This window comes from Actimicrobium sp. GrIS 1.19, assembly GCF_035984655.1.
GTDB lineage: Bacteria > Pseudomonadota > Gammaproteobacteria > Burkholderiales > Burkholderiaceae_D > Actimicrobium.
Genome location: NZ_JAXCHT010000006.1, coordinates 1 through 57,671, shown reverse-complemented (window position 1 = coordinate 57,671; position 57,671 = coordinate 1). Strand labels below are relative to the sequence as shown.

At 60.4% G+C, this 57,671-nt stretch carries 54 protein-coding genes (1 of these 54 running past the window's edge); 17 read left to right on the top strand and 37 right to left on the bottom strand.

Features of this window, described 5'->3' with window-relative positions; all coding sequences use genetic code 11:
- From pnp to RCH09_RS06455, 11 genes are all read right to left on the bottom strand, one after another.
- Nucleotides 1–1,618, bottom strand: the 5' portion of a protein-coding gene (gene pnp / locus RCH09_RS06505; protein ID WP_326940246.1) for a polyribonucleotide nucleotidyltransferase. Its footprint begins 521 nt before the window's first position; only the first 1,618 of its 2,139 coding nucleotides appear in the window; it begins with the start codon at nucleotides 1,616–1,618; its stop codon lies beyond the left edge, outside the window.
- A gap of 182 nt (nucleotides 1,619–1,800) precedes the next feature.
- A complete protein-coding gene (rpsO, locus tag RCH09_RS06500; RefSeq protein WP_326940245.1) occupies nucleotides 1,801–2,070 on the bottom strand; it encodes a 30S ribosomal protein S15 in 270 nt (89 codons plus the stop codon).
- Nucleotides 2,071–2,220: 150 nt separating this feature from the next.
- Nucleotides 2,221–3,765, bottom strand: a complete 1,545-nt coding sequence (locus tag RCH09_RS06495; protein ID WP_326940244.1) for a 2-isopropylmalate synthase — start codon at nucleotides 3,763–3,765, stop codon at nucleotides 2,221–2,223.
- A gap of 238 nt (nucleotides 3,766–4,003) precedes the next feature.
- On the bottom strand, nucleotides 4,004–4,462 hold the full coding sequence (gene lysM / locus RCH09_RS06490) for a peptidoglycan-binding protein LysM (protein ID WP_326940243.1): 459 nt from the start codon (nucleotides 4,460–4,462) through the stop codon (nucleotides 4,004–4,006).
- A gap of 85 nt (nucleotides 4,463–4,547) precedes the next feature.
- Nucleotides 4,548–5,420 (bottom strand): CDP-diacylglycerol--serine O-phosphatidyltransferase, encoded by an 873-nt coding sequence (pssA, locus tag RCH09_RS06485; RefSeq protein ID WP_326940242.1) that lies wholly within the window; start codon nucleotides 5,418–5,420, stop codon nucleotides 4,548–4,550.
- Nucleotides 5,421–5,506: 86 nt separating this feature from the next.
- On the bottom strand, nucleotides 5,507–5,683 hold the full coding sequence (locus tag RCH09_RS06480) for a hypothetical protein (protein WP_326940241.1): 177 nt from the start codon (nucleotides 5,681–5,683) through the stop codon (nucleotides 5,507–5,509).
- Nucleotides 5,684–5,690: 7 nt separating this feature from the next.
- On the bottom strand, nucleotides 5,691–6,440 hold the full coding sequence (locus tag RCH09_RS06475) for an SIMPL domain-containing protein (RefSeq protein ID WP_326940240.1): 750 nt from the start codon (nucleotides 6,438–6,440) through the stop codon (nucleotides 5,691–5,693).
- Nucleotides 6,441–6,492: 52 nt separating this feature from the next.
- Nucleotides 6,493–6,981 carry a Dps family protein gene (locus RCH09_RS06470; RefSeq protein ID WP_326940239.1) on the bottom strand — a complete coding sequence of 163 codons (489 nt, stop codon included), beginning with the start codon at nucleotides 6,979–6,981 and terminating at the stop codon, nucleotides 6,493–6,495.
- A gap of 137 nt (nucleotides 6,982–7,118) precedes the next feature.
- Nucleotides 7,119–8,135, bottom strand: a complete 1,017-nt coding sequence (gene ilvC, locus RCH09_RS06465; protein ID WP_326940238.1) for a ketol-acid reductoisomerase — start codon at nucleotides 8,133–8,135, stop codon at nucleotides 7,119–7,121.
- A 36-nt stretch (nucleotides 8,136–8,171) separates the two neighbouring features.
- On the bottom strand, nucleotides 8,172–8,663 hold the full coding sequence (gene ilvN, locus RCH09_RS06460; RefSeq protein ID WP_326940237.1) for an acetolactate synthase small subunit: 492 nt from the start codon (nucleotides 8,661–8,663) through the stop codon (nucleotides 8,172–8,174).
- A gap of 2 nt (nucleotides 8,664–8,665) precedes the next feature.
- Complete coding sequence (locus RCH09_RS06455; RefSeq protein WP_326940236.1) at nucleotides 8,666–10,390, bottom strand: acetolactate synthase 3 catalytic subunit; 1,725 nt, start codon at nucleotides 10,388–10,390, stop codon at nucleotides 8,666–8,668.
- A gap of 514 nt (nucleotides 10,391–10,904) precedes the next feature.
- Here RCH09_RS06455 and RCH09_RS06450 point away from each other — a divergent pair.
- The 9 genes from RCH09_RS06450 to RCH09_RS06410 all read left to right on the top strand — a co-directional run bounded on the left by RCH09_RS06450 (nucleotide 10,905) and on the right by RCH09_RS06410 (nucleotide 18,897).
- A complete protein-coding gene (locus RCH09_RS06450; RefSeq protein WP_326940235.1) occupies nucleotides 10,905–11,474 on the top strand; it encodes an RNA polymerase sigma factor in 570 nt (189 codons plus the stop codon).
- Nucleotides 11,471–11,875 (top strand): DUF3619 family protein, encoded by a 405-nt coding sequence (locus RCH09_RS06445; protein WP_326940234.1) that lies wholly within the window; start codon nucleotides 11,471–11,473, stop codon nucleotides 11,873–11,875. The genes RCH09_RS06450 and RCH09_RS06445 overlap by 4 nt, the downstream gene beginning before the upstream one ends.
- Nucleotides 11,875–12,501 carry a DUF3106 domain-containing protein gene (locus tag RCH09_RS06440; RefSeq protein ID WP_326940233.1) on the top strand — a complete coding sequence of 209 codons (627 nt, stop codon included), beginning with the start codon at nucleotides 11,875–11,877 and terminating at the stop codon, nucleotides 12,499–12,501. Before RCH09_RS06445 ends, RCH09_RS06440 begins: the two co-directional genes overlap by 1 nt.
- Before the next feature lie 14 nt (nucleotides 12,502–12,515).
- Nucleotides 12,516–13,013 (top strand): RDD family protein, encoded by a 498-nt coding sequence (locus tag RCH09_RS06435; RefSeq protein ID WP_326940232.1) that lies wholly within the window; start codon nucleotides 12,516–12,518, stop codon nucleotides 13,011–13,013.
- A 90-nt stretch (nucleotides 13,014–13,103) separates the two neighbouring features.
- Nucleotides 13,104–13,622, top strand: coding sequence for a hypothetical protein (locus RCH09_RS06430; protein WP_326940231.1), 519 nt, complete (start codon nucleotides 13,104–13,106; stop codon nucleotides 13,620–13,622).
- 2 nt (nucleotides 13,623–13,624) lie between these two features.
- Nucleotides 13,625–15,268 (top strand): GMC family oxidoreductase, encoded by a 1,644-nt coding sequence (locus RCH09_RS06425; protein ID WP_326940230.1) that lies wholly within the window; start codon nucleotides 13,625–13,627, stop codon nucleotides 15,266–15,268.
- A 15-nt stretch (nucleotides 15,269–15,283) separates the two neighbouring features.
- On the top strand, nucleotides 15,284–16,225 hold the full coding sequence (locus RCH09_RS06420) for an esterase/lipase family protein (RefSeq protein WP_326940229.1): 942 nt from the start codon (nucleotides 15,284–15,286) through the stop codon (nucleotides 16,223–16,225).
- 30 nt (nucleotides 16,226–16,255) lie between these two features.
- The gene (locus tag RCH09_RS06415) at nucleotides 16,256–17,422 is read left to right on the top strand and encodes a M1 family metallopeptidase (protein ID WP_326940228.1); all 1,167 of its coding nucleotides are present in this window, start codon (nucleotides 16,256–16,258) and stop codon (nucleotides 17,420–17,422) included.
- Nucleotides 17,377–18,897 (top strand): M1 family metallopeptidase, encoded by a 1,521-nt coding sequence (locus RCH09_RS06410; protein WP_326940227.1) that lies wholly within the window; start codon nucleotides 17,377–17,379, stop codon nucleotides 18,895–18,897. Before RCH09_RS06415 ends, RCH09_RS06410 begins: the two co-directional genes overlap by 46 nt.
- Before the next feature lie 46 nt (nucleotides 18,898–18,943).
- On the opposite strand, the gene RCH09_RS06405 is transcribed toward RCH09_RS06410, so the two are convergent.
- Nucleotides 18,944–19,549, bottom strand: coding sequence for a TetR/AcrR family transcriptional regulator (locus RCH09_RS06405; RefSeq protein ID WP_326940226.1), 606 nt, complete (start codon nucleotides 19,547–19,549; stop codon nucleotides 18,944–18,946).
- 128 nt (nucleotides 19,550–19,677) lie between these two features.
- On the opposite strand from RCH09_RS06405, the gene RCH09_RS06400 reads away from it, so the two are divergent.
- The 3 genes from RCH09_RS06400 to RCH09_RS06390 all read left to right on the top strand — a co-directional run bounded on the left by RCH09_RS06400 (nucleotide 19,678) and on the right by RCH09_RS06390 (nucleotide 21,478).
- On the top strand, nucleotides 19,678–20,148 hold the full coding sequence (locus RCH09_RS06400; protein ID WP_326940225.1) for a fasciclin domain-containing protein: 471 nt from the start codon (nucleotides 19,678–19,680) through the stop codon (nucleotides 20,146–20,148).
- A 62-nt stretch (nucleotides 20,149–20,210) separates the two neighbouring features.
- A complete protein-coding gene (locus tag RCH09_RS06395) occupies nucleotides 20,211–20,882 on the top strand; it encodes a TetR/AcrR family transcriptional regulator (protein WP_326940224.1) in 672 nt (223 codons plus the stop codon).
- On the top strand, nucleotides 20,882–21,478 hold the full coding sequence (locus RCH09_RS06390; protein WP_326940343.1) for a TIGR00730 family Rossman fold protein: 597 nt from the start codon (nucleotides 20,882–20,884) through the stop codon (nucleotides 21,476–21,478). The genes RCH09_RS06395 and RCH09_RS06390 overlap by 1 nt, the downstream gene beginning before the upstream one ends.
- A 94-nt stretch (nucleotides 21,479–21,572) precedes the next feature.
- On the opposite strand, the gene RCH09_RS06385 is transcribed toward RCH09_RS06390, so the two are convergent.
- The 20 genes from RCH09_RS06385 to aroC all read right to left on the bottom strand — a co-directional run bounded on the left by RCH09_RS06385 (nucleotide 21,573) and on the right by aroC (nucleotide 45,082).
- The gene (locus tag RCH09_RS06385; protein WP_326940223.1) at nucleotides 21,573–23,717 is read right to left on the bottom strand and encodes an Ig-like domain-containing protein; all 2,145 of its coding nucleotides are present in this window, start codon (nucleotides 23,715–23,717) and stop codon (nucleotides 21,573–21,575) included.
- 243 nt (nucleotides 23,718–23,960) lie between these two features.
- The gene (locus RCH09_RS06380) at nucleotides 23,961–25,205 is read right to left on the bottom strand and encodes a cystathionine gamma-synthase family protein (RefSeq protein ID WP_326940222.1); all 1,245 of its coding nucleotides are present in this window, start codon (nucleotides 25,203–25,205) and stop codon (nucleotides 23,961–23,963) included.
- Nucleotides 25,206–25,219: 14 nt separating this feature from the next.
- The gene (locus tag RCH09_RS06375; RefSeq protein WP_326940221.1) at nucleotides 25,220–25,867 is read right to left on the bottom strand and encodes an oxidoreductase; all 648 of its coding nucleotides are present in this window, start codon (nucleotides 25,865–25,867) and stop codon (nucleotides 25,220–25,222) included.
- Nucleotides 25,868–25,872: 5 nt separating this feature from the next.
- Nucleotides 25,873–27,390 (bottom strand): amidophosphoribosyltransferase, encoded by a 1,518-nt coding sequence (gene purF, locus RCH09_RS06370; RefSeq protein WP_326940220.1) that lies wholly within the window; start codon nucleotides 27,388–27,390, stop codon nucleotides 25,873–25,875.
- A 23-nt stretch (nucleotides 27,391–27,413) separates the two neighbouring features.
- Nucleotides 27,414–27,902 (bottom strand): CvpA family protein, encoded by a 489-nt coding sequence (locus tag RCH09_RS06365; RefSeq protein ID WP_326940219.1) that lies wholly within the window; start codon nucleotides 27,900–27,902, stop codon nucleotides 27,414–27,416.
- A gap of 14 nt (nucleotides 27,903–27,916) precedes the next feature.
- Complete coding sequence (locus RCH09_RS06360; protein ID WP_326940218.1) at nucleotides 27,917–28,795, bottom strand: SPOR domain-containing protein; 879 nt, start codon at nucleotides 28,793–28,795, stop codon at nucleotides 27,917–27,919.
- A 19-nt stretch (nucleotides 28,796–28,814) separates the two neighbouring features.
- Complete coding sequence (folC, locus tag RCH09_RS06355) at nucleotides 28,815–30,116, bottom strand: bifunctional tetrahydrofolate synthase/dihydrofolate synthase (protein ID WP_326940217.1); 1,302 nt, start codon at nucleotides 30,114–30,116, stop codon at nucleotides 28,815–28,817.
- Nucleotides 30,117–30,192: 76 nt separating this feature from the next.
- Complete coding sequence (gene accD / locus RCH09_RS06350; RefSeq protein ID WP_326940216.1) at nucleotides 30,193–31,065, bottom strand: acetyl-CoA carboxylase, carboxyltransferase subunit beta; 873 nt, start codon at nucleotides 31,063–31,065, stop codon at nucleotides 30,193–30,195.
- A gap of 64 nt (nucleotides 31,066–31,129) precedes the next feature.
- Nucleotides 31,130–31,933, bottom strand: coding sequence for a tryptophan synthase subunit alpha (gene trpA / locus RCH09_RS06345; RefSeq protein ID WP_326940215.1), 804 nt, complete (start codon nucleotides 31,931–31,933; stop codon nucleotides 31,130–31,132).
- Nucleotides 31,934–31,990: 57 nt separating this feature from the next.
- On the bottom strand, nucleotides 31,991–33,289 hold the full coding sequence (gene trpB, locus RCH09_RS06340) for a tryptophan synthase subunit beta (protein ID WP_326940214.1): 1,299 nt from the start codon (nucleotides 33,287–33,289) through the stop codon (nucleotides 31,991–31,993).
- Nucleotides 33,290–33,314: 25 nt separating this feature from the next.
- A complete protein-coding gene (locus RCH09_RS06335; protein ID WP_326940213.1) occupies nucleotides 33,315–33,983 on the bottom strand; it encodes a phosphoribosylanthranilate isomerase in 669 nt (222 codons plus the stop codon).
- 60 nt (nucleotides 33,984–34,043) lie between these two features.
- Nucleotides 34,044–34,841 carry a tRNA pseudouridine(38-40) synthase TruA gene (truA, locus tag RCH09_RS06330; RefSeq protein ID WP_326940212.1) on the bottom strand — a complete coding sequence of 266 codons (798 nt, stop codon included), beginning with the start codon at nucleotides 34,839–34,841 and terminating at the stop codon, nucleotides 34,044–34,046.
- A gap of 96 nt (nucleotides 34,842–34,937) precedes the next feature.
- Nucleotides 34,938–37,694, bottom strand: coding sequence for a FimV/HubP family polar landmark protein (locus RCH09_RS06325; RefSeq protein WP_326940211.1), 2,757 nt, complete (start codon nucleotides 37,692–37,694; stop codon nucleotides 34,938–34,940).
- Between the two features lie 260 nt (nucleotides 37,695–37,954).
- A complete protein-coding gene (gene asd, locus RCH09_RS06320) occupies nucleotides 37,955–39,091 on the bottom strand; it encodes an aspartate-semialdehyde dehydrogenase (RefSeq protein ID WP_326940342.1) in 1,137 nt (378 codons plus the stop codon).
- A 50-nt stretch (nucleotides 39,092–39,141) separates the two neighbouring features.
- A complete protein-coding gene (gene leuB / locus RCH09_RS06315) occupies nucleotides 39,142–40,212 on the bottom strand; it encodes a 3-isopropylmalate dehydrogenase (protein WP_326940210.1) in 1,071 nt (356 codons plus the stop codon).
- Nucleotides 40,213–40,269: 57 nt separating this feature from the next.
- Nucleotides 40,270–40,917, bottom strand: a complete 648-nt coding sequence (leuD, locus tag RCH09_RS06310) for a 3-isopropylmalate dehydratase small subunit (protein WP_326940209.1) — start codon at nucleotides 40,915–40,917, stop codon at nucleotides 40,270–40,272.
- 93 nt (nucleotides 40,918–41,010) lie between these two features.
- Nucleotides 41,011–41,130, bottom strand: a complete 120-nt coding sequence (locus RCH09_RS06305) for an entericidin A/B family lipoprotein (RefSeq protein WP_326940208.1) — start codon at nucleotides 41,128–41,130, stop codon at nucleotides 41,011–41,013.
- A 14-nt stretch (nucleotides 41,131–41,144) separates the two neighbouring features.
- Entirely contained in the window at nucleotides 41,145–42,545 is a 1,401-nt protein-coding gene (gene leuC, locus RCH09_RS06300) for a 3-isopropylmalate dehydratase large subunit (RefSeq protein WP_326940207.1), read from the bottom strand.
- A 185-nt stretch (nucleotides 42,546–42,730) separates the two neighbouring features.
- On the bottom strand, nucleotides 42,731–43,903 hold the full coding sequence (locus tag RCH09_RS06295) for an MFS transporter (RefSeq protein ID WP_326940206.1): 1,173 nt from the start codon (nucleotides 43,901–43,903) through the stop codon (nucleotides 42,731–42,733).
- A gap of 60 nt (nucleotides 43,904–43,963) precedes the next feature.
- Complete coding sequence (aroC, locus tag RCH09_RS06290; protein WP_326940205.1) at nucleotides 43,964–45,082, bottom strand: chorismate synthase; 1,119 nt, start codon at nucleotides 45,080–45,082, stop codon at nucleotides 43,964–43,966.
- A 304-nt stretch (nucleotides 45,083–45,386) separates the two neighbouring features.
- On the opposite strand from aroC, the gene RCH09_RS06285 reads away from it, so the two are divergent.
- Nucleotides 45,387–47,624 carry a putative bifunctional diguanylate cyclase/phosphodiesterase gene (locus RCH09_RS06285; RefSeq protein ID WP_326940204.1) on the top strand — a complete coding sequence of 746 codons (2,238 nt, stop codon included), beginning with the start codon at nucleotides 45,387–45,389 and terminating at the stop codon, nucleotides 47,622–47,624.
- 44 nt (nucleotides 47,625–47,668) lie between these two features.
- A complete protein-coding gene (locus RCH09_RS06280; RefSeq protein ID WP_326940203.1) occupies nucleotides 47,669–50,929 on the top strand; it encodes a PAS domain S-box protein in 3,261 nt (1,086 codons plus the stop codon).
- Here RCH09_RS06280 and rraA read toward each other — a convergent pair.
- A complete protein-coding gene (rraA, locus tag RCH09_RS06275; protein ID WP_326940202.1) occupies nucleotides 50,921–51,415 on the bottom strand; it encodes a ribonuclease E activity regulator RraA in 495 nt (164 codons plus the stop codon). The genes RCH09_RS06280 and rraA overlap by 9 nt on opposite strands.
- A gap of 198 nt (nucleotides 51,416–51,613) precedes the next feature.
- On the opposite strand from rraA, the gene RCH09_RS06270 reads away from it, so the two are divergent.
- Both RCH09_RS06270 and RCH09_RS06265 read left to right on the top strand, forming a co-directional pair.
- Nucleotides 51,614–53,404, top strand: a complete 1,791-nt coding sequence (locus RCH09_RS06270; RefSeq protein ID WP_326940201.1) for a GGDEF domain-containing protein — start codon at nucleotides 51,614–51,616, stop codon at nucleotides 53,402–53,404.
- An 87-nt stretch (nucleotides 53,405–53,491) separates the two neighbouring features.
- On the top strand, nucleotides 53,492–54,907 hold the full coding sequence (locus RCH09_RS06265) for a tetratricopeptide repeat protein (RefSeq protein WP_326940200.1): 1,416 nt from the start codon (nucleotides 53,492–53,494) through the stop codon (nucleotides 54,905–54,907).
- A gap of 11 nt (nucleotides 54,908–54,918) precedes the next feature.
- On the opposite strand, the gene RCH09_RS06260 is transcribed toward RCH09_RS06265, so the two are convergent.
- The 3 genes from RCH09_RS06260 to RCH09_RS06250 form a co-directional block, all read right to left on the bottom strand.
- Nucleotides 54,919–55,311: a nuclear transport factor 2 family protein gene (locus RCH09_RS06260; RefSeq protein ID WP_326940199.1), complete on the bottom strand. Its 393-nt coding sequence runs from the start codon at nucleotides 55,309–55,311 to the stop codon at nucleotides 54,919–54,921.
- Nucleotides 55,312–55,358: 47 nt separating this feature from the next.
- Entirely contained in the window at nucleotides 55,359–56,336 is a 978-nt protein-coding gene (locus RCH09_RS06255) for an SMP-30/gluconolactonase/LRE family protein (protein ID WP_326940198.1), read from the bottom strand.
- A 71-nt stretch (nucleotides 56,337–56,407) separates the two neighbouring features.
- Nucleotides 56,408–56,869: a carboxymuconolactone decarboxylase family protein gene (locus RCH09_RS06250; protein ID WP_326940197.1), complete on the bottom strand. Its 462-nt coding sequence runs from the start codon at nucleotides 56,867–56,869 to the stop codon at nucleotides 56,408–56,410.
- Between the two features lie 138 nt (nucleotides 56,870–57,007).
- Here RCH09_RS06250 and RCH09_RS06245 point away from each other — a divergent pair, with 138 nt between their 5' ends.
- Nucleotides 57,008–57,304, top strand: coding sequence for a LysR family transcriptional regulator (locus RCH09_RS06245; protein WP_326940196.1), 297 nt, complete (start codon nucleotides 57,008–57,010; stop codon nucleotides 57,302–57,304).
- Here RCH09_RS06245 and RCH09_RS06240 read toward each other — a convergent pair.
- Nucleotides 57,301–57,671: transposase (locus RCH09_RS06240; protein ID WP_326940195.1), on the bottom strand; the 371-nt coding region annotated here is incomplete at its 5' end. The genes RCH09_RS06245 and RCH09_RS06240 overlap by 4 nt on opposite strands.

The following is a 57,671-nucleotide window of genomic DNA, read 5'->3' as shown; positions in this document are numbered from 1 at the left end:
CGAGGATATGCAGACGGCCTTCCTTGGCCTGGGCCAATGCGACCTGCATGATTTCCTTGGTGATGCCCTGGATTTTGATGTCCATCTGCAGTGCGGTGATGCCGTTGGCAGTTCCCGCGACCTTGAAGTCCATGTCGCCCAGATGATCTTCGTCACCGAGGATGTCGGTCAGGACAGCAAATTTGCCGCCATCCTTGATCAGGCCCATCGCGATACCGGCGACATGCGCCTGCATCGGCACACCCGCGTCCATCAGCGCCAGGCAGCCGCCGCACACCGATGCCATCGAGGACGAACCGTTCGATTCGGTGATTTCAGACACCAGACGCACCGAGTAGCTGAACTCTTCGGCCGGTGGCAACGCTGCCAGCAGTGCACGCTTGGCCAGACGGCCATGACCGATTTCGCGACGCTTCGGCGTACCAACGCGACCGGTTTCGCCGGTGGCGAACGGAGGCATGTTGTAATGCAGCATGAAGCGATCGCTGTACTCGCCCATCAGGGCATCGATCTTCTGTTCGTCACGCGCGGTACCCAGCGTGGCGATCACCAGCGCCTGGGTTTCGCCACGGGTGAACAGGGCCGAACCATGAGTGCGCGGCAACACGCCGGTACGAATCGAGATTGGACGCACGGTGCGGGTATCGCGACCGTCGATGCGCGGCTCGCCATCGAGAATTTGCGAACGGACGATCTTGGCTTCGATGTCGAACAGCATGTTGTTGACGTCGGCACTGTCGGGCATGACGCCGCCGATGGAGGTCGCTTCGGCCTTGAGCGCATCCATGACTTCCGCTGTTGCGGTCTTCAGTTTCGCGGTACGGGCTTGCTTGTCCTTGGTTTGATACGCTTCGCGCAGCTTGGCTTCGCCGAAATGGGCGACGCGCGAAATCAATGCTTCGTTCTTTGGCGCTGGCGCCCATTCGACTTCCGGCTTGCCGCCGTCGCGCACCAGCTCATCGATTGCGTCGATGACGGCTTTCATCTGTTCGTGACCAAACACGACCGCGCCGAGCATGACCTCTTCCGACAACTGCTTGGCTTCCGACTCGACCATCAACACGGCCAGCTCGGTACCCGCCACAACCAGATCCAGCGCAGACGTTTTCAACTGGGTGGTGGTTGGATTCAACACATACTGGCCGTTGATATAGCCCACGCGGGCGGCGCCAACCGGACCGTTGAACGGCACGCCGGACACCGACAAGGCCGCCGATGCACCGATCATTGCAGCAATGTCAGGATCGATCTCGGGATTGACCGACAGCACATGGATGATGATTTGCACTTCATTCAGATAACCTTCCGGGAACAGCGGACGGATCGGACGATCGATCAGGCGCGAGGTCAAGGTTTCTTTTTCCGAAGGGCGACCTTCGCGTTTGAAGAATCCGCCCGGGATGCGCCCGGCTGCGTAGGTCTTTTCAACGTAATCGACGGTCAGCGGGAAGAAATCCTGGCCTGGCTTGGCGTCTTTACGGGCAACGACGGTCGCCAGCACCACGGTGTCTTCGATCGACACCAGCACGGCGCCTGAAGCCTGACGTGCGATTTCGCCGGTTTCCAGCGTCACTTGATGCTGGCCGTACTGGAAAGTCTTGGTTACTTTATTGAACACGGTGATTCCTTTCTATTTTGCCGACAGATTTTCAGGAGCTGTCGTTCACCTCACCACGATCGACTGTCGCACTGCACAATCGACTTCCTGCAATACCGTTAAAGACAAAATGCCCGCATCAGCAAAGCCAATGCGGGCATTTCAGCGAAATAAGATCAAGGGGTTGATGCAGCGACCGCTGATTATTTACGCAGACCGAGTTTTTCGATCAGTGAACGATAGCGTGTCGCGTCTTTGCCCTTGAGGTAAGACAACAAGCTTTTACGACGATTGACCATCATGATCAATCCGCGGCGGGAATGGTGATCCTTGGCGTGGGCCTTGAAGTGACCATTCAGTTCATTGATACGGGCTGTCAGCAGTGCAACTTGCACTTCCGGCGAACCAGTATCGTTTTGACCGCGTGCATTGTCCGCAATGATTGCGGCTTTGCTGGCTTTTTCCATCGACATGATTATTACCTTTCACATGCGGTGAGCGGAGTAGCTACCCCAGACACCGTGAACTACGATTAACGAACCTGACCAAAACGGCCAGAGGAGCAGTGTACAGCAAAGTTGACAGCTGTTCAAACAACGGCGGATTTCTCCTGCCGCCGAGTCCTATAGCTGCGGATTGACCCGTTCGACTTTCGAATGCAGCTTGTTCAGGGCCGACAAATACGCCTTGGCCGAGGCCACCACGATGTCCAGGTCGGCGCCGACGCCGTTGACGATGCGCCCTGCCTTCGACAGCCGCATCGTCACTTCGCCCTGCGACTGGGTCCCGGTGGTGATGGCATTGACCGAAAACAGCAGCAGTTCGGCGCCGCTGGCCGCTTGCGATTCAATCGCATTGACAATTGCATCGACCGGCCCGTTGCCTTCGGCCTGGCAGCGCACTTCCTTGCCATCAATCGAAAACACCACGTTGGCGCCGGGCTTCACGCCGGTGCCGGACTGCTGCGACAGCGAGACGAACTGGTAATACTCGTTATCGTGCGAATGGGCCTCGTCGGAGACAAGGGCCATGATGTCTTCGTCGAAAATCTCGGATTTGCGATCGGCCAGCTCCTTGAAGCGCACGAAGGCAGCGTTGACGTCGGCTTCCGCGTCGAGCGTGATGCCCAGCTCGTCGAGTCGCTGCTTGAAGGCGTTACGACCGGACAGCTTGCCCAGCACGATTTTATTGGCGGCCCAGCCAACGTCTTCGGCCCGCATGATTTCGTAGGTGTCGCGCGCCTTGAGCACGCCATCCTGATGAATCCCGGAGGCATGGGCGAAGGCATTGGCGCCGACCACCGCCTTGTTCGGCTGAACCGCGAAGCCGGTGATCTGCGACACCAGTTTCGAAGTCGGCACCAATTGGGTGGCATCGATGGCCAGTTCCAGATTGAAATGATCGCGCCGGGTGCGCACCGCCATCACGATTTCTTCCAGGGCGGTGTTACCTGCCCGCTCACCGAGGCCGTTGATGGTGCACTCGATTTGCCGCGCGCCACCAATCATCACGCCAGCCAGCGAATTGGCGACTGCCATGCCGAGGTCGTTATGGCAATGCACCGACCAGACCGCCTTGTCCGAATTCGGAATGCGTTCGCGCAGCGTGCGCAGCATCTGTCCATACAGCTCCGGCACCGCATAGCCGACCGTATCGGCGAAGTTGATCGTGGTGGCGCCTTCGGCAATGACGGCCTCGATGACGCGGCACAGGAAATCGACATCCGAGCGGCTGCCGTCTTCCGGGCTGAACTCGACGTCATCGGTGAAGTTGCGGGCGTAGCGCACAGCCAGCTTGGCTTGCTCGAACACCTGATCCGGCGTCATCCGCAATTTCTTTTCCATGTGCAACGGCGAGGTCGCGATGAAGGTGTGGATGCGTTTGCGTTCCGCCGGCGCCAGTGCCTCGGCGGCGCGGGCAATATCGCGGTCATTGGCGCGCGACAGCGAGCACACCGTGGCGTCCTTGATGATGCCGGCAATCGCGTGGATCGATTCGAAATCGCCCTGCGACGCGGCGGCGAAACCGGCTTCGATGATGTCAACCTTCAGACGTTCCAGTTGACGCGCGATGCGGATTTTTTCATCCTTGGTCATGGAGGCGCCGGGCGATTGCTCGCCATCGCGCAAGGTGGTGTCAAAAATGATGAGCTTGCCGGATGTGGACATGAAATGCTTTCGCTGAATAGTCGATCAAACTGCCGTCGCAACGATGACTCGCCGCGACAACAAAAATGGGAGATGAATGGGTTGTGCCGGGTCTGCCGCCACGCCGGGGATGGAGGCGCAGCATAACTCACTGGAAGTCGGGTCTGGATACGCAGTGACTGTCCCGGCATCGTCTGCGAAAACTATAAGGCCGATCCAGCCAAAGCGCAACAACGCAGCGTGTCTCGGGCGCGCGCGCTCAGGCAGGAATGCGCAGCACCTGGCCGGGATAGATCCGCTCCGGATCGGCCAGCATCGGGCGATTCGCATCAAGTACGCGGCGATACAGGCGCGCGTCGCCATACCATTGCGTCGCGATCTGCGCCAGGCTGTCGCCGCGCTGGACCGTGACCATGCGCGACGCGGGCGCAGGGGCTGCCACGGTGATGCGCTCCGTGACATGGGCGACGCCCCGGACATTGCCGCAGCTAAGCATGATCTTTTCGCGGCTGGCCTGATCCGGTGCGCTGCCGGTCACGGTGACCGTTGCGCTGGCGGCGTCGAAGGCCACCACAATCGTCTCGGCAGGCAGCTGTTGCGCCTTGATGTAGTCGACGATGGCCTGTTCCAGCGCGCGTTCGTTGCCGGCCAGATCGCGGTTGGCGTCGAGGTCCAGCAACTTCTCGCCGGCGCCCTTGACGAACGACAGCATGCCCATGGATGACTCCGTGTGACTGCAGGAGTCTTCCAGACTAGTCAGGCCGGTTCATGCCATTCTGATCCATCACAAGAGCGATGCGTGTTTACTGGTCCGCTTCGGCCTGGGCCGGCTTGTCGATCAGCTTGACCGGCTTGCCCTTGATCAGGCGCCAGACATAAATCACATAACCCGACAGGCCGTACGAGACGAACAGTCCGAACAGCCATTTGGGCGGATCGGTCGGCACCGCGACAAAGATCAGCACGATCAGCAGGGCCGCCGTGAACGGCACCGGTTTCTTGAAATTCAGGTCCTTGAAGCTGTAAAACGGCACATTGCTGACCATCGTCAGGCCGCCATACAACGTGATTGCCCAGGCATACCAGCTCAGGTCGCGCCCGGCGAAGCCCAGATCGTCCATCAGCCAGACAAAGCCGGCCACCATCGCCGCCGCCGCCGGGCTGGGCAATCCCTGGAAGTAGCGTTTGTCGACCACCGCAATGTTGGTGTTGAAGCGCGCCAGCCGCAGCGCCCCGCCGGCGCAGTATACAAACGCCGCCAGCCAGCCCAGTTTCCCCATGCCGCGCAGCGACCACTCGTACACGACCAGCGCCGGCGCAGCGCCGAACGACACCATGTCGGACAGGCTGTCGTACTGCGCGCCAAATTCGCTCTGGGTATTGGTCATGCGCGCGACCCGGCCATCGATGCTGTCGAGGATCATCGCCGCAAAGATGGCAATCGAGGCATTCTCGAAGTTCAGGTTCATCGCCATGACGATCGCGTAGAACCCGCAGAACAGGGCTGCCGTGGTGAACGCATTGGGCAACAGGTAGACGCCGCGACGACGCAGCATGGCACGCTTGCGCGCCTGCTCACCCTCTTGCTGGGCATTGTCCGAGTGGCGCTTGAAGCGCAGCATCGTTGCCAGCGCTGAGCCACCACGCTTCGGTTTGCGACGATTGAAAGATGCCATGCAGAGTCCGTTTCAGAGTAAGGCGACAAAAGGTGATTGCGTCCCAGCGTCGACATTCTAGTCGAGCCGCGCGCCTGCGCCGACGGTTATTGGCCCTCGTCGACCGATTTCATGCGTTGTTGCGTCTGTTGTTGCAATTGGCCTTCGACCCCGCGGGCCTTTTCCAGTGCGGCGCGCTGGGTCGCCAGCGGATCAGCCGGCGGCGTCGCCGGTCGGCAGCCGAGCAGACTGCCTGCCAATCCGAGCGCTATCAGGTGCCTCATCATCACGTTACCGGAAACGGATTTTTCCGACGATCTGCATGTGCAGCGTCGTTTCGCCCGGCTCGAAGCTGGGCTCTTCGACCGCCGCATTCTCGGCCGCCATGCCGCGCATCGACTTCATGGCCATCGGCGCGCCCGCTGGCATGACACCGACACTGGCGCCATCGAATTCCATCACTTCGATCACGGCATCGGCCGGCTTGCGGCCCATGGCGCGCGCTACCGACGCGATACGTGCCGTCAGATTGCGGTAGCTGGCTTGAATGCGCTCGTCATCGAGCTGGTGCGCGGCGTTGTCGCTGAGTGAAAAAGACAGGCCGTTGAGCGCCAGGACACGCTGCGCCGCGGCGACCGTTTTTGGCAACCCGGCCAGATTGGTCGTGACGACATCGAGGTACTGCCCGACCCGCCACGCCACCGGCACCCGCGCCTTGCCCGGTGTCTTTGACGGCTCGTCGGGATACACCGCAAAGGTGTAGTAGCCGCGCGTGGTCAAGGTCGCCTGCGGATCTTCGCGCTTGATGATCTCGGTGCCCTGCTTCATCTTTTGGTTCACGCGCGAGGCTGCTGCGGCCTTGTCTTTGTCCTGCTCCTCGACCAGCAGCGTGGCGTGAGCCTCGTCGTTGGCGTGCTTGACCTCGCCGTCGGCAGAAATGGCGACCAGCGTGCCGGTCGCCGGCGTAACGGCTTGCGCCTGTGCGCCAACAGCCGCGGCGAATGCGGCGATACAGAAAAATCCTCGTAGCAGTTGCGTCATCCTTGACCTCCAAAAAAACAATGCCAAAGTGTACGCCAGACTGGCACGAAAATTAGTCTTCCAGCAGGCTGCGCAACATCCATGCATTTTTTTCGTGCACCTGCATGCGCTGCGTCAGCAGGTCGCAGGTCGGCTGATCATTGGCCTTTTCAGCGATCGGGAATAGTGCGCGCGCAGTGCGGGCCACCGTTTCCTGGCCGTCGACCAGTTCGCGAATCATGTCCAGCGCTTTCGGCAACCCTTTGCTCGGCTTGATCGCCGTGAGTGCCGCAAACTGCTCGTAGGTGCCCGGCGCCGGCTGGCCCAGCGAGCGAATCCGTTCGGCCAGCAAATCGACAGCCAGCCACTGTTCGTTGTACAAGCCCATGAACATCAAATGCAGGGTCTGGAACATCGGTCCCGTGACGTTCCAGTGAAAGTTATGGGTTTTCAGATACAGAGTGTAGGTATCGGCCAGCAAGTGGGACAGGCCATCGACGATTTTCAGGCGGTCCTTTTCGTTGATGCCGAAATCGATGGCGGTGGTTTTCTTTGTGCTCATGGGAATGCCTTTATAAGAAAGTGGATGGAATGTTGTTCATCTTACTCCGGCCTGAATTCGCCCGTTGTGCGCTCGACGCAGCGTCTGCACGAAAAAAAACCGCGCACGTGGCGCGGTTTCCTGTTTGACCAGCTGGCTCAGTTTTTCGACTGGTCCACCAGTTTGTTCTTGGCGATCCACGGCATCATCGCGCGCAGCTTGGCGCCGACTTCTTCGATCTGATGTTCTGACGTCAGGCGACGACGCGAGATCAGGGTCGGCGCACCGGCCTTGTTTTCGAGGATGAAGCTTTTCGCGTATTCACCAGTCTGGATGTCCTTGAGGCACTGGCGCATGGCGTTCTTGGTGTCTTCGGTAACGATCTTCGGACCGGTCACGTATTCGCCATATTCGGCATTGTTCGAGATCGAATAATTCATGTTGGCGATACCGCCTTCATAGATCAGGTCAACGATCAGCTTGAGCTCATGCAGACATTCGAAGTAAGCCATTTCGGGTGCATAGCCGGCTTCGGTCAAGGTCTCGAAACCTGCCTTGATCAGTTCGACTGCACCACCGCACAACACGGCCTGCTCGCCAAACAGATCGGTCTCGGTCTCTTCGCGGAAGTTGGTTTCGATGATCCCGGCCCGACCGCCGCCATTGGCCATCGCGTACGACAGCGCGATATCGCGCGCCACGCCGGATTTGTCCTGATAGATGGCGATCAGATGCGGCACGCCGCCACCCTGCGCATAGGTCGAACGCACGGTGTGACCCGGAGCTTTCGGCGCGATCATGATCACGTCCAGATCGGCGCGTGGCACCACCTGGCCGTAATGCACGTTGAAACCATGGGCGAATGCCAGTACGGCGCCCTGCTTGGCATGCGGCGCCACGTTTTCGTTGTAGACCTGGGCGATGTTTTCATCCGGCAGCAGGATCATGATGACGTCGGCGGCTTTCACCGCATCGTTGACTTCAGCCACGTTCAGGCCGGCATTCTTGACCTTGTCCCACGATGCGCCACCCTTGCGCAGGCCGACGGTGACCTTGCAGCCGGAGTCGTTCAGATTTTGTGCATGGGCATGTCCCTGCGAGCCGTAGCCGATGATGGCGACATTCTTGCCTTTGATGAGGGAGAGGTCGCAATCTTTGTCGTAAAAAACGTTCATGGTAGTTCCTTGATGGTTTTGTTGGTTTTGAAAAAATCAGACTTTGAGGATGCGCTCGCCACGGCCAATGCCGGAGCCGCCGGTGCGCACCGTTTCGAGAATCGAGGCGCGATCAATCGAATCGATGAAGGCGTCCAGCTTGGTCTTGTTGCCGGTCAGCTCGATCGTGTAGGTCTTCTCGGTGACGTCGATGATGCGACCGCGGAAGATATCCGCGGTGCGCTTCATTTCTTCGCGCTCCTTGCCGACAGCCCGGACCTTGATGAGCATCAGTTCGCGTTCGATGTGCGCGCCTTCGGTCAGGTCGACCACCTTGACGACTTCGATCAGGCGGTTCAGATGCTTGGTGATCTGTTCGATCACGTCATCCGAGCCGCTGGTGACGATGGTCATGCGTGACAGCGTGGCATCCTCGGTCGGCGCGACCGTCAGCGTTTCGATGTTGTAGCCGCGTGCCGAAAACAACCCGACCACGCGCGACAGCGCCCCGGCTTCATTCTCCAGAAGTACAGAAACAATATGGCGCATGATTACAAATCCTCCGAGCCGAGCAGCATTTCCGTCAGACCCTTGCCGGCTTTCACCATCGGCCAGACGTTCTCGGTTTGATCCGTAATGAAATTCATGAAGACCAGGCGGTCTTTCATGGCGAAGGCTTCCTTGAGTGCGCCGTCGATATCCTTGGGGTCCTCGATCTTCATGCCGACGTGGCCGAATGATTCGGCCAGCATCGTGAAATCCGGCAGCGAATCCATGTAGGACTCGGAATAGCGCGAGCCGTAATCGATCTGCTGCCACTGGCGCACCATGCCGAGGAAGCGATTGTTGAGCAGAATGATTTTCGGCGTGAGGTGATATTGCTTGCAGGTGGCCAGCTCCTGGATGCACATCTGGATCGACGCCTCGCCGGTGATGCACGCCACGGTCGCGCCCGGGTTGGCCATTTGCACCCCCATCGCGTACGGCAGTCCGACACCCATCGTCCCCAGTCCACCGGAATTGATCCAGCGGCGCGGCTTGTCGAAGCCGTAATATTGCGCGGCCCACATTTGATGCTGGCCGACGTCGGAGGTGATGAAGGCATCGCCCTGCGTGATATCCCACACCTTTTGCACCACCGCCTGCGGCTTGATGACGATGTCGGAGGTTGGATACTTCAGGCATTCCTTGCCGCGCCATTCATTGATCTGCTTCCACCAGCTTGCCAGCGCAACCGGATTCGGCTTTTGCGACGCCGCCTCGGCCGTGTCAAGCTGCGCCAGCATTTCGATGAGCACGTCGCGCACATTGCCGACAATCGGGATATCGACCTTGACCCGCTTGGAAATGGAGGACGGATCGATGTCGATGTGGATGATCTTGCGCGGCGTCGATGAGAAATGCTTCGGGTTGCCGATCACGCGATCATCGAAGCGGGCGCCGATGGCAATGAGCACGTCCGAATTTTGCATCGCCATGTTGGCTTCGTAGGTGCCATGCATGCCGGGCATGCCGACGAAGTTCTCGCTCGACGAGCGGTAGGCGCCAAGTCCCATCAAGGTGTTGGTGCACGGGAAGCCCAGCTTGTCGACCAGCTTGTTCAGCTCGGCCGACGCATTGGCCAGAATGACGCCGCCGCCGGTATAGATCATCGGCCGCTCCGCAGCAAGCAGCAGTTGCACCGCCTTGCGGATTTGCCCGGCATGGCCCTTGTCGACCGGCCGGTAGGAGCGCATTTCGATTTCCTTCGGATAGTCATACACATGTTTGTGCATGCTGATGTCCTTCGGGATGTCGACCAGCACCGGACCGGGACGGCCGGTGGTGGCGATGAAGAACGCTTTCTTGATCGTCAGGGCCAGGTCCTTGACATCCTTGACCAGAAAGTTGTGCTTGACGCATGGTCGGGTAATGCCGACCGTATCGCACTCCTGAAACGCATCCTGGCCAATCGCGTGGGACGGCACCTGTCCGGAAATGATCACCATCGGGATCGAATCCATGTATGCGGTCGCCAGGCCAGTGACGGCATTGGTCACACCAGGGCCGGACGTAACCAGCGCCACGCCGACTTTCAGGGAACTGCGGGAATAGGCATCGGCAGCATGAATCGCAGCCTGCTCGTGTCGTACCAGGATGTGCTGAAACTTGTCCTGGTTATAGATTGCATCGTAAATATAGAGAACTGCACCGCCCGGATAGCCGAACACGTGTTCGACCCCTTCTTCGGCAAGACAGCGCACCAGTATCTCGGCGCCAGTGATTTCTGAACTCATGCAACATTCCTTTCAAGGTCCATTGGAAATTGATCGGATGCTTCTTCCTTGCGAACGAAAACGTTGTGGCGGGTCTCGGGCATTCCTTTTTTGTGCGGTTCCGGAGATTGTCGACAGGATCATTCGAACCTGCCTCAATATCGGTGCGCGCGACTCGTGCAGCCTGAGGGTCGACACATCTGTTTCGCGTTCTCGCGCTTGTGGCGCGGGTCAAAGCAAACAGCCTTAGATGTAAAGCGCGTCCTGGCGCTACGCGGCGTTGTGTGCCGAACGCGTCAGGACCATAATTCTCTGCGATGCGAGAGGGACACCTACGGTAATGCGTCGCACCATTTTGGTCAAGTCAAAAAGGATGAAATCCTTTTGAAATCAAGCGTTTTCCGCAAATATCGCGCACAGATGCAGGCTTTTTTGCTAGCATGCGCACAGTTTCTGACGCAGTTACAATTGCCGCTTCATTGAATCATCCCCACCGAAATTTTCTGGCAGCGCCGACAACGGCGTGCCGCTTTGCATGGCAACTGATAAAGAACTCTCCGATTTTCTCGAAAACGTCGAACGACGCGCGTTCAAGCAGGCCGTGTACGCGGTCCGCAAGGACGAAGCCGCCTTCGATATCGTGCAGGATGCGATGATCAAGTTGTCGCAAAGCTACGGCGACAAGCCACCGGCAGAATTGCCGCTGCTGTTTCAACGCATCCTGCAGAACACCATCCACGACTATTTTCGCAGGGAGAAGGTACGTAACACCTGGGTGACACTTTTTTCCAGCCTGTCCGGCAACAGCGAAGGCGGCGACGATTTTGACCTGCTGGAGCACTACACTGCGGAGGACGCATCGCAAGCCTCGGAGTCCAGCGCCGACAAGATTCAGCGCGAACAAACGCTCAATGCCATCGACCGCGAAGTACAAAAGCTCCCGAACCGTCAACGCGAAGCATTTCTGATGCGTTACTGGCAGGATCTTGACGTAGCCGAAACGGCTGCAGCAATGGGATGCTCGGAGGGTAGCGTGAAAACACATTGCTCTCGCGCGACGCACACTCTGGCTCAAGCGCTGAAAGCCAAAGGAATTACATTATGAATACCAAAGAACTGAACTTCGCCTACAAGGTGCGGCACGCTCTCAACGAGAATCTGGATAACTTGCCGGCATCGACGACGCAACGTCTGGCGGCGGCTCGCCGCAAGGCACTGGCAGTCAAGCGCGATCATGCGCCATTGCATGCACTGGTCAGCGAAACCGTCTTCGCCGGAGGCATCGGCGGCTACTTTCAACAGCCCAATCGTTGGTTTGCCCGCCTTGGAACCATCCTTCCACTGATCGCACTGATCATTGGCCTGACCGGCATGTTCCAGTTCGAAAAGCAGAAACGGATCAATGAGACTGCAGATATCGACGCCGCAGTGCTGGCCGATGAATTGCCTCTGTCTGCGTACCTCGATCATGGCTTTAGTGTCTACCTGGCCAGACAAACGGACTGATGATGCATGGTCGTTTCATCCTGCCAGGCGCCGTGACGGCAATGTTGTTGTGCGCAGCGCTGATCACGTTCGCCGCGCCACAAGCAACGACGCCGGCGGTCGATCCGAAATCTGCACCGGCTCAATTGGTTTCGCGCCCCTGGTGGTCCGAACTGACTGACGCACAGCGCGTCGCCCTGTCGCCGCTCGCCGCAGAGTGGAACAATATGGAGCTGTTCCGCAAGAAAAAATGGCTTGAGATCGGAAATCGTTTCACGACAATGAAACCGGAAGAGCAGCAGCGCATGCAGGAGCGCATGCGCGAATGGGCCAAACTGACCCCTGATCAACGTCGCGTGGCGCGTGAAATTTATTCCCGGACAAATAAGCTCGATCCCGACCAGAAATCCGCGCAGTGGCTGGATTATCAGCAACTTCCCGAGGAAGAAAAGAAAAAGCTTGCTGCCGATACCGCAGCAAAAAAGCGCGTCGCCAATCTCCCGTCCATCAATACCAAGCCGGTCGACAAGACCGCTGCCGATAAACATCCGGCAGGTACGCTGGCCGCGCCAGTTTCCGCGGCAACCCCTGCGCCGCTGGCGGTTCCTGCGGCGCCGGCGTCCGCCCCACCTGTCCCCGTCAAATAAAAGCGATGCCCACCATGCCCGGTCCATCTGGCGCCCCATCGGTGCAGCGCCGCCTTGCCGTGATCGTCTATGAAGCAATGCTTCTGTTCGGCGTTTTGTTCATTGCGGGCTGGATCTTCGGCACCTTGCTGCAACAGCGCCATGCGCTTTACCTGCGCGAAGCCCTGCAATACTGGCTGTTCTTTGTCATCGGTATTTATTTCGTCTGGTTCTGGAGTCACGGCGGCCAGACGCTGGCAATGAAAACCTGGCATGTGCGACTGGTCACGGCGGACGGTGGTCCGGTGCCTGTCCTGCGCGCCGCGGCACGCTATGCGCTTAGCTGGATGTGGATCTTGCCAGGTTTGTTGATCGCTGCGCTGATGCATGCCAAAGGGTGGATGCTGGTCCTGATTCCGGCAGCGAACATCGCCATCTGGGGCGGACTGTCACTGCTTGATCCGGCGCGACAATTTTTGCATGACCGGCTGGCGGGGACACGGATTGTCGGCGTTCCGGTTCTGAAGAAATAATCACCGTGTAGAGTCGCACCTCTGTTCCTGTTCACCATGCGAAGCTGTTTCGTGCAGTACACTGCAAAAAAAACATGAGACAGCGCACCCATGACTCTGCACAAATCCCGCCGTACCTTTCTCAAAGCCGGTCTCGTTGGCGCCATCGTACTTTCGGCGGCTGGCGCGCTTTATCGCCTGAACATACCGAAACCGCCTCCCGGTAAATTCGCGCTCGACAGCGCCACGGCAGCAGCGCTGTCAGCAATTGTTCTGGTGATCCTCGACGGCGCCATTCCCCCAACACCAGCAGCCGCGACGCAAGCCAGTGCGCGAGTGTGCGACGCAATTGCCGGGCTGCCGCTTTCGACCCAAAAGGAAATCCAGGATTTGTTCGGCCTGCTGACGCTCGGCGTTACACGGCGCTTGCTCGCCGGCGTTCCCGACCAATGGCAAGACGCCAAGCCAGCCGACGTGGCCGCCTTTCTGCAAAGCTGGCGCACCCATCGCATCGGCATGCTGCAAAGCGCCTATGCCGCGCTGCATGATCTGATCCTCGGCTCCTGGTACACCAACGAAGCAAGCTGGAGCGCAATTGGCTATCCCGGACCACGCAAGGAATTGAGCTGACAATGGCGCTTCCGACCACGCACGCCAACCCGATCCACGATCCCATCGCCGCAGGGCTGGCCGCCGGCTGGCACGTCACCGACGCGTCGACGCTCACCAGCGACCGCATTCTCGAAGCCGATGTAGTGATCGTCGGCAGCGGGGCCGGTGGTGGAGTCACCGCCGAGATCCTGACACTGGCAGGATTGAAGGTGCTATTGATTGAAGAAGGCGCCCTGAAATCGTCGCGGGACTTCAAGATGCGCGAAGCCGATGCGTATCCCGCGCTGTATCAGGAATCGGCCGCGCGAAAGACCCGGGACAAGGCCATCAATATTCTTCAGGGCCGTACCGTTGGCGGTTCAACGACGGTCAACTGGACATCAAGTTTTCGCACGCCGGACGGCACGCTAACGCACTGGCAGCAGCAGTACGGCCTCAAGGGATTTACCACGTCCGCATTGGCGCCATGGTTTTCAATGATGGAACAGCGCCTCACTATTGGCGACTGGCAGACCCCTCCCAACGAAAACAACGATCTGTTGCGGCGCGGCGCCAGCCGGCTCGGCATTCCGACGGAGGCAATCCGGCGCAACGTCAAGGGTTGCTGGAACCTGGGGTATTGCGGCATGGGCTGTCCGACCAACGCCAAACAATCGATGCTGGTGACCACCATTCCGTCGGCGCTGTCGAAAGGTGCCAGCCTGCTGACGCGGGCGCGGGCCACCAAACTCGTCTTCAAGGGCGACCGGGTCGACAGTTTGCTATGCGATGCGCTGGACGGCTCGGGCTTGTCGGCCAGCGGCATTCGCATCGTGATTCGCGCCAGACATTATGTGATCGCCGGTGGCGCCATCAATTCACCAGCACTGCTGATGCGATCGCAGGCACCAGACCCGCACAATTTGCTCGGCAAGCGCACCTTCCTGCACCCTACCGTGATTTCGTCCGGCCTGTTTGAGCAGGAAGTGAACGGCTTTGACGGCGCACCGCAAACCGTCTACTCGGACCATTTCATGCACGCCGATCCGATCACCGGCCCGATCGGCTACAAACTCGAGGCGCCCCCGCTGCATCCCCTATTGTTTGCGACGACGATGCAGGGTTTTGGCGCGCAGCATGCGGCGATGATGAAGCAATTTGCGCACACCCATGCCATGCTGGCCCTGCTGCGCGACGGGTTCCATGCCGAATCGATTGGCGGCAGCGTGCAATTGGCTGGCGACGGCGCGCCGGTACTTGACTACCCGACCACCGATTTCTTGTGGAATGGCGTGCGCCGCGCGTTACTGTCAATGGCCGAGATCCAGTTTGCCAGCGGCGCCAAATCGGTCTACCCGGTACACGAGATGGCGCAAGGCTACAGCACCTGGGCGGCGGCCAAAAAGGCCATTGCCGAGCTGCCGCTCAAGCCGCTCCTGACCCGGGTCGTGTCGGCGCATGTGATGGGCGGTTGCGCAATGTCCGACGACCCGTCGCTGGGCGTCGTGTCATCTGCCGGCCGATATCATGGAATGACCAATCTGTCGGTGCACGACGGGTCACTGTTCCCAACATCCATCGGCGCCAATCCGCAGCTATCGATCTATGGCATCACCGCCATGCTCGCCAGCGGCCTGGCACAAACGCTGACCGGAAAACCAGCGCCCCGGCTGGTAGCGACTTGAAGGATCCTGATTGACATGGTTGCCCGCATTACCCGGCTCTTGATCGTTGTGCAGTGCTTGATCGGTATTGCCCTGTTCTTCCTCTGCCTCAAGGTGCTGCACCTGCACAGCGTGTGGATGGCACTGGCCATCAGCGTGCTGTTCGTCGCGGTGGCGCGGCTGTCGATTACCGCCAACAGCTTCCTGCTTGCATGGATCTATCGCAGCGAGACCCCGAGCGAATTTCGCATCACCTGGCAACAGGCGACGCGACTGTTCCGCAGCGAGTTCAACGCCAGCATGATTTCATCGAGCTGGAGCATGGCATTCCGCACCTTCGACAAGCGCCCGGCCGCGCATCCGGTCGGCCTGCCGGTGTTGTTGATTCATGGCTATGGCTGCAACAGCGGCTATTGGAACGGGATGAGCAAACAACTCAGCGATGCCAACATCACCCATCACGCGGTCAATCTGGAGCCGGTACTGGCCGATATCGACAGCTACGTGCCGGCAATCCACCAGGCCATCCGTACGTTGCTCACCGACAGCGGCAGTGCGCAAGTGATCCTGGTGGCGCACAGCATGGGTGGCCTGGCCTGCCGCGCGTATCTGCGCGAACATGGCAGCGCGCACATCGCCAAAGTGATCACGCTTGGCACGCCGCACCGTGGCACCGGACTGGCCAATTTCGGGGTCGGTGAAAATTCGAAACAGATGCGCTGGAATGGCGATGTCGCCGGCGGCGGCGCCAGCGATTGGCTCCGCCGACTGGAAGCGGCTGAAAGTCCGGCGACGTACGCCTTGTTCGTCTCCATTTACTCGCATCACGACAACATCGTGTCGCCGCAATTGTCATCCCACCTTGAAGGCGCGACGAATATGGCGTTTCACGGCATTGGGCACGTTGCGCTCGGCATGGACACGTCGATTCAGGCTTGCGTCATTGCGCAGGTGCTGGCCATCTCAACAACGCGATAACACGCACCCGTCAACCTGTCAGGACACACAATGCCCCGTATTTTGCTTTCTGCCGCATTCTTCGCGCTCACCGGACTTGCCGATGCCGCGTCGGCAAAGCCAGCCCCCCTCCTCACACCGACGGCAACCACGTCACAATTGCCGCGCAACGTGCGCCCCTCGCACTATGCGGTCTCCACCACACCCGACAAGGCCGCATCCAGCTTCACGGCGCAGGTCGTTATCAGCATCGACGTGCTCGCACCGACCTCGACCATCACCCTGAATGCCGCCGAACTGACTTTCAACAGCGCCAGCCTGCTCGCAGCGAATGCCAACACGTCACCCGACCCGGCCCGGATTTCACTCGATGCCGACAACGAAACCGCGACCTTCACGTTCGCGCATCCGATCAGTCGCGGGAAATATCGTCTCGCGCTCAACTACACCGGCTTGATCGGCACGCAGGCGGCCGGCCTGTTTTCACTCGACTATGAGGTTGCCGGCGTCAGGCAGCGGGCGCTGTATACGCAGTTCGAAAATTCCGACGCCCGCCGCGTGATCGCCTCATGGGACGAGCCTGCCTACAAGGCCACGTTTGCACTTGAGGTCAACCTGCCCGGCGATGAGGTCGCGGTCAGCAATATGCCGATCGAACAGTCGACGCCCCAACCCGGTGGCCGCAAGCTTGTCAGGTTCGCGCAGTCGCCGACGATGTCGACCTATCTGCTGTTCTATGGCCAGGGCAACTTCGAACGCGCATCCGTCCGGGTCGGCGCCACGGAGCTTGGTCTCATCACCAAACCGGGCGTACTGCCCCAAGGCCAGTTCTCGCTGGAGGCCTCGGCGGCGGTGCTGCGTGAATACAATGACTATTTCGGACTGCCCTTTCCACTCCCGAAGCTCGACAACATTGCCGCTCCCGGTCGCAGCCAGTTTTTTGGCGCGATGGAAAACTGGGGCGCCATCTTTACGTTCGAGTACGGGTTATTGCTCGACCCGGCCATCTCGACGCAGCTCGACAAGCAGCGCGTGTTCACCTTCGCCGCGCACGAAATCGCACATCAGTGGTTCGGCGATCTGGTGACCATGCAATGGTGGGACGATCTCTGGCTCAATGAAGGCTTCGCGTCATGGATGGAAGGCCGTACGACGGCGCTGCTGCATCCGGAATGGCATACCGCGTTGGCATCATCGATACGCGCGAGCGCGCCATGAGTCTGGATGCGCTCGACAGCACGCATGCCGTGGTTCAGCACGTGGCGACTGCCGCGCAGGCCAGCCAGGCGTTCGATGCGATCACCTACAGCAAGGGCGAGGCCGTTATTCGCATGCTTGAAAATCATGTTGGCGCCGAGGCCTGGCGTGCTGGCGTGCGCGCCTACATGAAACGCCATGCGTATGGCAATACCGTCTCCGACGACTTGTGGCGGGCGCTGGAGCAGACCACTGGAAAACCGATCATGGCGATCGCGCATGACTTCACGCTACAGCCGGGGGTTCCGATGATTCGCGTCGCCGATGTCAGCTGCAAGGCCGGCAATTCAATCATCACCCTGACCCAGGCCGAATTCAGCCGCAGCCAGCCAGACAAGAAGGCGTTGGGATGGCGCGTGCCGGTGACGCTGCAGGTCGGTGCATCCGGACCGCCGGTACAGGCGTTGGTCCGGAATCAGAAGGCCGTGGTGCGTGCGCCGGGTTGCGGCGCCGTGCTGGTCAATGCGGGTCAGACCGGGTATTACCGCACCCTGTACGAACCGACCAACTTCGCTGCGCTGGTGGCAAATTTCGGTGCCTTGGCGCCGGTCGACCAATTGGGCCTGCTGGCCGACACCGCCCAGCTCGGGCTGGCGGGGCTGCAACCGTTGTCGGATTTCCTCGCGCTGGTTGACGCCACGCCGCTGTCGGCGGAGCCCAAGGTCTGGAGTGAAATTGCCGAAGTCTTCGCCGCCATGGATCGCTACTACGCCGGCGACACGACCCGTCAAGGCCGCTTCCGACACTTCGCCCTGGCACGTCTGACACCGATCATGGCGCAACTTGGCTGGATCGCCAAGGCAGGCGAACCTGATGCGATTGCACCGATCCGGGAACAGCTGGTGCTGGCCATGAGTGCGCTTGATGATCAACCCACCATTGCCGAAGCACGCCGGCGTTATGCCAGTAACGACATCGGCAGCGCCGCGTTGCGCAAGATGACCCTGTCCGTGCTGGCCGAACATGCCGACAGCGCGACCTGGGAGAAATTGCGGCGCGCGGCGCAGACCGAGACCTCCACCGTCGTCAAGGTGCAACTGTACGATTTGCTGGCAGCCAGCAAGGACGACACGCTTGCGCGGCAGGCATTGGAGCTGGCCTTGACCGATGAACCGGGCCTGACCACCAGCGCAGGCATGATTCGTCGCGTCGCCGATTACCACCCGGATCTGGCATTTGATTTTGCCATCGCACACCGTGCCAGCGTCGATCTGCTGGTCGATATCACGTCGCGCAGCCGGTACTTCCCCGCACTGGCTGTGAATTCAGCCGATCCGGCCATGCGCAAAAAACTGGTCGCCTATGCGGATGCCTATCTCACGCAGGATGCGCGTCGGGAACTTGATATTTCGGTTGCGAAAATTACTGACAGGATTCGGGTACAGGACGCCCCGCTGCGCTCAATCGATCGCTGGCTCGAGCGCAATCCGGGTTGAAGTCGCCACCCCGGGCTACCGACAGCCCGGGTCAGATTGGTCGGTCTCAGCAGACCCCATCGAAACAGGTGGCCAGCATGAAATCGACAATCGCTGCGTCGGAGTGCACGCCCATCATCTTCAGATAATCGACGCTCGGATCGCACGAGCGCGCGTAGATCGTCAGCAGGATCACTTCGATCGGCAGATCCTTGCGCATCGCGCCCGCGTTGCGTGCGGCGTCAATCAGCGCGCCCAGCAATTCATTGAGATCGACCACCTTGCTGACGTACTGCGCATTGTTGAGCAGCGAATCGCGCAGAAATCTGTTGTCAGATGGCAACGTTGGCAGCCCGCCCTGCAGGCGTACTTCCATCGCCCACCGCAGGATGCCGCGCAATTTGTCGATCGCCGGCATGTCTTCCGGCAAGTCGCGCACGTGCGCAATGGTGTTTTCGATCAAGCCGATCATCGCCACTGCAGCCAGCGCCTCCTTCGACGGAAAGTGCTTGTAGAGACTGGCCTTGGCAATGCCGACTTCTGCTGCGACCTCGTCCATGGTCATCAGCTCATAGCCTTTTCGTGCCAGGAGCCCATGTACCGCCTCGATAATGGCAGCCTCACGAACGATGAGTTGTTGCTGTTTGAACGAACGTTTCGGAGCTTGGGTCATTGAGAAGATTTCTGCCGTACGGAATCAGGTTGAACTTTTTTGATTATATGACAACTGACCTACGGTGATTCCGACTACCCCGCTCGGATCAATTGTTCCCACATTGTGCATCATTCAGGAGAATCCGCATGCCATTCCGTTCATTGCCCCCCGCGCTGGTGGCGCTGCTGTTTGCCGTGTCGGCATCCACTGCCGGCGCCGCCAACCTCGTTGACACTGCCAATTCGGCAGGTACTTTTCGTACCTTTCTGGCCTCGGCCAAGGCGGCAGGCCTGACCGATTCACTGCAGAACCAGGGCCCCTTCACGATCTTTGCACCGAGCGATGCCGCTTTCGCAAAATTGCCGCCCGGAACAGTTAATGCGCTATTGAAGGACAAGGTCCGCCTCGCGCAGCTCATCACCCATCACATCATTCCGGGCAAAATCCTTGTGTCCGAAGTCAAGCCGGGTCCGGTCAAAACCATTCAGGGCGACCTCGTCACGCTCACCTCGGACAATGGCAAAATTACTGTCGATGGCGCCAATGTGACGCAGAGCGATCTGACGGCTGACAATGGTGTCATTCAGGTCATCGACACGGTGATCATGCCGAAATAATCGGCATCGCGCCGGGCGATTCTTCGGTGTTATCCTAATGCAAAATTCAGGACCACGCCTTCATGACCACGCCTCTCAAAGTACCGCGTCGCACGCGCGAACGCATTCTGGAATTATCGTTGCGGCTGTTCAACGAATTTGGCGAGCCCAATATCAGCACCACGGTCATCGCAGACGAACTGCATATTTCTCCCGGCAACCTGTACTACCATTTCCGCAACAAGGACGACATTGTCAACTCGATCTTCGCCCAGTTTGAAGGCGAGCTTTCGCACATGCTTGCCGTGCCGGTCGGACGCCGTCCCAACATCGAGGACGTTTGGCAGTATCTGCACTGGATGTTCGAACTGGTCTGGCGCTACCGCTTCTTTTACCGCGACCTGAGCGATCTGCTGTCGCGCAATCGCACGCTGGAACTGCAATTCAAACGCATCATGGCGCACAAGATCAAGATCGCCGGTGCGCTGTGTCAGGGCATGCGCAGTGACTCGGCGCTGGCGGCTGACGACCTCGAAATTGATGCACTCGCGACCAATATGGTGGTGGTGGCGACATACTGGTTATCGTACGAATACGTCTGCAATCCACGCAATTATTCGGAGCCACAGGCGATGGCCGATGCACTGGCGCGGGGTTGCTATCAGGTGCTGTCGCTGATCAAGCCGTACCTGCGCGGCGAAGCCCAATTGTTGTTCGAAAGACTGGCCGAGGCCCATCGGGAAAAGCTCAAATGATCCAGTCCGTTTGTGTGTATTGCGGGGCCTCGGCAGGCAACCTGCCAGCCTATGCCGAAGCGGCCCGTGCGCTGGGACGCAACCTTGCCGAGCAGCACATTGCGCTCGTCTATGGGGGTGGCAATGTCGGTTTGATGGGCACCATCGCCGATGAAGTCATGCAGCACGGCGGCGAAGTGACCGGCGTCATTCCCACCGCCCTGCTCAACAAGGAGATCGGCCACGCCGGATTGACGCGCCTGCATATCGTCAAGGACATGCACGAACGCAAGGCCCTGATGGCAGAGCTGTCGGATGGATTCATCGCGATGCCGGGCGGAATGGGCACCATGGAGGAGCTGTTTGAAGTGATGACCTGGTCGCAACTGGGATTTCACGACAAGCCGATTGGCTTGCTGAATGTCGAAGGCTTCTACGACGGCTTGATCAGCTTCGTCGATCACACGGTGCGACAAGGATTCCTGCGTGCGAACCACCGCGAATTGATGATGGACGACACCGATGGCGCGCGCCTGATTGCCCGCTTCAAGGAGTGGGTGCCTGGCCGGATCGAAAAACTGTTACCGGCCAGGGCAGCCAGCACACTGCTGCCCTGAGCGGCTCTGGCGTGACCGCCGGTGACACGCCAAACTGGCGCTACCGCGTCACCGGCAATTTCCTGCGTTGCGTATTCCCGTCACAAGACGTCCGTCAGGGAAGGAAGTTCAGACCTTCCGGCAGCGGCAGACTGGACGGCACTTCAAAGAACGGCCCGGCGCCGTCAGGATCAATCACCACCGTACCGCCCGACTGGAAGAACACGCCGATCTGCGTTTGCGCGCCGACTGCGTATGCCGCCGTGGCAGCACTGCCGATATTGGTCAGAAACGTATGCGGATTTTTTGGCACGGCAGGATTGGCGGAAAATGCCAGGTCGTTGCGATACTGCACCGCCACATCAGCCAGATCGCCAGCACGGATGATCGCCGTGGTGGTCGGGTTCGGCACCGTTTCGTCGCCGCGCGCAAACTGGAACAGCACCGGCTTGGCAGCATTGCCTGGCAGGGGTTGCTTGCGGATAAACGACGCGTACGAGACCGGATTGCCGGCTTGCTGGGCCCACTCGAAACGGTCCAGCGTCAGCTGGATCGGCAGCGCACCCGCGACAGTGTTGACCAGCGGCGGCAGGTTGCGCAGCGGGATGTTTTCGTTGAACGCGATGCCACTGGGATCAGCGACATTGATCAGCGACGGAACACGCGTTGCCAGCGAAATCCCGGTCAGGGGACGGAAGGCGCCAAGCCGGGCGACTTCGGTGATCGACCCACCCGCGACGTTGGGCACGCCAGCGCGAATATTCGGTTCGACGCCGAGGAAGATCGTGCCGTAAATGCCACCGAAGGACTGGCCGCTGTAATAGATCCGCGCCGCATTCAGGTCAACGGTGCCGTCGCCATCAATGTCCATGCCGACCTCCACTTCGCGCACCAGTTGCATCAGGTCGACCACCGTTTGACGCAAGCCATCGCGATTGCCGACCAGCGTGTATGGTGCGGCCGCATTGACGCCTTCGGTCGAGTCGATGGCGCCATTGCCATCCTGATCGAAGCCGCGCCCTCCGGCTGGTACCACGACGGTGGCCTGTCCGGCGCGTTGCACGTCAAGCGTGCCAAGCGCACCGCCACCGTGGCCGACCACATTCACCGACAAGGTGGCGATTCCGCGCGACGCCAGCACCGACGCGACTGTCCATGGCGCGCCATACATGCTGTCAGTAAAACCGTGACCGAAGATGGCGACCGGCCATCCACCGGCCGGTTTTGGTCCTGCCGGTACGAACACCTGGAAGATCAAGCCGTTGGTACCGTATTGACGCGGCAGCTCATGCATGGTGCCCACTGCCGGAATGATTTGCGCGGGACTTTCAAAATTCGGTGAGCTGAATTTTCCGTAGGCGATTTGTGCAATCGCGCCGGGAATCACACCCAGTGCGGCCATCGGCAAATCTGACGGGGCGTACGACGGAGCGGTTCCGACCTGCCGATTGAAACGGATGCTGGTGCCGCTAACCGGAAACACTGCCCTGGTGGTGCCGCCGTTGCCAACCATGAAACTGGCCGGCGCCGGTGACGAGTGCTTGATTTTTTTCATGATCTTGAACAGGTCGGCGGAAATGCTCTGCGTGGTGAACAGGCTCGCCGCGACCACTTTGCCTCCGCCCGGAATCCGAATGCGCATGGCGTCGCGCAGTTCGTTGCGGTAGTCGCGCCCATCACGCTCATCGCGGTCATCGCGATCGTGTCGGCCATTGCCGCGATGATCGTCGTCGTCCAGATCCAGGGCCTTGAGCTTTTTACCCTGCGCGTCGCGTACACCATCGGTGACGACCAGTGCGTAGCGCGAATGCTCCTGCAGCAGTTGATCGGATTCGAAGGCCAGCGTTTTGGTGCTCGGGTCCCATACGATTTGATTGATGCCGACACGCTGGCCCGCGCCTGCCCAGCTCAGCGTGTCGCCCAGGTTGACCAGAAAAATCGTGTTGCTGTTGACGGTACCGGGATCAATATTGCCAGTGAAGGGAATGGTTATCCGTGGCTGGGTTGAAAAACCGTCGAGTGTGTTGAGGACGCGGATATCGGCGCAATCGCTCGGTCTGGTGGTGCAGTTGGGCAGTGGCAGTGCGACCCGGCGAAAGGTATTTTGCGACCAGTCCGGGACGGTATATCGATTACTTGGGAATGGATTACCTGCAGGATCGGAAAAGTCGTATCTGACGCTGACGCCGTCGGCGAGTGCCGTTAGCGGGACCGCGAGGAAAGCCAACACCGCCAGCCGGCGGATAGGTAGTCTGAACATGAAAGTCTCCAGTTAAGATTTTTTTATACCCCGGCTCCTGCCGCCATGCAGGCTTGTCAGGCAAGGCCGTGGCCGGATCAGCCTACCTGAACCGTAGCAATTTTGTCAACTATTGGAGGATTTATTGCGAAAGCGCAGCGACCGTGGCGACACGATGCACAGCGACAGCGTTGGACGTCAGTCGGCCGAACCGGCAACGCGGGGGGCGCCCGGGCGGTTCTGGCTGAAACAATTGAACTGACGTTATCGGGGCGCGAGCGCCTGTCGGAAATCCTCGACCAGATCGGCCGTATCCTCGATACCGATCGAGACGCGAATCAGGGATTCGGCGATGCCCATGGAGGCCCGCCGCTGTGCGCCCATTTCGTAAAAGATGGTGTGGGCGACCGGAATGACAAGCGTGCGGGTATCGCCCAGATTGCTGGCAGGGATCGCCAGTTTGAGCCGATTCAGATAATCGAAGCAGTCGACATCGGCGCGCAATTCGAAGCTGAACAGACTGCCGTAGGCGCGGAACAGATCGGTCGCCAGCGCATGCTGCGGATGCGATGGCAAGCCGGGATAATGCACCGCTGCCACGCGCTCATCGGCTTCCAGCATGCGCGCGACCGCCAGTGCGTTGCTGCACTCCCGCTCCAGTCGCAGCGCCATCGTCTCGGCGCCGACTGCCAGATGATGTGCCGCTTCCGGACCAAGCGACCCGCCAAAATCGCGCAGGGCCTTGGCGCGCAATTGCGCCAGTCCCCACTGATTGATCGCGGCGCGCTTGTAATTATCGAAAATATTCGGGTACGCGCCCCAGTCGAACAGACCGGTGTCGGTCAGGCTGCCGCCGAGCGCATTGCCGTGGCCACCGATAGACTTGGTCAGGGCATTGACCACCAACCCGGCGCCAACCGATTTCGGCCGAAACAGATACGGCGAGGTCATCGTGTTATCGACGATATACAGCAAGCCGTGTCGGGCGCAGAGTTCGCCAATCCGCTTCAGGTCGGCGATCTGGGTGCGCGGGTTGGCGATGGTTTCGACGAAGACGACGCGCGTGGCCGGCGTCAGCGCGGCTTCAACCGCATTGACATCGGTGGCGTCAACGAAACTGACGTCAACGCCCTGTCCAGCCACGGTTTGCCAAAGGCTGTTGGTATTGCCAAACAAAAAAGCGGACGACACCACATGGTCGCCCGCGCGCAGCAATCCCTGCATCACGGCGGCAATCGCCGCCATGCCGGTGCTGAAACACAGTGTGCCCAGACCGTCTTCCATTTTCGTGAGCTTGTCTTCGAGCGCGCTGACGGTGGGATTGCCCTGCCGGCCATAGCGATAGCCGGGTTGCTTGCCCTGGAACACCGCGGCCAGCTCGCGCGCGTCGCGGTAACCGAACGCCACCGAGGTATGAATCGGCTTGTGCAGGGCGCCATGCTCGATCGGCTTCTGGCGGTCGCTGTGCAGGATGGTGGTAGTGAAACCGTATTTTTTTGGGTCAGTCATGGTCAGTCCGATACTCAGGCCAATTGCAGTTGGTCAGATTCGATCACGTGGACGCTTTGCCGCTGGAGGCCGACGGCAGTACGCATGGCGCGCGCCACTTTGTCGACCTGCACCGAGCGATATTTTTTTGGCAAAAGGAAGTTCACGACCGTCATCAGCAGCAGCGCAATACGCTCGGCCGGCCGCGATTCGTGGCGCGCGCCGTCCAGCATCGAGGGCCGCACGATCGTCACGCCATGAAAGCCGAGCGATGCCACCGCGCCTTCCATTTCGCCCTTGATCCGGTTATAGAACACGCGCGATGCGGGATTGGCCGCCATCGCCGACACCACGGCCAGCTGGGTCGCCCCTGCCACGCGCGCGCGCCGTGCACTGTCCACGACATAGTCGAAATCAACCCGTCGGAAGGCTTGCTGGGAGCCGGCGGTGCGGATGGTGGTGCCGAGACAGCAGAACAGTGCATCGCAGTCTGGCCAGGCGGCATCGGCCAGATGCTCGAAATCGATGACGTGCTGCCGCACTTTGGCCGAGCGCAGTACGGCAAATTGCGCGTCATTGCGGCGCACCATCAGATGTACTGCCGACCAGGCCGGGTCCGCCGTCAGCTGGGCCACCAGTTCGCGCCCGACCAGACCGGTTGCACCCACCACGCAGGCAATCATGGCGCTCAGTCGACCTGCGCCAGATTCAGGTTCAATTGCGAGCGCTCCGGATCGTCGTTGCCGGTGGAGGCATTGTTGCGGGTCGCTTCAATATGATCAAGGTACTCGCGCGTGATATCGCCGGTGATGTAGTCACCGTTAAAGCAGGACGCTTCGAGACTGCGCAAGGCTGGATTGACGTCCGAAATGGCGCGCTTGAGTGCATCGATATCCTGATACACCAAGGCGTCGGCAGTAATCTCGCGACAGATTTCCTCGTTGCTGCGGCCGTATGCGATCAGCTCGGCGCGGGTCGGCATGTCGATGCCGTAGACGTTCGGAAACTTCACCGGAGGCGCGGCCGAGGCAAAGATCACGCGCTTGGCGCCGGCATCCCGTGCCATCTGAACGATCTCGCGACTGGTGGTGCCACGCACGATCGAATCGTCCACCAGCAGCACGCTCTTGCCCTTGAATTCGGAACCGATGGCGTTGAGCTTCTGGCGTACCGATTTGCTGCGTATGGCTTGTCCCGGCATCAGGAAGGTGCGGCCGATGTAACGGTTCTTGATGAAGCCTTCGCGATAGTCGAGATTGAGTTTCATCGCCAGTTCCATCGCCGCCGGGCGCGATGTATCGGGAATCGGCATGACGACATCGATGTCGCCGGCGGCAAATTCGCGCTTGATCTTTTCGGCCAGGTATTCGCCCATTTTCAGGCGGGTGGCATACACCGAGGCGCCATCGAGCACCGAATCAGGCCGTGCCAGGTAGACGAATTCAAAGGCACAGGGATTGAGCGTCGGATTTTCGGCGCACTGCTTGTTGTATAACTGGCCATCGTTGTCGATGAAGATGGCTTCGCCGGGAATCACGTCGCGCAGGAAGCGAAAGCCAAGGCCCTCGAGCGCCACCGATTCGCTGGCAACGACGTATTCGGTGCCCTGTTCGGTTTCATTGAAACCGATGCACAGCGGCCGGATACCAAACGGATCGCGAAACGCCAGCAGGCCATAGCCGGCAATCTGCGCGACCACCGCATACGAACCGCGCACGCGCTTGTGCAAGACGCTGACAGCCTTGAACAGCGTCGACGGATCGAGCGAATAGCCGGTGGTCGCCTGCTGGATTTCATGGGCCAGCACATTGAGCAGGACTTCGGAATCGGACGAGGTGTTGATATGCCTGCGATCGTTCTTGAACATCTCGATCTTGAGCTGTTCCCAGTTGGTCAGGTTGCCGTTGTGGATCAGCGTGATCCCGAACGGCGCATTGACATAGAACGGTTGCGCTTCTTCTGCGCTGGCGGTACCGGCAGTCGGGTAGCGGCATTGGCCGATGCCGACATTGCCCTGCAGCGAGCGCATGTTACGGGTGCGGAACACATCGCGCACCAGGCCATTGGCCTTGTGCATGAAGAACTTGTTCGCGTGACTGGTTGCGATGCCCGCCGCATCCTGACCACGATGCTGCAGCAACAGCAGCGCATCGTAAATCAGTTGGTTGACAGGTTGATGGGAGACTACGCCGACGATGCCACACATGTTGGACTCCTGACTGAATCAATTCAAAACTGCACGTGCCGCGCAAAGTCGCCCGGCAGGAAAGGCTTGGCCGACCGCGCGGCGGTTTCTGCCAACGGACTGAGCACCGCGTTGGTCCAGAATGGTTGTTGGGGAATCGAGGTCATGCCACAGACCAGTACCACGGCAAGAATGATCACCAGCCCACGCGCCAATCCGAACAATCCACCCAGACCGCGATCGGCGACGGTCAACCCGCCGGCCTTGATCACGCTATCGACTGCTTTCATGACCAATGCCATGAGCAACCGGACGCCAATGAACAGCGCGATGAAGGCCACGATCAGGCGCGTCACGCTGCCTGGAATCAAGTCGGGCAACCACTGCGACAGGGGTTCGCCGTACAGGTTGGCAACCACCAGCGCAACGATCCAGCCCAACAGCGACAGTATCTCGTTGACCAGACCACGCATCATGCTGATGATGATCGAGCAAATCAATATCAACAACACCAGATAATCGAACAACGTCACAAAAAGTGTCCGGATCAGGTTGGCACCAGGGTGCCGTTCAAGCCCAGCGCCGTCAGCTTGGCGCGGGTCTTTTCTGCATCTTCCCTGCTGCCAAACGGCCCGATGCGCACCCGAATCCTTGCACCGCCGTCAGTGGCAACGGTCTGCGTGTACGAGGCAATCCCGGCCGCCTTCAATTTATCCTGCAACTCGGCGACCTTCTCTTTCGACGCCAACGCCGCCACCTGCACGATGACTTTGCCGGGCTTGGCGTCCGGCTTCTTGCTGGCCGGGGCCGGTGTCGCGCCACCATCCAGAATCGCCTGGGCACGCGCGTTATCGGATAACTTGTCTACCGCCGGCTTGGGTTCCGGTTTTGGTTCGGGCTTTGGTTCAGGTTTGGCAACAGGCTTTGCCACAGGTTTTACCGGTTCAACGGCAGTCGCCTTCGGTTTGTTCTCGGCAACGGCCGGTCCCGGCAAGACGGGTGTTGTCTTTTTAGGCACAACAGCATTCGGGTCGACCACTTCCTCGGCCTGATCCAGCGTGGCGCTCTGTGGCACATTCGAAGGCGCGATGCGTGGCGGCGGCGCCGGGCGCACTGGCTGCGGCGGCTGTTCCTTGGAGGGAATCTGCACCACCAGATCGTCCGCCAGCGGCTTCGGCTCCGAATCGAAAATCATCGGCAAACCGATCACGGCAGCCAGCACCAGAGCGACAGCCCCGACCAGGCGTCGGCGCGCGCGCTTTTTTTCCGGCAAGACCGGATCGACCGGTTCGGCCGCCTGTTTCTCCGGCTTGCGTTTGCCCCGGCCACGCACGGCGTTGGATTCTTCTTCGGCCCGGGAATAGAACTCACCCTCAGTGGCGGCGGTTTCTTGCGGTTTCTTGCGGAAAAGCGATGACAAGCCCATGCGGTTAACTATGTATTCTTCAGTGGTTTGCAGCAGTGCGGAACGCCATGACGCCGGCGACGGTGAGGAACGATCCGAAAACCGCAATTCTATCATTCTCCCCCGCCCGGGAGATTGCGTTTGCGAAAGCATCGGCCGGCGCAGCGAAGGTTTCGATTGATGATTCGGTGTCCTTCGACGTGCTGGCAACCACCCCGGCCGCAAGCAATTTCTCGCGGATCGCCGCCGCGGTGGCGGCGCGCGGCAACGGCAAGTCGGTCAGACACCAGTGATCGATCTGGCCTTTGAGCTGCGCGATCACGCCATCGATATCCTTGTCCTGCATCGCACCAAACACGGCATAAGTGTAGGGATGAAAGCCCATGTTGCCGAGATTTTGCGACAGTGTGGCGGCGGCGTGCGGATTGTGCGCGACATCCAGAATCACCGCAGGACGCCCTGGCAGCACCTGGAAACGCCCGGGCAGATCGACCAGCACGAGTCCGGTCCGGACCTCTTGCGCGCCAACCGGCAGACGATGGCGCAGCACTTCCAGCGCGGCCAGCGCCGCCGAAGCGTTAAGTAACTGGTTAGCACCACGCAGGCTCGGATAGCCGAGTGAATTGCGGCGCTGTTCGCGGCCACCGTAATTCCATTGCAGCTTGTCGCCCATGTAATTGAAATCGCGCCCGATCAGCCACAGATCGGCGCCAATGGCGGCGGCGTGGTCCAGCAGCGACTGCGGTGGCACCGGGTCGCTGCAAATGGCCGCTTTACCGGCCCGAAAAATTCCGGCCTTTTCGAATCCGATGGCTTCACGTGTATGACCAAGATACGCCGTGTGATCGATATCGACGCTGGTGACGATGGCGACATCCGCATCGATGATATTCATCGCATCGAGCCGTCCGCCCAGTCCGACTTCCAGAATCACGGCATCGAGGTGCGCATCCATGAACAACTGCAGGATCGCCAGCGTGGTGAATTCGAAATAGCTCAGCGACGTGGCTCCACGGGCGACCTCGACCTTGTTGAAATAGTCGACCAGCGCGGCGTCGCTGGCCGACACACCGTCGATACGGGCGCGCTCATTGAAATCGATCAGATGCGGCGAGGTCGACAGCCCGACCCGATAGCCGGCCTGCAGCAGTATTGCTTCGAGCATCGCGCAGGTCGAGCCCTTGCCATTCGTGCCACCCACGATAATGACCGGGCAATCAAACCGGATGCCCATGCTGGCGGCCACGGCGGCGACGCGTTCGAGTCCCATGTCGATGGTGATCGGATGACTGGTTTCGAGTCGGGACAGCCAATCGGTCAGGGTAGTCGGTAAGGTGTGCATGGAACCAATATGGTGCTCAACTGGAAAATAAAAAGCCCGAACCGGAAGGCTCGGGCTTCTTGGTGGCGCGCGGTGATCAGGCCAGCACGTCAGCCGCCTGGTTTTGCAGCAGGGCCAGCAGGCGGGCAATTTCTTCGCGCATCTTGCGGCGGTCGACAATCATGTCGACGGCGCCCTTTTGCACCAGGAATTCGGCACGCTGGAAGCCTTCCGGCAGTTTCTCGCGCACCGTGTTCTCAATCACGCGCGGGCCGGCGAAGCCGATCAGGGCCTTCGGCTCGGCAATCACGACATCGCCCATGAACGCGAACGAGGCCGACACACCGCCCATGGTCGGATCGGTCAGCACCGAAATGAACGGCAGCTTTTTTTCGGACAGCTTGGTCAGCATCGCCGTGGTCTTTGCCATTTGCATCAATGACAACAAGCCTTCCTGCATTCGTGCACCGCCGGTTGCGGTAATGCAGATGAACGGCACTTTTTGTTCCAGCGCGTTCTGCGCGCCGCGCACAAAGCGCTCGCCGACCACCGAGCCCATCGAGCCACCCATGAATTCGAATTCAAAACAGGCCACCACCACCGGCAGCGACATGATCGCGCCACCCATGACGATCAGCGCATCGGTCTCGCCGGTGGCTTCCATCGCGGCTTTCAGACGATCCGGGTACTTTTTGCTGTCCTTGAACTTGAGCGTATCGACCGGCAGGGTTTCCTGGCCGATTTCATAGCGGCCGCCGGCGTCGAGCAGGTTGTCGAGTCGTTCACGGGCGCGAATGCGCATGTGATGGTTGCATTTCGGACAAACGTGAATGTTCGATTCCAGGTCAGTGCGATACAGCACGGCTTCGCACGACGGGCATTTGACCCACAAGCCTTCCGGCACCGACTTGCGCTGGGCGGTTTCGGAGCGCTGAATGCGCGGGGGTAGCAGTTTCTCAAGCCAGCTCATGGGTGCCTCGTAATTGTTGACCTGCCGAATTGTACCGTCTGCACGGCAATCCACCAATACACCGTCAGTCCGGTGCGTCGAGTGCCGCCCGAATGCCGGCGACAAAGCTGCGTACAGCCTCGACCGCGTGCTCCGGCGGGGTATTTTCCAGCTCCTGAATGATGCGACTGCCGATCACGACGGCATCGGCGACACCGGCGATGGCGCGCGCGGTCGCCCCGTCGCGGATACCGAAGCCGACCCCGATTGGCAGTTTGACATGCTGGCGAATGGCACCAATGCGCTCGGTGACGTCGGCCAGATCAATGTTGGCCGCGCCAGTGACACCCTTGAGCGAGACGTAGTAGCAGAATCCCCGGCCGGCAGCGGCAACCTGGGTAATGCGCTCCTCGGTCGAGGTCGGCGCCAGCAGGAAGATCGGATCGAGCCCGGCGGCCTGCATGCCGGCGGCGAACTCCTCGCATTCTTCGGGCGGATAGTCGACCACGATGGTGCCATCCACGCCGGCTGCGAGCGCAGCCGCAATGAATGCCTGCTGTCCCATGCACTCGATCGGATTGGCATAGCCCATCAGGACCACTGGCGTGTGGGAATTGGTGAGCCGGAACACGCGCACGAAATCGAGCACATCGCGCAGCCCGACACCGAATTTCAGTGCGCGCTCGCAGGCGCGCTGGATCACCGGCCCTTCGGCCATCGGGTCGGAAAACGGCACGCCCAGCTCAAGGATATCGGCGCCGCCCTCGACCAGTGCATGCATCAGCGGCACCGTCAGTTGCGGCGACGGATCGCCGGCGGTAATGAATGGGATCAATCCGGTTTTGCGATTGACAGCGAGTGCAGCAAAGGTTGCCTGGATTCTGGACATGGTGGTTTCTGCAAACTGGAGGAAAAGACGCTGCCGCGCAATGCGGCAGCAGGGACTTTATTTCGGCATCGCGACGGTTTTAACTGCACCGACAGCGCACGATTCGCGGCAATAAAAATTCATGCCCATTTTTTCGGCGACCGTGTGCATGTCCTTATCGCCGCGACCGGACAGATTGACCAGAATGATCTTGTCCTTTGGCAGCGTAGCAGCCAGTTTGGCAGCGTAGGCCAGCGCATGACTCGATTCCAGTGCCGGGATGATGCCTTCGATCAGGCAGCAATCATGGAACGCCTGCAGCGCCTCGGCGTCGGTAATCGGCACGTATTGGGCGCGGCCGATATCCTTGAGCCAGGCATGTTCCGGCCCCACGCCCGGATAGTCGAGGCCGGCGGAGACCGAATGGGTTTCCATGATCTGGCCGTTCGCATCCTGCAGCAAATAGGTGCGATTGCCGTGCAATACGCCTGGGGTGCCCAGTTGCAGCGAGGCCGAGTGCTTGCCGCTGTCCATGCCCTCGCCCGCCGCTTCGACGCCGATCAACTGGACGTCGGCATGGTCGATGTACGGATAAAAGATCCCCATCGCGTTCGAGCCGCCGCCCACGCACGCCACCACATAGTCGGGCTGACGTCCGGTCATCACCGGCATCTGCTCCAGGCACTCGGTGCCGATGACCGACTGGAAATCGCGCACCATCATTGGATAGGGGTGCGGTCCGGCCACGGTGCCGATGATGTAGAACGTGTTCTCGATATTGGTGACCCAGTCGCGCATGGCTTCGTTGAGCGCATCCTTCAAGGTCTTTGATCCCGATTCGACCGGCACCACGGTGGCACCCAGCAGCTTCATCCGGTAGACGTTCTGGGCCTGGCGCTTGATGTCCTCGCTACCCATGTAGATCACACATTCGAAGCCAAAGCGCGCGCAGATGGTGGCCGTGGCCACGCCGTGCTGGCCGGCGCCGGTTTCGGCGATGATGCGACGCTTGCCCATGCGCTTGGCCAGCAGCGCCTGTCCGATCACGTTGTTGATCTTGTGTGCGCCGGTGTGATTGAGGTCTTCGCGCTTGAAGTAGATTTGTGCGCCACCCATTTTTTCGGACCAGCGCCGGGCATGGTAGACCGGGCTGGGACGCCCGACAAAATGCGTCAGGTCATCGTTGAATTCGGCCAGGAACTCGGGGTCGGTGCTGTAATGCGCATACGCCGCCTTGAGTTCGTTCAACGCATGCGTCAGGGTTTCGGAGACGAAGCTGCCGCCGTACGGACCAAAATGACCGCGCGCATCGGGCAGATCATAGGTGGTCGCGGCGCTGCCCTCGACGGGGTTTTCGAGCGGATTCAATGCATGCATGGTTGTTCTCTTGAAAAGTGGTTATTTAGCGCGGCAGCGCGTCGCCTTGGCGCACGGCTGCCATGAAACGGCCAATTGCGGCGGCGTCCTTGATGCCTTTGGCGGATTCGACACCACTGCTGATGTCAACGCCGAACGGACGCACGAGCACCACTGCGTCAGTCGCGTTGTGTTCGCTCAAGCCACCACTCAAAACGACCTGAGGCGCGAGTTCTTCTGGAATGAGAGACCAATCGAAAACCTTTCCACTGCCACCATATTCCTCGACAAGGGTGTCGAGCAATACTCCCGCAAACAACGGGCTGGCGGCACGATAAACCTTGACGCATTCTAACAAATCTTCGCCGGTTGTTTGCCGACCGATCCGCAGTGCCCGGATAAAGGGCCGGTTCACGGCGGCGGCGGTCTGCGCGCAGTGCTGTGGTGTTTCATCACCGTGAAACTGCAACAGGGCGATCGGCGCCTGGCGGACGACCTGCTCCACCTCTTCGACGCTGGCGTTGACGAACAACCCGACAGCCGTCACGAAAGGACGCACCTGTGCGAGCAAGGTTGCGGCCAGCGCAGGCGTGACGTAACGCGGACTGGGGCGATAAAACACAAAACCGACCGCGTCGGCGCCGGCAGCAATGGCGGCATCGACATCTTCAGGGCGGGTCAAGCCACAAATTTTGATGCGCGTACGTTGGGTCATCGGAAAGCGAACTCAGGTTGCGTTGAACAGCGTTGTCGGTCGGGGCGTTGCCGGTGGCAATCACCAATGCGCAAACGCGTCGACTGGCGCCTGCGGCAATTCCCATTTCGGATCGTAATCAATGTTTGCCAGATACAGGCCGTGCGGGCTGAACGTCGGTGCCGCCAGATGACGATTCTTTTGCGCCATCAACTCCCCCAACCACCCCACTTCCTGCCTGCCGGTGCCGACATAAATCAGCGAACCGACGATATTGCGCACCATGTGCTGCAGGAAGGCGCTGGCATGCAGTTTAATCACAATCAAATCGCCGCGCCGGACCAGGTCGATTCCATGCATGATCTTGATGGGTGATTTGGCCTGGCAGTCTGCCGAGCGAAATGCTGAAAAATCATGGGTGCCGATCAGGCACTGCGCCGCCGCGCGCATGCGCTCTGCATCCAGCGGACGAAAGACCCAGCCGGCCTTACCTTCCCGGAGCGGTGAGCGGATCGGATGGTTATAGAGCAGGTAGTGATACGTGCGGGAACGGGCACTGAACCGGGCGTGGAATTCCTGTTCGGGACAATCCTTGGCGATGGCGGCCCAGCGCACGGAAATCGATGGCGGCAAATGGGTATTGAGACCACGTACCCAGGACGACGCCGTACGCTCAACCGGCGCGTCAAAATGCACCACCTGTTCGATCGCATGGACCCCGGTATCGGTGCGCCCTGCGCAGGTCGTCTTGATGTCGGCCTGGGTGAACTTTCTTAGCGCGAATTCGAGTCGGTCCTGCACCGTATGACCGCTCAATTGGGTCTGCCACCCATGCCAAGGGGTCCCATCGTACTGAATTCCCAGAACCAATCGTTTCAATGCATTTCCCAATATTCACCGTATGGCGAATAGTACAACCTCAAAACAAAATGGGCGCAACTGGATGGTTGCGCCCGTTCGCGGAGCGGTTTGACGTCAGCCGAGTTTCGCCAGCATCGACCGGGCCTGCTCGATTTGCTGACTTGAGCCACCGGCGATGACTTCATCCAGCAATTCGCGCGCACCTTCCTTGTCGCCGATTTCTTCGTAGGCGATGGCCAGGTCAAGCTTGGTGGCCATTTCCGGTGCAGTCGCAATCTCGTCGTCCTCCAGCACGAGCGTGTCGGCAGGCTCTGCGGCCAGGAACGGGGCCTGCGGCGGTGTCACAGCAGCGGCATCATTCGGCATCAGGTCGAGGCTGATACCCGACAAATCGAAATCCAGCGGATCCGGTTTGCTCGCCGCGTTCGGCGTCGTGTCGTGGGCAATCTCCTCACCGAGCGCGTCGTCGCCGGGCAGCTCGAACGTCATGTCTTCGGCCAATGGCTCCGGACTGGCTGACATCACCGGCGCAACAGGCGTGGTTTCATTGAATTCAACCACCTCTGGCGCTACCGGGATTTTAGGACCGGTGACAGCATCGGGAGCATCGAAGTCGAGCGAAAATTTGTTGTGCTCATCGGAGGTCAGCCTGGCAGGATCGACCAGCACCTCACTGGATTCGACATCCATGATGCCAAGGCCTTCAAGGTCGAAATCGAGACCGTCGTTTTCCTTTTCCTCGACCACGGGCTTGACCTCAGCGGCGGGCGCTTTCGGCTCAGGCTCAAGGTACGATGCCGTGTTGATATCCATCTCGCCCGGTATCGTGTTCAGTGAGGCGCCAGCGATATTGCTTTGGGTCGAGGCCAGCAAGGCTTCGAGATCGAGTTCATCGGCCAAATCATTGGCAGCAGCCGGATCAGCCAGCTGTGTCACTGCCGATTCCAGCGAACGTCCACCGGCATACAGCGGGTTATCCGGGTCCAGCGCAATGCCGAGCGAAGCGGCCTGTTCCCAGTCGTCGCCCTCGCCTTTGGTGATCCCGTACAATTCCGTCGCCATCACTTCGAACGAGCGCACGTCGCGGCGATTCGAGTAGATTTCCAGCAGCTTGACGCGCACTGCATTGCGTTCAGGCTGGGTGCGCAATGCTTCCTTCAGGATCTCTTCGGCCTGGGCATCGCGTCCATACGCAATGTAGACGTCGGCTTCCGCCACCGGATCGACCTCATTGGCATCAAGCTGGCTGGCCGATGGTGCAAAATTGGAATTGAAGACGCTGTTGTTGGTATCGACGCTTTGCCCGCCGGTCGAACCGAACAGCGAATTGGCCTTCAGGTTCGAATCGGTCAGGATGCTGTCTTCAAATTGCTGGTTCTTTTTCTTGCGACGGGAATTGAAAATTCCGAATGCGCCCAGACCCAGCAACAACAAACCAACACCGGGAAGCAGGAACGGGCTGCCAAGCAGCTCGTCCATGGCATTGCCTTCTGGCGCGACGGGCGCTGGCGGCTTGACTGCCGGCGCTTTGACTACCGGGGCAACCTCTGCCGGCTTGGGCGCGACCGCAGCCGCAACCACCGGTGGTGTCACGACAACGGCCGGTTCCGGCTTTTTCTCTTCAACTTTGGCAACAACTGGCGCAGGCTCTGGCGCCTTGACTGGCGCAACCGGTGCAGTGCTGGCGACCGCGGCCGACTTGGCAGCAAGATCGGCGCGCTTTTGCTGCTCAGCGAATTCGCGGTTCTTAATTTCAAGCAGCTTCTGCAAATCGCCGACGTTTTTCTCGAGGTCCTTGACACGCGAATTTGCCTCGCTGAGTGCCTTGTCCTTTGCAATGCGTTCTTCCGCCGACATCGCGCTGGCAGAAGCTGCACCGGCAGCCGCCTTCGACAACTTCAACTTGTCCTGGGATTCACTGGCAGCATTTTTCTGTTCTTCGACTTTCGCACTGATCTTGCCACCAGCGGCCTGCTTCGCCTCGCCGGTGTTTTGCGGCGCTGCGGCAGCAACCTGGCCAGCCAGCTTGTTGCGATACCTGCTGAAGTCCTGCGCTTGCGCGACCACGACCCCATTGGCTTCGCGATTGTCGATCGAGCCCGCGACATCCTTCTCGGGGACGGTCAGGATCTGGCCGGTGCGCATGCGATTCATGTTCTCGCCGACGAACGCAGCCGGATTGGCGCGGTATAGCGCAACCAGCATCTGGTCCAGCGACACACCGGCTGGACGGACCTGATTGGCAATACGGGCCAGCGAATCACCCCGCTTGACCAGATAGGATTTTTCACCGGCACCGCCCGCGGTGACTTCCTCAGGCTTGGCCTTGGGAGCGCGGGCCGGCGCTGCCGGGGCAGGCGCCTCAACCGGACTTGCCGGACGGCTGGCCAATGCGGCCGGAGCCTGCACCGGGGCGGGCCGCTGTGGTTCGACATTGCGAACCGGCGCACCCACCGGTGCTGCGACTTGCGCCGTGCGCAGGTCGACCGGGTCCAGCAGGAATGTGTACTCACGCACCAGGCGACCGTTGGCGCCGCCCAGTTCAAGCAGCATGTCGATATACGGCTCGTTGATCGGTTGCGCCGACGTCACCCGGATGACTTGTCGGCCACCACGTTGTTCAATGCCGAAACGTATCGAAAACAGGGCCGGGTTAAAGTCGATATTGGCCTGCCGGAATGCTTCGGTCGAAGCGAGCTTGGCGACCAGCGAGCCGGCCTCGTCCTTGCCAACGGCAGTCAGTTCGATTTCGGCGTTCAGCGGCTGACCGAGCGACGACAGCACGGTAAGGCGTCCGAGCCCTGCCGCCGACGCCGGCGATGAAATCATCATCGTCGCGAGCACAGCGGCGCTCAAAGTCTTCAGCGTCAAGTGAGCCAACTGGGAAGGTTTGCGTGGAAGCATTTTAAGTGACATAGGTTAACATTCCGTTGGCGTAATCTGTGCTGGGACCGAAGAACATGAATCGACATGGTTGTCCCAAAGAACTTTTAACATAGCATCAGGGACTTAGCCACGCAAGCGTAACCATCCCCTGAGCAATTGTAAAACTCTTTGTAACGATGATTACATCATTACAATCGCTGCAATGTTGCGGAAGGACAACACACTGTTGTCGCTGCAATCACCCTTCAGGCTTCGAGCACAATCCTTAACATACGCCGCAACGGCTCGGCGGCGCCCCACAATAATTGATCGCCGACAGTGAATGCCGACAGATATTCCGGTCCCATGGCCAGCTTGCGCAAACGGCCGACCGGAATCGTCAGGCTGCCGGTCACGGCCGCCGGGGTCAACCCCTGCATCGATGCCTCGCGGGTATTCGGGATCACGCTCACCCATTGATTATTGGCGGCGATGATGTCGACGATTTCGTCGAGCGGCACATCCTTCTTGAGCTTGATAGTCAATGCCTGTGAATGGCAGCGCATCGCGCCAATCCGCACACACAGGCCATCCATCGGAATAACCGGCTTGGCGGCGCTGCCAAATGCGGTACCGCGGCCCAGGATCTTGTTGGTCTCGGCGCCCGACTTCCACTCTTCTTTCGAGACACCGTTGCCAAGATCCTTGTCGATCCAGGGAATCAGGTTTCCTGCCAGCGGCACACCGAATTGCCGGGTTTGTTCAGCAGTCATGCGATGCTGGCTGGCCAGCACCTTGCGATCGATTTCCAGAATTGCAGCGGCCGGATTGTCGAGCAGCGCCTTGACATCAGCGTGAATGGCGCCGAACTGTGTGAGCAGTTCGCGCATGTGCTGTGCACCGCCGCCAGAGGCGGCCTGGTACGTCATCGAACTGACCCAGTCAATCAGGTCGTGTTCGAACAATCCACCCAGCCCCATCAACATGCAGGACACCGTGCAATTGCCGCCGATAAAGTTCTTGATGCCGCGCTGCAGCCCGGACTGGATCACCGCCAGATTGACCGGATCGAGCACGATGATGGCGTCATCTTCCATGCGCAGGGTCGAGGCAGCGTCAATCCAGATGCCATTCCAGCCGGCGGCCCGCAATTGCGGAAAGATCTCGGCGGTGTAATCGCCGCCCTGGCAGGTAATGATGATGTCGCACTTCTTCAGCGCGCCGATGTCGCCGGCGTCCTTCAGTGTGGTTTCGTTTTTTGCGAGCGAAGGCGCCGGGCCGCCGGCGTTCGAGGTTGAGAAGAAAACTGGTTCGATATGATCAAAATCATTTTCTTCCTGCATGCGCTGCAACAGGACCGAACCCACCATGCCACGCCATCCCACCAATCCAACAAGTTTCATCATCATTTCCTAAACGTATGACGGAACGCGTCCGTCGTTTTTGATCATGCTCAAGCAAGCGCTTTCACCACCGCGTCGCCCATGGCGCGCGTGCCAACCAATGTCGTGCCAGCTTCATGAATATCGGCGGTGCGCAGGCCTTGTTCAAGGACTGCCTTGACCGCGGCCTCGATGCGATCGGCCTGCAGCGGACGGTCCAGCGAGAAGCGCAGCATCATTGCGGTCGACAGGATCGTTGCCAGTGGATTGGCGATCCCCTTGCCGGCAATGTCGGGGGCGGAGCCGTGCGACGGCTCGTACAATCCCTTGTTGCTGGCGTCCAGCGATGCCGACGGCAACATGCCGATCGAGCCGGTCAGCATTGCTGCTGCGTCGGACAGGATGTCGCCGAACATGTTCCCGGTCACCAGCACGTCGAACTTTTTCGGCGCGCGCACCAACTGCATGGCGGCATTGTCGACATACATGTGATCGAGCGCGACATCGGGGTACTCGCCATGCACATCGGTGACGATCTCTTTCCAGAACTGGAAGGTTTCCAGCACATTGGCCTTGTCGACGCTGGTCAGGCGCTTGCTGCGTTTGCGCGCGGCCTGGAAGGCGACATGGGCAATCCGGCGAATCTCGGTCTCGGCGTAGCGCATCGTATCGAAGCCTTCGCGTTCGCCCTTGAACGGACCGTCGGGCGCCACGCGCATGCCGCGCGGCTGGCCAAAATAGATATCACCGGTCAACTCGCGAATGATCAGGATGTCCAGCCCGGATACCACCTCGGGCTTGAGCGTCGATGCGCCGGCCAGCTCCGGATACAGGATCGCCGGGCGCAGATTGGCGAACAGATTGAGATGCTTGCGCAGTCCCAGAATCGCCTGCTCCGGCCGCAACGGGCGATCGAGCGTGTCGTATTTCCAGTCGCCCACCGCGCCAAACAGGATGGCGTCGGCGTCCTTCGCCAACTGCAGGGTCGCATCGGGCAACGGATGACCGTGCGCCTCGTAACCGGCGCCGCCGACCGGCGCGGTTTCCATCTCGAACGATTCGCCCAGGGCGCGCAGCACCTTGACCGCCTCATCGACGATTTCCGGACCAATGCCGTCGCCCGGCAGGATTGCAATTTTCATGATGTGCCAGTAAAAAAGACGGGCGACCGGTCAGTTCCCGGTCGCCGCGGGGTCGGGTTAAATGCCGTTCGTCAGCCAGGGTTGGCTGGCCAGATGACGTTCTTCGAAGGCACGGATCTTGTCGGCCTGCTGCAGTGTCAGGCCAATGTCGTCGAGACCATTGAGCAGGCAGAATTTGCGAAACGTATCGACTTCGAACGGGAACGTGAGGTTGCCGCTGGTGGTGCTGACCAGTTGCCGCTCCAGGTCGATGACCAGCCGGAAGCCGGGAAAGGCGCGCACTTCATTGAACAGGTGATCGATCTGCGCCTCGGGAAGGACGATCGGCAGCAAGCCATTCTTGAAGCAGTTATTGAAAAAGATATCGGCAAAGCTGGGCGCCAGGATGGCCCGGAATCCGTATTGCTCCAACGCCCACGGCGCATGCTCGCGCGACGAGCCGCAGCCGAAATTCTTGCGCGCCAGCAAAATCGAACTGCCCGCGTAGCGCGGCAGGTTCAAGACGAAATCCGGATTCAATGGCCGGGCACTGTTGTCGCGGCCCGGCTCGCCGGCATCCAGATAACGCCATTCGTCGAACAGGTTCGGACCAAAGCCGGTGCGCTGAATCGATTTCAGGAATTGTTTCGGGATAATCGCGTCGGTGTCGACATTGGCGCGGTCCAGCGGAACGACCAGGCCGTCAAGCAGCGTAAATTTATTCATGTGCAACCAAGGTAAGTGCCTTGCAAAAAACCGTTCGAATAGCGATGCAATCGCGCGGATCACCCGGAAACCGGACGACCTGGCGCCATCAAATTACTTGCCCTGAACCTTCTCGCCGACCTTTTCGACATCCTTGCCAAAGCCATGGACGGTGTTGCAGCCCGACAGCAAAAAGCCGGACAGAACCAGCAGTACAGTGATCGTACGTTTCATTTTTTTCCCTTGTTTTATAAAGTCCGGACGTCGACGAAATGTCCTGCAATACCCGCCGCGGCGGCCATGGCAGGACTGACAAGATGGGTGCGTCCGCCCGCCCCCTGCCTTCCTTCAAAATTGCGATTCGAGGTCGAGGCGCAACGCTCGCCCGGCTCCAGCCGGTCGGCGTTCATCGCCAGGCACATTGAGCAGCCAGGCTCGCGCCATTCGAAACCGGCCGCACGGAAGATCACATCCAGCCCCTCGCGCTCGGCCTGCTCCTTGACCAGCCCCGATCCCGGCACCACCATCGCCAACCGGACATTGGAGGCGCGGAACCGGCCGCGCACAACCGCGGCGGCAGCGCGCAAATCCTCGATCCGGGAATTGGTGCAGGAGCCGATAAAGACCTTGTCGATGCGGATGTCGACGATGGCGGTGTTGGGCTTGAGCGCCATGTAGGCCAGCGCCTTTTCGATTGCATCGCGCCTGGCCGGATCTTTTTCGCGATCCGGGTCCGGCACGCGTCCATCGATGGCCAGCACCATCTCGGGCGAGGTGCCCCAGGTGACCTGTGGCTTGATTTGCGCCGCGTCGAGCGTGACCACCAGATCGAACCGTGCGCCCGGATCCGAATGCAGCGTGCGCCAGTAGGCAATGGCAGTGTCCCAATGCGGGCCCACTGGCGAGAACGGGCGACCCTTGACGTAATCGATGGTGGTGTCGTCGACCGCGATCATTCCTGCACGCGCGCCGGCTTCGATGGCCATATTGCAGACCGTCATGCGGCCTTCCATCGACAGGGACCGGATTGCGGCGCCACCGAATTCGATCGCATAGCCGGTACCGCCGGCCGTACCGATCCGGCCGATCACCGCCAGCACGATGTCCTTGGCCGTGACAGCCTTGGGAATAATGCCATCGACCTGGACCAGCATCGCTTTGGATTTCTTGGTCAGCAACGTCTGCGTGGCCAGCACATGCTCGACTTCAGACGTGCCGATGCCGTGCGCCAGGCAGCCGAACGCGCCGTGGGTGGAGGTGTGCGAGTCGCCGCATACGACCGTCATGCCGGGCAGCGTCGCGCCCTGCTCCGGGCCAATCACGTGGACGATGCCCTGGCGCTTGTCGCTCATGCTGAAGTAGGTCAGCCCGTAGGATTTGGCGTTGGCATCGAGCGTTTCGACCTGCAGCCGTGACGTTGGATCGGCAATGCCGTGGGCCCGGTCGGTGGTCGGCACATTGTGATCGGCGACGGCCAGATTGGCCGACAGCCGCCACGGCTTGCGCCCGGCCAGCTTCAGTCCTTCGAAGGCCTGCGGGCTGGTCACTTCATGCACCAGATGCCGGTCGATGTACAAGATGGTGGTGCCATCGGCGCCCGTGTCGACCACGTGCGCGTCCCAAAGTTTGTCGTACAGGGTTTGTGTCATGGAGCAGCGAGCGTACCGTTGGCCGGTGCGGCGTCGGGAGGGAAAATCGGATTTTGATTATGCCATAGTTGTGCCTGGAAAATTCGCCCAAACACCCCGACCATGGCGGAATCAGTTGCTCTTGGGGGCATCGTGAGGCTGTGGCGCGACATCCTCGCTGCCGCTCGCAACACCTGAAAATCCGTTCAGCGGATTGCCGTTGCCAGTGCCTGCCAGCGAAACGACTGGCGTGCCGCCAACAAGGCCAGCAAGGCCAGTGCGGCGGCGGCGCAAAATACCGCAGGCGCACCCAGGCGATCCCAGATCAGCGTCAGGCCGAGTCCACCGAACGATCCGCCGAGGCCGTAGCCGATGCTGGTGTACAACGCCTGACCACGCGCCTGCAGCCGCCCGGAAAACCAGTGCTGCATGGTCGCCACCGAGGCCGAATGATGCGCGCCGAAGGTGGCCGCGTGCAGGATCTGCGCCAGCACCAGCGCGATCACCGAGGAGGCGCCAAGGCCAATCAGCAGGAATCGCAAGACCGCGATCGCGATGCTGGCCGTGAGCAACGCCGGCGCGCCAAAGCGGCGAAAAAACGGCGCCTGATAATAAAAAAATCCAATCTCGGCGAGCACGCCCAGCGACCACATCATGCCGATCACGGTTTTGCTGTAGCCGAGCTGGGCCAGATACAGCGAATAGAACACGTACAGCGATGCGTGCGCCGCAATCATCAGGAAGGCCGACACAAAAAATGCAACGACCTCGCGTCGCTTGAGCAGCTCCCGCATTGATGTGGCGGCGTGGGCGGTGGTGACATGGTCGCTGTCGCGCAGGCGCAGGCTGGCGAACAACACCAGCGCCAGTAGCGCGGCGGCGATCAATGGCATGTGATCGATGCCGAAGTGGTCGAGCAATTCGCCGGCGGCGGTGACGGCGGCAATGAAGCCGACCGAACCCCACAGGCGCAGCTTGCCGTAGTGGGTGAGATCCCCGCGCATCTCGGTGAGCATCAGTGCTTCGGACAACGGCGCCTGCGCGCCGGTAAACAGGTTGACGCTCGCCATCACGGCAAAGAAGTACCAGAAGCTGTGGCCAAAAAACATGCCGCAAAACGCCGCCAGCGCGGCCGCGGCGGTGAAGCGCAGCACCTGGACCCGGGCCTGCGAAAGATCCGCCACCCAGCCCCACAGATTGGGTCCGAAAATGCGCATGACCTGCATCAGCGACAGCAGGATGCCGATCTCGGTCGCGCTCATGCCGCGCCCGGAAAAGAACAGGCTGGCGTAGGGCGAAAAGACGCCGATGTAGCCGTAGTAAGCGAAGAAGAACAGCCCAAACGTGAATGATTGTTTGGGCCAGGGTCGATGCGGCACGGGCACCGTTCTCGCGTCTTGGCGCGGGTTAGTCAGTCGGAACAGCGATGGAGGTGTGGCTCAGGCGCGCGTGCTGCCAGCGTCCACGGCACCTGCAATCGCTGCCATGTCGACGCGCACATCGCCACATTGGGCGCGATGACGCAACGCGTGATCCATCAGCACCAGTGCCAGCATGGCTTCGGCAATCGGCGTGGCGCGGATGCCGACACAGGGATCGTGGCGACCGAAGGTTTCGACCTTGATCGGCTGCCCGTGCTTGTCGATCGAATCGCGTGCGGTGCGGATCGACGACGTCGGCTTGATCGCGATCGAGGCGGTGATGGCCTGCCCGGTCGAGATCCCGCCAAGCACGCCGCCGGCATGGTTGGTGCGAAAGCCCTGCGGCGTCAGTTCGTCGCCATGTTCGGTGCCTTTTTGCGCGATCGACCTGAAGCCAGCGCCGATTTCGACGCCCTTGACGGCGTTGATCCCCATCAGTGCATAAGCGATGTCGGCATCGAGCTTGTCGTAAATTGGTTCACCCCAGCCGACCGGCACGTTATCGGCCATCACATCAATGCGCGCGCCGCAGGAATCGCCGGCCTGGCGCAGCCCGTCCATGTAGGCCTCCAGCTCCGGCAGCAGCGACACGTTGGCGGAAAAAAATGGATTGTGACCGACGTGGTCCCACGACTCGAATGGAATGACGATATCGCCAAGCTGGCTCATGCAGCCGCGAAAGGTCGTGCCATATTGTTGTTTCAGCCATTTCTTTGCTATCGCCGCAGCGCCCACCGCCGGAGCGGTCAGGCGCGCCGAGGAACGACCGCCACCACGCGGATCACGGATGCCGTACTTGTGCCAGTACGTATAGTCAGCATGGCCGGGCCGAAATGTCTCGGTGATGTTTCCATAATCCTTGCTGCGCTGGTCTTCATTGCGAATCAACAACGAAATCGGGGTGCCGGTGGTTCGCCCCTGGTACACGCCGGAGAGGATTTCGACCGTGTCCGACTCCTGGCGCTGTGTCACGTGGCGCGAGGTTCCGGGCCGACGACGGTCGAGCTCGGGTTGAATGTCTGCCTCGGACAGTTCCAGCCCCGGCGGGCAGCCGTCAATCACACAACCGATGGCCGGGCCGTGCGATTCGCCGAACGTCGTTACAGTAAATAAGGTACCAAAGGTATTACCGGACATGGTCTGATTTGCGCAAGGGGTAAAAGCCGAATTCTAGCAGCCCGCCCGGATGGCGCCCCGCTTAATCTGAGGCAACGCCAGATATCCAATTTTGTAAAATGGAATATTTTTTGTTGCAGAGGCTGCCAAAATGGCAGAACCAAACAAAATCAGTTAAATTCAACGCGTTAAACTCACCCGAACGTTGTCTGGCGTGCAAAACCCGACCCGTGCTGGAAGTTGGGCCATGCGCCAACCATCCCGTCAGCGCAGCGCCGCCGACGGCTTTGTCCGAGAGAACGTCTGGAATTATGGAAGCGCTTGAATGAGCATACCGATTACGCCTGTCGCGGATGACCTCGTCTATCTGGACGAAACCGAAATTCTGGCGGACACCGATGCACCCAACAAACGGCCGGTATGGCGCATCCTGATCATCGACGATGACAGCGACGTCCATGCGGCAACCACATTCGCGCTCGGCAAGATTGAAATGCAAGGGCGCCCGCTGGAATTTCTGCACGCCTACTCCGCCACCGAAGCACGCCGTCTGCTGGTCACCGAGCGCAACATTGCCGTCATTCTGCTCGACGTCGTCATGGAGCAGGAAGATGCCGGCCTGCGCCTGGTCCGCTTCATCCGGCAGGATTGCCATCTGGTCGAAGTGCGCATCATCCTGCGCACTGGCCAACCAGGCTATGCACCCGAGATGGATGCGATTCGGGACTACGACATCAATGACTACAAGACCAAGTCCGAACTGACCCGCATCAAGCTGTTTACGGCTGTCACGGCGGCGATCCGTTCCTACGAACAGATTTGCGTGCTCAGCGATGCACGACGCGGCCTCAACCGGATCGTTCAGGCCAGCGCCGAGTTGATGGCGCTGCAGGGTCTGCGCAATTTTTCCGATGGTGTCATCAATCGCGTCGGTGAACTGCTCGACCAATCGGGCGCCGGCGTCCTGGTGAGCCAGGAAAGGCCATCGCGCGATCCGCTGGAGTTCATGATCGCCGCAGGCAACCAGCATTTTCACAAGGCCATTGGCCAATCCGCGCAGTCGCTGGCCAACCCGGCCTTGAGCCGGACCCTGCTGGCTGCCGTCGATAGCCGCGAAAACGTGCACGGCAACGACAATTGCGCACTGTTTTTTGGCACCACCGGCTGCGATTTTGTCCTGTACCAAACCTTGAAAGCGCCGCTGACCGATTTGCAGAAGCAGCTGATCAAGGTTTTTTCAAGCAACATGGCAATTGGCTTCGAGAACATGCGCCTGATGGCGCGGCTGCACGCGGTCGCCTTTTTCGACCCGCTGTGCAAGCTGCCCAACCGCGCCCGGCTGGTGGAATTGATCAATCAGTCCCTGCTTGCCAACGGCAACGAGGATGTCACGCTGGCCCTGATCGATATCGATCACTTTGCCGAAACCAATGACGCCTTTGGCCATCAATTCGGCGATGCCTTGTTGCTCGCGGTCGCAGCACGGCTGCAGGCAGCGCTCGGCGAGGCGCTGGTCATCGCCCGCGTTGGCGGCGACACGTTTTGCGTGCTGGGCGAGAGTGCCCAGGTCAATCCGGTGACCATCCTGGCCTTGTTCACCGCGCCATTCAGCGTCGACGACGAGGCCGTGCCGATGTCGGCAACCATGGGGCTGGTGCGCCTGTCCGGCTATGAAGGCGGCGGCGCCGATGCGCTCAAGGACGCCGATATCGCCTTGAAGCGCGCCAAGATGCAGCAACGCTCCGGCCACTTTTATTTTTCACGCAACATGGGTGTCGACATTCGCGAGCGTGTGCGTCTGATGCATGCGTTGCGCAGCGACTTTGCACAACGCAAGCTGACGCTGGTGTACCAGCCGCAAATTGACCTGGCAAGCCGCAAAGCGGTCGGCGCCGAGGCCTTGCTGCGCTGGCGCACCGAGGATGGCGCATTCATCGCGCCGGACGTGTTCATTCCGATTGCCGAGCATTCCGGCCTGATCATCGATCTCGGCGAGTGGGTATTGCGCACCGCGTGCGAAGAGCTGGTGCGCCTGCGCGCACTGGGCTTCACCGAATTCATGATGTCGGTCAACGTCTCGCAAGTGCAGTTCCGCCATCCGCTGTTTCTTGACGTGCTGCTGCAAGCACTGACCGACACCGGCGCACCGCCCGCCTTTGTCGAACTCGAAATCACCGAATCGGTCGCGATGGAAGACCCGGCATTCCTGATCAAGACGCTGGAGGAAATCAAGCGGACGGGCGTCTCGATCGCCATCGACGACTTCGGCACCGGCTTCTCATCGCTCAGTTACCTGCAGCAGCTGAAGGTGGACCGGCTCAAGATCGATCGCGCGTTTGTCAATGAAATCACGGCCTCGACCCGGGGCAGCAGCATCGCCGAAATGGTGATCCAGCTGGGACACAACCTGGGCCTGGCGGTGATTGCCGAGGGTGTGGAAGACGAACGCCAGGCCGATATCCTGTGCCAGCTCGGATGTCCGCTGGCGCAAGGTTATCTGTTTGCCCGGCCGATGGCGCCCGAATTGCTGCCTGACTGGCTGCAACTGCACAACGGGCGCTGATTGGCCTCGCACCCGGCAATGACGCCACGCATGGATACCCCGTCATGAACCCGCTGCGCATCCTGACCTTGCGGCGCGCCATCGTGCTGGCGGTCGTGATCGGCCTGATCGTGCCGGCAGCGCTGGTCGCTGGTGTGTTCTGGCTGCAGCGCTTCGACACCGACATCAAGGTCGGCACACGCACCCTGCTCAGTCAAAATGCCGAACTGCTGGCCCATGCCATGCAGGAGCCGCTGTGGAACGTCGATCAGGACAGCGCCACCGCCCTGCTTGACGTGATGCTGCGCAATGAAGACATGATTCACATTGAAGTGCGCGACAACGTCATTGGCGTGGTTGCCAGTGGCGAACGTGCGGAACGGCGGGTGGGCTTCACCGCCAGCACCACGCAGCCGGTGTACTCGCATGGCAAGGTGATTGGCTCGGTACTGATGGAAGTCGGCAGCGCGCGCCTCCAGCGCGTCATTTACGCCGACCTGCAACGCACCATGACGGGACTGGCCGCGCAGATCCTGCTGTCGGTCTTGCTGGTGCTGGTGCTGCTGGAACGCCGCCTGGTGCGACCGATGGAACAGCTCGGGACCGGCGCCGAGCGGTTGGCGCGCGGCCAGCTCGACGTGCCGTTCCAGTGGGATCGCCCGGATGAAATCGGCCTGTTGAGCCAACGGCTGGAACGCACCCGGATCAGCCTGCGCAGCCTGTTCGACGAACTCGGCGGCAAGAACCGCGAGCTGGAGCGCGACATCGAGATGCGCAAGCAGGTCGAGTCCGAACTGCAGGAACGCGAAACCCGCTTCCGGCTGCTGGTCGAGCAAAGTCCGATTGCGATCATCGAGTGGGATCTGCATTTCCGGGTGCTCGAATGGAATGCCGCGGCCGAGCAGATCTTCGGCTACAGCCGGCGCGATGCAGTGGGCCAGTACGCCGGCTTCATCACCCCCGACCGCAACGCCGACCAGGTCGATCAGGATTTCCAGGCACTCATCGACAAGGGCGGAACCGAGCGCAACATTCGCGACAACCTGCGTGCCGACGGCAGCCGCATTGTTTGCCAATGGCGCAATACCTATATCGCCGGACAGGGCGGGCAAGTCGGTCGCCTGCTGTCGATGGCCGAAGACATCACCGAAAAGCGCGACATCGAGGAAGCCCGGCGGCTTTCGGAAGCCAAATTCGCCGGCGCATTCGAAGGCAATCCGGATTCCGTCTCCATCGTGCGCCTCAATGATGGCCTGATCCTGGACGTGAACCAGGCCTTCGAAACCCTGACCGGCTTCAGCCGCGCCCATGCCGTGGGCAAAACCACCATCGGCATCGGCATGTGGGACAAGCCGGAGCAACGCATGGCGTTCGTCGCCAAGCTGATCGGCAGCGGCCGCGCGCGCGACTTCGCGCTGGCCATGCGCACCAGCGACGGCCGGCTGCGCAGTTGCGTGATGAATTCCTCGCTACTGTCGGTCGGCGCCGATGTCTGCATCATGAGCGTCATCCGCGACATCACCGAGCGGCAGTTGCAGGAAGCGCAAAAAGCCGAGGTCGATCGCGCCCTCCTGCGGCTCGCCCAAGGCACCCGCGACATCGCCGGCGAATCGTACTTCCACCTGCTGATCGCCGATCTGGCGGCGGCCTTGCACGTCGATCAGGCCTTCATCGCACTGTGTGTGCCAGGCCAACCCGACATGACCGAGACCATCGCCAACTTCGGGCACGGCGAACGCATTCCGAACTGCCAGTTCCGCATCAGCGGCTCGCCCTGCGAGGTGGTGCTGGGCGGCGATCTGGTGGTGTTTCCCTCGAAGTTGCAGAGCCGCTTTCCAGACGACGCCCTGCTGATCGACCTCAACTGCAACAGTTATGCGGGCGCGCCGATCCGCAACGCCCAGGGTGAGGCCATCGGTGTGCTGGCGGTGCTCAATTCGGAAGCGATGCACAACATCGACCTGATTCGCACCCTGCTGCAAATCTTCAGCGAACGTGCCTCGGCCGAACTCGAACGGCAGCAGGCCCAGATCGCCCTGCGCAACAGTGAACAACGCTTTGCCGCCATGTTTCATGCCTCGCCGGTATCCATGGCCTTGTCGCGTTTCGGCGGCAGCCATGTGCTGCTCGATGTGAACCAGGCCTTCGAACGGCTGCACCGGCGCAGCCGCGCCTCGGTGGTGGGCAACACCTCGGTTGCGCTGGGAATGTTTGTCGACATCGACGACCGCAACAGCATCATCAAGACACTGACCGACACCGACCAGCTTGACCGCTTCCAGACCTGGATGCGCATGGGCGACGGCACCACCGCACTGATCCAGGTGTCCGGTACGCTGTTTAATCTGGGCGAAGAGCGGTTGCTGATCCTTACCGGCGAAGACGTCACCGAGCTGCACGAAATCGAAGAGCAGATCCTCGAACTCAACAGCACGCTGGAAGAGCGCGTCACCGAGCGCACCAATGCGCTACGGCAGGCCAACCTGGAACTGGCATCGACGCTGGAAACGCTGAACATGGCACAGGGTGAACTGGTACGTAGCGAAAAACTGGCGGCACTGGGCGCACTGGTGGCCGGCATTGCGCATGAACTCAACACGCCGATCGGCAACAGCCTGATGGTGGCCAGCACACTGGCCGACCGCACCCGCGAGTTCGCCAACGATGTCAACACCGGCCTGAAACGCTCGGCACTGGAGAGTTACCTGCAGGATGCCGACAAGGCCAGTGAAATTCTGGTGCGCAACCTGTACCGTGCAGCCGATCTGGTCACCAGTTTCAAGCAGGTGGCGATGGATCAGACCAGCTCGCAGCGCCGCCGCTTTTCGCTGGCCGAGGTGATTGCCGAAATCATGCTCACGCTCTCACCCACGATTCGCAAAACGTCCTTCCAGGTGCGCCAGGACATTCCGGCCGGACTGGTGATGGACAGCTATCCCGGCCCGCTGGGACAGGTGCTGACCAATCTGGTCAACAATGCCTTGCTGCACGGCTTCGAGGGCCGTCGCAGCGGCGTCGTCAATATCACCGCCAGCGCCGCCGACGCGGGCTGGATCGCGCTGGCCGTCAGCGACGACGGCATTGGCATCCCGGCGAACAATCTGAACCGGATCTATGACCCGTTCTTCACCACCAAGCTCGGCGCCGGCGGTTCCGGACTTGGCTTGAACATTGTCCACAACATCGTCACCAGCATCCTCGGCGGACGGGTCCGGGTCGACAGCGAGGTCGGCATAGGCGCCACCTTCACGCTGATGCTGCCATTGACGGCACCGGCGATCCAGGTCGACGAGGCCACCCTCGCGCTCGGCGCAGGCTCAGTGTAGTGGATCGTGACTGACCAGCACGCCATCGGCATCGACATAGATCCAGTCGCCTGGACGCACCGTCACGCCCGCCATCGCGATGACCAGGTCGGCCGCGCCGGCGCCGTTGCGCTGACTGCGGCGTGGATGCACGCCCAGCGCGCGGATACCGATGGCGCAGGCGTCGAGTTCGGTCACATCACGAATGCAACCGGTGATGACGATGCCGGCCCAGCCATTGGTTTGCGCCAGCTTGCCAAGATTACCGCCGACCATGCCGTAGCGCAGGCTGTCACCGGCATCGATCATCAGCACCCGGCCGGCGCCGGCGCTCTCCAGTGCTGTTCGTACCAGCACGTTGTCCTCGAACACCTTGAGGGTCGCGGCGGGTCCGCTGAAGCTGTCGTGCCGGCCATAAGCGCGAAATACCGGCGGCATCACCAGCAGGGTATTGGCCGAAAGGCGGTCTTCATTGGCGTCACACAGGTCACAAGTCGCAAAATTCATGTCGTCTCCAGAGTTCAGGCGGTGTCACCATGTCAAAACACGCCCCATCGTGCCATAGCGTCAGGCACACAGGGAACTTCACCATAAATCACAATGTGGTTGGGGCGCAAAGTCAAAAGTTCGATAATATGAGGCAACATTGTGGTGCATTCAAAAAATGCGGCCAAATATTACGCAAGCGATCCAGGGAGTAGTCCGGTGGTGGATAAACAAGCGCACGAGCAGTTGGATAAATCCGAAATCGATCGGCTCAACCGACAGGCCCTGTCGTGCCTTGCTTCCAATCGCGCGGAAACCTATCGGCTGGCGCAACTGGCGCTGACGGCGTCGCAGGCGATCGGCTATCAACGCGGCGTGGGGTATGCCCATCTGAACTTGCTGTCGGTGCTGTTTCACGCCGGCGACATCGACAAATCCGCAGCAATGTGCAAACCATTGCCAGCGCTGTTTCATGGCTTGCACGACCTCGAGGGCGAAATGTCCGCCAACGTTTGCCTGGGCTCGATCGCAACCCGCCGCGGCGATTTCACCCGCTCCGCCAAGTATCTCGCCAATGCGCGCAAGTTGGCCGGCCAGATTCCCGATTCGCTGTACAAGTTCTCGCTGTATAACCGGCTCGGCATCGACGCGCTCAGCCGCGGCGACATCAGCGCCGGCCCGCGCAATTTCCTGCTCGCGCTGGACATGGCAGAACGCTTCGGCACCGCCTCGCACCGGGTCAACATGCTGTCGAACCTTGCCTCCTGCCAGCACGACCTGTCCAACGACGAAGACGCCATTCCGCTACTGATGGAAGCACTCGACATCATCCGCAACGAAAGCCTGGTGTCGCAGCGTCCGCTGGTGTCGGGTAACCTGGCGATGTGCCTGCTGTCGACCGGCAAGCCGCAGGAAGCACTGGCCCTGCTGGCGCCGTTCCTGCGCCAGTCGGACCTCGACGCCGCCGACGGGGCCTTCATCTCCAGCCTGGGTGCGCACGCCTCGATCCTGCTGATGAAACTGGACCAGGCGCGTGAACTGGTCGACACGGCGCAGCAACTGGCGTTGATGGACCAGGATTACGAAGAACAGATGCATGCCTGGCTGGTGCGCGGCATGCTCGACATGGCCTCCGGCAAGGCCGGCGCTGCGCTGATCGCGCTGGACCAGGCGCGCGCCCTGCTGTCGCATACCCGCAATCCGTTTTACCAGCAGCAGATCTTCAAGGGGCTCGCCAATATTCATGCCCGCCTCGGCAAGTGGAAGAACGCCTATACCTATCTTGAGCAGTACCAGGCGCACTTTGAAGCCAGCAGCAAATCGGCGCGCGACTCGCGCCTGCTGATGCGCCATCTCGAAAAGGAAATGAAGAGCCTGCAGGAAGAACGCGACAATGCGCTCGAAAAACAGGCTGCGCGCGAAGCCGAGAACCAAAAGCTCGAAAGCCTCAACAAGGAACTCACGCACCAGATCCATCACGTCAATTCGTTGCAGAATTCGCTGCAGGAACAGGCCATCCGCGATCACCTGACCGGACTGTACAACCGGCGGCATTTCGAAACCTGCCTGAATGCCGTGCTGCATGAATCCAGCGGCCAGTTTCCGATTGCCGTGGTCATCCTCGACCTGGATTTCTTCAAGCGCGTCAACGATACCTACGGCCACCCGTTCGGCGACGAAGTGCTGGTGCAATTTGCCCGGCTGGTCGAAAACAACCTGCGCGGCAGCGACATGATGTGCCGCTACGGTGGCGAGGAATTTTGCCTGCTGCTGCGCGACGTCGACGGCGCCATGGCGGCCAGCAAGATGGCCACCATCGCCGCCCGATATGCACGACTGGTGATCACGCGCGGCGACCAGCGGCTCACTGGCTGCACCTTCTCGGCCGGCATTGCCGAGTACCCGCTGCACGGCGAAACCCGCAATGAGTTGCTGATGCGCGCCGACACGGCGCTGTACGCAGCCAAGGTGGCAGGACGCAATCAGGCGATGGTGGCCCTGAACGATTAAGTCAGCGCCGGCCAGCCGATGGGCTCCGAATCGCTGTTAAGATTTTGACGCTGCCCCGCAAGACTCCCATCATCCGACTCCAGCCACATGCCCACTGCGCGCAGCGATGCCGAACATCTTTTTTTCGAAGGCAACCGCTTGCTCGCGGCGGGAGAAACCGCTGCTGCCGCGACGGCGTTCAGTCAGGCCGTTGCGCTGGTCCCTGACCTGGCCGAAGCCTGGTCCAATCTGGCGCTAATGCACGAACGCGCCGGCGACGATGCCAGCGCAGAGCCCTGCCACCGGCGCGCCATCCTGGCGTTGCCCGATAACCTGTCGATCGTCCTGAACCTGGGTGCGTTCCTGCTGCGCCGCAAGTGCCTGGACGAGGCACAAACGCTGCTGCGTGGCGCAGTCGCGGCGGCGCCGGATGCCGCGCCGGCGTGGTCCATGCTGGGCGCGGTCCTGACCTGCCTGAAACAGCCTGACCGGGCCGAACCGTGTTTTCGCCATGCGCTGGCACTCGACCCCGACTACCGCAAGGCCCGCTTCAATCTGGCCTATGGGCTATTGCGCCAGGGCCGGCTGACCGAAGGCTTCGCGGCGCTCGAGGCGCGCGACGGATATCAGCGCCTGGCCACACACTTCACCTGCGCGCGCTGGTCGGGCGAGCCATTGGCTGGCAAGTCCATCATCATCGGTTTCGAGGGCGGGCACGGCGACATGATCCAGTTCTGCCGCTACGGCGCCGTGCTCAAGGCAATGGGTGCGGCCCACCTCAGTCTGGTCTGCCACCCGGCGCTGACATCGCTGCTGCGCAGTCTGGCCGGGGTCGACCGGGTATTTTCATTCGAGCAGGACGTGCCGCGCTCGGGCTGGGATTTCTGGATCCCGCCCCTGAGCCTGCCGCATTTTTGCGGCACCGGACTTGACACCATTCCGGCAGTCATCCCCTATTTGCAGCCGGACCCGACCCGCGTCGCACACTGGCAGGCGCGACTGCCCGTCACGGGCATGAAGGTCGGACTGGCATGGAAAGGCAACCCACGCTTTGAAAATGACGCCGATCGATCCTTGCCCGCGCTGGACATACTGGCGCCGCTGGGACGCGTCGCCGGCGTGCAGTTCGTCAGCCTGCAAAAAGGTCCGGGCGAGGAACAGGCGTCGTCCCCGCCTGCCGGCCTGACGCTGCTGGCGCTCGGCCAGGACTTCGATGATTTTGAAGATTGCGCGGCGGTGATAGCGGGCCTCGATCTGGTCATCAGTGTCGACAGCGCCGTTGCCCACCTGGCCGGCAGCATGGGGGTGCCCTGCTGGCTGCTGCTGCCGGACTACCAGACCGACTGGCGCTGGATGACCGAACGCACCGATTCGCCGTGGTATCCGCAGCACATGCGGCTGTTCCGGCAGCGTCCCGGCGCCGAGGGATGGGCGGCGGTGATTGATGAAGTGGTGCTGGCACTGGCGCTGCACGCGACCGAGGTGGCGCGAATCAAGCAGGCAAAGGTGGCGCTCAATGATTGAGCCCCGCAAATTCACGCCAATGCATCGCGCCAGACGCCGGAGTCCGTGACCTGCGTCACACCATTGAACCGCTGACCGTCGAACGACCAGAAGTGCGCGAAGGCTGCGCGGATAGGCTTTCCGGTTCGCTTTACCTTGCCAACATAATGTACATGGCCGATCAACACATCACCACCATCAAACATCTGCTCCATGACCGGGCTCATCTCAAACCATTGGCCGACGGCTCCCCATCCTTCCCGCATCATGGCTTCGCGGCCCTCGTACAGACGGCCTAACCCTTTCGGCAACCCGGCGGTCAGTTCACCACGAAAGTTGTCGGTCAACAGTTCGCGTAACGCGTCGACATTGCCGCCGGACAAAGCCGCGTAGAGCTCGTGGCCGTTTCTGAGAATGCTGTTCATAATGTTTTCTTTCCGAGAGGTGGTTCCGTGGAGCGATGTCGCTCCGGTTAACGCGAGGCGGCATCCCAACCACGCTGAGCAGTCTCGACGCTGTATAGACCCTTGCCCGCTGTGATGTAAAGTCGACCTGCCTCGACGCCGCGGCCAAAGCCGAGGTTGGTCGGCTTGGCGGGCGTGCGGATAAAATCCAGACGCGTTCCGTCTGGACGATAGACGGCGATCCCGAAATCAGGATCCTTGCGCTCGGCGACGTAGACATTGCCCGACTCGTCGGTCAGCAGTCCGTCCGGCCCATCCCGGTCGCCGTAATCGACCAGCGCACGCGCCGCGCCGGCCTCACCATGCTCGTTCAACGAGAAGGCGAGCAATCGCATTGGGCCGTACTTGAGCACACTGCCCTTGGGCAGGTTGACGATATCGTTGCCGACAATGTTGTGTTCGGCGACATACAGCGTCGTGCCGTCGGGTGATACCGCCACGCCATTGGGTTTCTGCACGCCGGGCAGAATCAGCCGGACCGACTGGTCCGGGTCAATCCGATAGACGCCGTATACCGGCTGCTCGAGCGACTCGTGGCCAATGTAGCGCGGATCGGTCACGTAGATCCTGCCTGCCTTATCGATCGCGAGGTCGTTCGGGCTGTTGAACGGCTTTCCGCCATACAGGCCGGCCACCAATTCGCTTTTTCCCGAGACCAGATCGGTTCGGATCACGGCACGGGCTCCGCAATCGGCGCCCAGTGCCAGCACCATGCGGCCTTCGTGATCGAATTTCATGCCATTGGCGCCGCCGCTGGGCGACCTGAACAGCGTCGTTGCACCCTTACGCGGATCAAACTTCATGACATAGCCGAGCGCGCCACCGGGGCGCGCCGTCGGGGTCACGTCGAGGAAGTAGACGTTGCCGTCATGTCCCGCTGCCACGCCTTCGGTGAACGAGCCCCCCTCATACAGTGGCACCAGCGTCGCGTTATCCGGGAATACAGGACCGGCGATCGCATCAATCGCGGCAAGGGAAAATGACATCGCAATGATGCGAATTGATCGCGCGCGCCCGCAATGCATTGCCATTGACACTGCTGCGCGAAGCCTGGGCATCAACGGTCGCCGCCGGGCGCAACGCCGCCAACCGTGTCGAGTTCGGCGAACACATCTCTGGCGGCGACGAGCGCATCCATCGCGGGTCCCATTCCGGCATACACGCTCATCTGCATCAGCACCTCCACCACCTCCGTGCGGCTAAATCCTGCATTGAGCGCGAACCGGATGTACTCCTTGACGGCAAAGACTTGATTGAGTGCGGTCACCGCCGCCAGCGTGGCGATGATCCGGTATTTCATGTCGAGCCCGGGGCGCGCATAGATGTCGGCAAAGACATATTCGACAATGATCTTGCCGAAATCCGGCGCAACATCATTCAGGATGCCCTGAATCGTCTCCGGCAAATTGGGGTCCAGTGCATGCTGGTACTGGATGCCGGTGCGGTACTTTTCGCTGACGTCGCCCAGCTGATGTTTCTGGATAAAAGCGTCGATATCGAACACGTCTGGATTGGTCATGGCGGTCTCTTTGTGGGATAGGTTTGCTGGCAATCGTTGGGCTGTCAGCCTGCACGCCTGAGCGGCCAACGGATGGCGTACAGTACGCGCAGAATGCAGGCGGATAAACGACCTGCCCGGAGCTACAATGCGGACACCATGTCCATAATCCGCCCCACTCTCCCCGGCCGCCTGCAAGGCATTGAAGAATTCATGGCAGTGGCCGAGCAAGGCAGCTTTGTCGGCGCCTCGCAGATGCTTGGCATGACTGGCTCCGGCGTCGGCAAAGCGGTCGCACGACTGGAGGCGCGATTGAAAGTGCGGCTGTTCCAGCGCACCACCCGCAAGGTGAGCTTGACGGTCGAGGGACAGGCTTTTCTGATGCGGTGCAAGGCCGTGGTGGCAGATCTGGCCGAGAGGGTGTCCGCGATTTTGTGTAATCGGGAAATCGATTAATGTTGCGGCATACGCTCATCGAACATGATGGTGAACCGATTCAAGGCGGCTTTCCAGTTCTGAATCGGCATCGTCCACTTCTTGCTGATGTTGCGCAGTGCCAGATAATACAGCTTGATCAATGCGTCGTCATTGGGAAACGAGCCTCTGCTTTTGGTGACCTTGCGCAGACTCATGTTGACGGACTCAATGGCATTGGTCGTATAAATCACTTTCCGGATTTCTGCCGGATAGTCGAAGAACGGAACGATGCGCGGCCAGTTGCGTTGCCATGACTGCACGATCGACGGGTACTCCATGCCCCATTTGGCATCGAATTCTGCCAGACGCATTTCAGCTTCCTCGACAGTCGCCGCCGTGTAGATCG

Coding starts and splice junctions, on each gene's coding strand:
- ilvN (WP_326940237.1), bottom strand. CDS start 8,663: ATGCGCCATATTGTTTCTGTACTTCTGGAGAATGAAGCCGGGGCGCTG.
- RCH09_RS06440 (WP_326940233.1), top strand. CDS start 11,875: ATGATGCATGGTCGTTTCATCCTGCCAGGCGCCGTGACGGCAATGTTG.
- aroC (WP_326940205.1), bottom strand. CDS start 45,082: ATGTCCGGTAATACCTTTGGTACCTTATTTACTGTAACGACGTTCGGC.
- RCH09_RS06375 (WP_326940221.1), bottom strand. CDS start 25,867: ATGATTGCCTGCGTGGTGGGTGCAACCGGTCTGGTCGGGCGCGAACTG.
- folC (WP_326940217.1), bottom strand. CDS start 30,116: ATGCACACCTTACCGACTACCCTGACCGATTGGCTGTCCCGACTCGAA.
- RCH09_RS06380 (WP_326940222.1), bottom strand. CDS start 25,205: ATGACTGACCCAAAAAAATACGGTTTCACTACCACCATCCTGCACAGC.
- RCH09_RS06360 (WP_326940218.1), bottom strand. CDS start 28,795: ATGGGCTTGTCATCGCTTTTCCGCAAGAAACCGCAAGAAACCGCCGCC.
- RCH09_RS06395 (WP_326940224.1), top strand. CDS start 20,211: ATGACCACGCCTCTCAAAGTACCGCGTCGCACGCGCGAACGCATTCTG.
- purF (WP_326940220.1), bottom strand. CDS start 27,390: ATGTGTGGCATCGTCGGCGTAGTCTCCCATCAACCTGTCAACCAACTG.
- accD (WP_326940216.1), bottom strand. CDS start 31,065: ATGAGCTGGCTTGAGAAACTGCTACCCCCGCGCATTCAGCGCTCCGAA.
- pssA (WP_326940242.1), bottom strand. CDS start 5,420: ATGGCATCTTTCAATCGTCGCAAACCGAAGCGTGGTGGCTCAGCGCTG.
- RCH09_RS06335 (WP_326940213.1), bottom strand. CDS start 33,983: ATGACCCAACGTACGCGCATCAAAATTTGTGGCTTGACCCGCCCTGAA.
- leuD (WP_326940209.1), bottom strand. CDS start 40,917: ATGAATAAATTTACGCTGCTTGACGGCCTGGTCGTTCCGCTGGACCGC.
- RCH09_RS06450 (WP_326940235.1), top strand. CDS start 10,905: ATGGCAACTGATAAAGAACTCTCCGATTTTCTCGAAAACGTCGAACGA.
- RCH09_RS06285 (WP_326940204.1), top strand. CDS start 45,387: ATGAGCATACCGATTACGCCTGTCGCGGATGACCTCGTCTATCTGGAC.
- RCH09_RS06425 (WP_326940230.1), top strand. CDS start 13,625: ATGGCGCTTCCGACCACGCACGCCAACCCGATCCACGATCCCATCGCC.
- RCH09_RS06255 (WP_326940198.1), bottom strand. CDS start 56,336: ATGTCATTTTCCCTTGCCGCGATTGATGCGATCGCCGGTCCTGTATTC.
- RCH09_RS06410 (WP_326940227.1), top strand. CDS start 17,377: ATGGCATACCGCGTTGGCATCATCGATACGCGCGAGCGCGCCATGAGT.
- RCH09_RS06385 (WP_326940223.1), bottom strand. CDS start 23,717: ATGTTCAGACTACCTATCCGCCGGCTGGCGGTGTTGGCTTTCCTCGCG.
- RCH09_RS06280 (WP_326940203.1), top strand. CDS start 47,669: ATGAACCCGCTGCGCATCCTGACCTTGCGGCGCGCCATCGTGCTGGCG.
- leuC (WP_326940207.1), bottom strand. CDS start 42,545: ATGACACAAACCCTGTACGACAAACTTTGGGACGCGCACGTGGTCGAC.
- lysM (WP_326940243.1), bottom strand. CDS start 4,462: ATGGGCATGCTGTCGTTCGTCAAGGGCGCCGGCGAGAAGTTGCTGGAC.
- RCH09_RS06250 (WP_326940197.1), bottom strand. CDS start 56,869: ATGACCAATCCAGACGTGTTCGATATCGACGCTTTTATCCAGAAACAT.
- RCH09_RS06245 (WP_326940196.1), top strand. CDS start 57,008: ATGTCCATAATCCGCCCCACTCTCCCCGGCCGCCTGCAAGGCATTGAA.
- rraA (WP_326940202.1), bottom strand. CDS start 51,415: ATGAATTTTGCGACTTGTGACCTGTGTGACGCCAATGAAGACCGCCTT.
- RCH09_RS06420 (WP_326940229.1), top strand. CDS start 15,284: ATGGTTGCCCGCATTACCCGGCTCTTGATCGTTGTGCAGTGCTTGATC.
- RCH09_RS06405 (WP_326940226.1), bottom strand. CDS start 19,549: ATGACCCAAGCTCCGAAACGTTCGTTCAAACAGCAACAACTCATCGTT.
- RCH09_RS06400 (WP_326940225.1), top strand. CDS start 19,678: ATGCCATTCCGTTCATTGCCCCCCGCGCTGGTGGCGCTGCTGTTTGCC.
- RCH09_RS06265 (WP_326940200.1), top strand. CDS start 53,492: ATGCCCACTGCGCGCAGCGATGCCGAACATCTTTTTTTCGAAGGCAAC.
- ilvC (WP_326940238.1), bottom strand. CDS start 8,135: ATGAACGTTTTTTACGACAAAGATTGCGACCTCTCCCTCATCAAAGGC.
- RCH09_RS06480 (WP_326940241.1), bottom strand. CDS start 5,683: ATGAGGCACCTGATAGCGCTCGGATTGGCAGGCAGTCTGCTCGGCTGC.
- rpsO (WP_326940245.1), bottom strand. CDS start 2,070: ATGTCGATGGAAAAAGCCAGCAAAGCCGCAATCATTGCGGACAATGCA.
- RCH09_RS06455 (WP_326940236.1), bottom strand. CDS start 10,390: ATGAGTTCAGAAATCACTGGCGCCGAGATACTGGTGCGCTGTCTTGCC.
- RCH09_RS06305 (WP_326940208.1), bottom strand. CDS start 41,130: ATGAAACGTACGATCACTGTACTGCTGGTTCTGTCCGGCTTTTTGCTG.
- RCH09_RS06435 (WP_326940232.1), top strand. CDS start 12,516: ATGCCCGGTCCATCTGGCGCCCCATCGGTGCAGCGCCGCCTTGCCGTG.
- RCH09_RS06415 (WP_326940228.1), top strand. CDS start 16,256: ATGCCCCGTATTTTGCTTTCTGCCGCATTCTTCGCGCTCACCGGACTT.
- RCH09_RS06475 (WP_326940240.1), bottom strand. CDS start 6,440: ATGACGCAACTGCTACGAGGATTTTTCTGTATCGCCGCATTCGCCGCG.
- RCH09_RS06495 (WP_326940244.1), bottom strand. CDS start 3,765: ATGTCCACATCCGGCAAGCTCATCATTTTTGACACCACCTTGCGCGAT.
- RCH09_RS06445 (WP_326940234.1), top strand. CDS start 11,471: ATGAATACCAAAGAACTGAACTTCGCCTACAAGGTGCGGCACGCTCTC.
- trpB (WP_326940214.1), bottom strand. CDS start 33,289: ATGCATGCATTGAATCCGCTCGAAAACCCCGTCGAGGGCAGCGCCGCG.
- leuB (WP_326940210.1), bottom strand. CDS start 40,212: ATGAAAATTGCAATCCTGCCGGGCGACGGCATTGGTCCGGAAATCGTC.
- RCH09_RS06470 (WP_326940239.1), bottom strand. CDS start 6,981: ATGAGCACAAAGAAAACCACCGCCATCGATTTCGGCATCAACGAAAAG.
- RCH09_RS06260 (WP_326940199.1), bottom strand. CDS start 55,311: ATGAACAGCATTCTCAGAAACGGCCACGAGCTCTACGCGGCTTTGTCC.
- asd (WP_326940342.1), bottom strand. CDS start 39,091: ATGAAACTTGTTGGATTGGTGGGATGGCGTGGCATGGTGGGTTCGGTC.
- RCH09_RS06430 (WP_326940231.1), top strand. CDS start 13,104: ATGACTCTGCACAAATCCCGCCGTACCTTTCTCAAAGCCGGTCTCGTT.
- trpA (WP_326940215.1), bottom strand. CDS start 31,933: ATGTCCAGAATCCAGGCAACCTTTGCTGCACTCGCTGTCAATCGCAAA.